The organism is Paenibacillus sp. RC21 (assembly GCF_044907935.1).
In the GTDB taxonomy this organism is placed as follows: domain Bacteria; phylum Bacillota; class Bacilli; order Paenibacillales; family Paenibacillaceae; genus Paenibacillus; species Paenibacillus terrae_A.
This window is the reverse complement of record NZ_JBIYCS010000002.1, coordinates 287332-345002: the sequence shown is the minus strand read 5'-3', so window position 1 is coordinate 345002 and position 57671 is coordinate 287332. Positions and strand designations below refer to the sequence as shown.

63 protein-coding genes, 3 pseudogenes and 1 riboswitch (2 of these 67 only partly in view) are annotated in these 57671 nt (G+C 47.3%); of the genes and pseudogenes, 57 read left to right on the top strand and 9 right to left on the bottom strand.

Annotated elements, in window-relative coordinates; all coding sequences use genetic code 11:
• The 16 genes from accC to spo0A all read left to right on the top strand — a co-directional run.
• A protein-coding gene (accC, locus tag ABIA61_RS06820) for an acetyl-CoA carboxylase biotin carboxylase subunit (RefSeq protein WP_137063557.1) crosses the window boundary here: on the top strand, positions 1-769 show its 3' portion. It extends 575 nt beyond the left edge of the window; only the last 769 of its 1344 coding nucleotides appear in the window; its start codon lies beyond the left edge, outside the window; it ends in the stop codon at positions 767-769.
• A gap of 125 nt (positions 770-894) precedes the next feature.
• Positions 895-1308, top strand: a complete 414-nt coding sequence (locus ABIA61_RS06815; protein WP_014282228.1) for an Asp23/Gls24 family envelope stress response protein — start codon at positions 895-897, stop codon at positions 1306-1308.
• A 73-nt stretch (positions 1309-1381) separates the two neighbouring features.
• The gene (gene amaP, locus ABIA61_RS06810; RefSeq protein WP_283657139.1) at positions 1382-1921 is read left to right on the top strand and encodes an alkaline shock response membrane anchor protein AmaP; all 540 of its coding nucleotides are present in this window, start codon (positions 1382-1384) and stop codon (positions 1919-1921) included.
• Between the two features lie 15 nt (positions 1922-1936).
• Positions 1937-2170 (top strand): DUF2273 domain-containing protein, encoded by a 234-nt coding sequence (locus ABIA61_RS06805; protein ID WP_014282226.1) that lies wholly within the window; start codon positions 1937-1939, stop codon positions 2168-2170.
• 135 nt (positions 2171-2305) lie between these two features.
• Complete coding sequence (nusB, locus tag ABIA61_RS06800; RefSeq protein ID WP_044647653.1) at positions 2306-2755, top strand: transcription antitermination factor NusB; 450 nt, start codon at positions 2306-2308, stop codon at positions 2753-2755.
• 37 nt (positions 2756-2792) lie between these two features.
• Positions 2793-3650, top strand: coding sequence for a bifunctional methylenetetrahydrofolate dehydrogenase/methenyltetrahydrofolate cyclohydrolase FolD (gene folD / locus ABIA61_RS06795; protein WP_283652314.1), 858 nt, complete (start codon positions 2793-2795; stop codon positions 3648-3650).
• Positions 3651-3662: 12 nt separating this feature from the next.
• Positions 3663-5027 (top strand): exodeoxyribonuclease VII large subunit, encoded by a 1365-nt coding sequence (xseA, locus tag ABIA61_RS06790; protein ID WP_404580507.1) that lies wholly within the window; start codon positions 3663-3665, stop codon positions 5025-5027.
• On the top strand, positions 5017-5277 hold the full coding sequence (gene xseB / locus ABIA61_RS06785; RefSeq protein ID WP_283652312.1) for an exodeoxyribonuclease VII small subunit: 261 nt from the start codon (positions 5017-5019) through the stop codon (positions 5275-5277). Before xseA ends, xseB begins: the two co-directional genes overlap by 11 nt.
• A complete protein-coding gene (locus ABIA61_RS06780; RefSeq protein ID WP_283652311.1) occupies positions 5249-6172 on the top strand; it encodes a polyprenyl synthetase family protein in 924 nt (307 codons plus the stop codon). Before xseB ends, ABIA61_RS06780 begins: the two co-directional genes overlap by 29 nt.
• Positions 6173-6280: 108 nt before the next feature.
• Positions 6281-8179, top strand: coding sequence for a 1-deoxy-D-xylulose-5-phosphate synthase (dxs, locus tag ABIA61_RS06775; RefSeq protein ID WP_404518897.1), 1899 nt, complete (start codon positions 6281-6283; stop codon positions 8177-8179).
• Between the two features lie 75 nt (positions 8180-8254).
• Positions 8255-9106, top strand: a complete 852-nt coding sequence (locus ABIA61_RS06770; RefSeq protein ID WP_283652309.1) for a TlyA family RNA methyltransferase — start codon at positions 8255-8257, stop codon at positions 9104-9106.
• A 153-nt stretch (positions 9107-9259) separates the two neighbouring features.
• Entirely contained in the window at positions 9260-9736 is a 477-nt protein-coding gene (locus ABIA61_RS06765; RefSeq protein WP_404518898.1) for a hypothetical protein, read from the top strand.
• Between the two features lie 16 nt (positions 9737-9752).
• Positions 9753-10202, top strand: coding sequence for a transcriptional regulator AhrC/ArgR (ahrC, locus tag ABIA61_RS06760; RefSeq protein ID WP_014282217.1), 450 nt, complete (start codon positions 9753-9755; stop codon positions 10200-10202).
• 60 nt (positions 10203-10262) lie between these two features.
• Entirely contained in the window at positions 10263-11981 is a 1719-nt protein-coding gene (gene recN / locus ABIA61_RS06755; protein ID WP_404518899.1) for a DNA repair protein RecN, read from the top strand.
• A gap of 123 nt (positions 11982-12104) precedes the next feature.
• Complete coding sequence (spoIVB, locus tag ABIA61_RS06750) at positions 12105-13265, top strand: SpoIVB peptidase (RefSeq protein ID WP_404518900.1); 1161 nt, start codon at positions 12105-12107, stop codon at positions 13263-13265.
• A 216-nt stretch (positions 13266-13481) separates the two neighbouring features.
• A complete protein-coding gene (spo0A, locus tag ABIA61_RS06745) occupies positions 13482-14285 on the top strand; it encodes a sporulation transcription factor Spo0A (RefSeq protein WP_283652305.1) in 804 nt (267 codons plus the stop codon).
• Between the two features lie 125 nt (positions 14286-14410).
• Here the strand turns inward: spo0A and ABIA61_RS06740 are convergent.
• Positions 14411-14870, bottom strand: a pseudogene (locus tag ABIA61_RS06740) (SDR family NAD(P)-dependent oxidoreductase).
• Positions 14871-15219: 349 nt separating this feature from the next.
• On the opposite strand from ABIA61_RS06740, the gene ABIA61_RS06735 reads away from it, so the two are divergent.
• From ABIA61_RS06735 to ABIA61_RS06725, 3 genes are all read left to right on the top strand, one after another.
• Positions 15220-15348, top strand: a complete 129-nt coding sequence (locus tag ABIA61_RS06735; RefSeq protein WP_283652304.1) for a TetR-like C-terminal domain-containing protein — start codon at positions 15220-15222, stop codon at positions 15346-15348.
• Between the two features lie 121 nt (positions 15349-15469).
• Positions 15470-17170 carry a methyl-accepting chemotaxis protein gene (locus tag ABIA61_RS06730; protein ID WP_404580506.1) on the top strand — a complete coding sequence of 567 codons (1701 nt, stop codon included), beginning with the start codon at positions 15470-15472 and terminating at the stop codon, positions 17168-17170.
• 219 nt (positions 17171-17389) lie between these two features.
• Positions 17390-17599: a hypothetical protein gene (locus ABIA61_RS06725; RefSeq protein WP_404580505.1), complete on the top strand. Its 210-nt coding sequence runs from the start codon at positions 17390-17392 to the stop codon at positions 17597-17599.
• Positions 17600-18108: 509 nt separating this feature from the next.
• Here ABIA61_RS06725 and ABIA61_RS06720 read toward each other — a convergent pair.
• Positions 18109-19242, bottom strand: a complete 1134-nt coding sequence (locus tag ABIA61_RS06720) for a DNA-binding protein (RefSeq protein ID WP_404580655.1) — start codon at positions 19240-19242, stop codon at positions 18109-18111.
• Here ABIA61_RS06720 and ABIA61_RS06715 point away from each other — a divergent pair.
• From ABIA61_RS06715 to ABIA61_RS06700, 4 genes are all read left to right on the top strand, one after another.
• Positions 19225-19434 (top strand): XRE family transcriptional regulator, encoded by a 210-nt coding sequence (locus tag ABIA61_RS06715; RefSeq protein WP_283652301.1) that lies wholly within the window; start codon positions 19225-19227, stop codon positions 19432-19434. The two genes, ABIA61_RS06720 and ABIA61_RS06715, sit on opposite strands and share 18 nt — an antisense overlap.
• A gap of 298 nt (positions 19435-19732) precedes the next feature.
• Positions 19733-19957: a S26 family signal peptidase gene (locus ABIA61_RS06710; protein ID WP_404529622.1), complete on the top strand. Its 225-nt coding sequence runs from the start codon at positions 19733-19735 to the stop codon at positions 19955-19957.
• 1 nt (position 19958) lies between these two features.
• The gene (locus tag ABIA61_RS06705) at positions 19959-20135 is read left to right on the top strand and encodes a S26 family signal peptidase (RefSeq protein WP_283652300.1); all 177 of its coding nucleotides are present in this window, start codon (positions 19959-19961) and stop codon (positions 20133-20135) included.
• A gap of 66 nt (positions 20136-20201) precedes the next feature.
• On the top strand, positions 20202-20606 hold the full coding sequence (locus ABIA61_RS06700) for a hypothetical protein (protein ID WP_404518904.1): 405 nt from the start codon (positions 20202-20204) through the stop codon (positions 20604-20606).
• Between the two features lie 98 nt (positions 20607-20704).
• On the opposite strand, the gene ABIA61_RS06695 is transcribed toward ABIA61_RS06700, so the two are convergent.
• On the bottom strand, positions 20705-21481 hold the full coding sequence (locus ABIA61_RS06695; protein ID WP_404580504.1) for a sporulation protein: 777 nt from the start codon (positions 21479-21481) through the stop codon (positions 20705-20707).
• A gap of 170 nt (positions 21482-21651) precedes the next feature.
• Positions 21652-22248: a thymidine kinase gene (locus tag ABIA61_RS06690; RefSeq protein WP_283652297.1), complete on the bottom strand. Its 597-nt coding sequence runs from the start codon at positions 22246-22248 to the stop codon at positions 21652-21654.
• Between the two features lie 231 nt (positions 22249-22479).
• On the opposite strand from ABIA61_RS06690, the gene ABIA61_RS06685 reads away from it, so the two are divergent.
• From ABIA61_RS06685 to lipB, 6 genes are all read left to right on the top strand, one after another.
• Positions 22480-22692: a hypothetical protein gene (locus ABIA61_RS06685; protein ID WP_283652296.1), complete on the top strand. Its 213-nt coding sequence runs from the start codon at positions 22480-22482 to the stop codon at positions 22690-22692.
• A 112-nt stretch (positions 22693-22804) separates the two neighbouring features.
• Positions 22805-24226: a dihydrolipoyl dehydrogenase gene (lpdA, locus tag ABIA61_RS06680; RefSeq protein WP_404580503.1), complete on the top strand. Its 1422-nt coding sequence runs from the start codon at positions 22805-22807 to the stop codon at positions 24224-24226.
• 140 nt (positions 24227-24366) lie between these two features.
• The gene (locus tag ABIA61_RS06675) at positions 24367-25395 is read left to right on the top strand and encodes a thiamine pyrophosphate-dependent dehydrogenase E1 component subunit alpha (protein ID WP_404580501.1); all 1029 of its coding nucleotides are present in this window, start codon (positions 24367-24369) and stop codon (positions 25393-25395) included.
• 2 nt (positions 25396-25397) lie between these two features.
• Positions 25398-26384: an alpha-ketoacid dehydrogenase subunit beta gene (locus tag ABIA61_RS06670; RefSeq protein WP_404518907.1), complete on the top strand. Its 987-nt coding sequence runs from the start codon at positions 25398-25400 to the stop codon at positions 26382-26384.
• Positions 26385-26472: 88 nt separating this feature from the next.
• On the top strand, positions 26473-27870 hold the full coding sequence (locus ABIA61_RS06665; protein WP_404518908.1) for a dihydrolipoamide acetyltransferase family protein: 1398 nt from the start codon (positions 26473-26475) through the stop codon (positions 27868-27870).
• Between the two features lie 45 nt (positions 27871-27915).
• Complete coding sequence (gene lipB, locus ABIA61_RS06660) at positions 27916-28614, top strand: lipoyl(octanoyl) transferase LipB (protein ID WP_283652292.1); 699 nt, start codon at positions 27916-27918, stop codon at positions 28612-28614.
• Between the two features lie 122 nt (positions 28615-28736).
• Here the strand turns inward: lipB and prli42 are convergent, their stop codons facing one another.
• A complete protein-coding gene (prli42, locus tag ABIA61_RS06655) occupies positions 28737-28841 on the bottom strand; it encodes a stressosome-associated protein Prli42 (RefSeq protein WP_014282171.1) in 105 nt (34 codons plus the stop codon).
• 85 nt (positions 28842-28926) lie between these two features.
• Here prli42 and ABIA61_RS06650 point away from each other — a divergent pair, with 85 nt between their 5' ends.
• The gene (locus ABIA61_RS06650) at positions 28927-30060 is read left to right on the top strand and encodes a tripeptidase T (protein WP_404580500.1); all 1134 of its coding nucleotides are present in this window, start codon (positions 28927-28929) and stop codon (positions 30058-30060) included.
• Between the two features lie 57 nt (positions 30061-30117).
• Here the strand turns inward: ABIA61_RS06650 and mciZ are convergent, their stop codons facing one another.
• A complete protein-coding gene (gene mciZ, locus ABIA61_RS06645; RefSeq protein ID WP_014282169.1) occupies positions 30118-30261 on the bottom strand; it encodes a Z-ring formation inhibitor MciZ in 144 nt (47 codons plus the stop codon).
• Between the two features lie 122 nt (positions 30262-30383).
• On the opposite strand from mciZ, the gene ABIA61_RS06640 reads away from it, so the two are divergent.
• The 7 genes from ABIA61_RS06640 to ABIA61_RS06610 all read left to right on the top strand — a co-directional run bounded on the left by ABIA61_RS06640 (position 30384) and on the right by ABIA61_RS06610 (position 36026).
• Positions 30384-30995, top strand: a complete 612-nt coding sequence (locus ABIA61_RS06640; RefSeq protein ID WP_283657138.1) for an NUDIX domain-containing protein — start codon at positions 30384-30386, stop codon at positions 30993-30995.
• A gap of 5 nt (positions 30996-31000) precedes the next feature.
• A complete protein-coding gene (locus tag ABIA61_RS06635; RefSeq protein ID WP_404580498.1) occupies positions 31001-32197 on the top strand; it encodes an endonuclease Q family protein in 1197 nt (398 codons plus the stop codon).
• A 205-nt stretch (positions 32198-32402) separates the two neighbouring features.
• Positions 32403-33056 carry a stage II sporulation protein M gene (gene spoIIM / locus ABIA61_RS06630; RefSeq protein WP_283657137.1) on the top strand — a complete coding sequence of 218 codons (654 nt, stop codon included), beginning with the start codon at positions 32403-32405 and terminating at the stop codon, positions 33054-33056.
• 102 nt (positions 33057-33158) lie between these two features.
• Positions 33159-33656, top strand: a complete 498-nt coding sequence (fur, locus tag ABIA61_RS06625; RefSeq protein ID WP_137063517.1) for a ferric iron uptake transcriptional regulator — start codon at positions 33159-33161, stop codon at positions 33654-33656.
• A gap of 168 nt (positions 33657-33824) precedes the next feature.
• Complete coding sequence (locus ABIA61_RS06620; protein ID WP_044647628.1) at positions 33825-34067, top strand: YqzK family protein; 243 nt, start codon at positions 33825-33827, stop codon at positions 34065-34067.
• 67 nt (positions 34068-34134) lie between these two features.
• Entirely contained in the window at positions 34135-35079 is a 945-nt protein-coding gene (gene xerD / locus ABIA61_RS06615; protein ID WP_404580497.1) for a site-specific tyrosine recombinase XerD, read from the top strand.
• A 122-nt stretch (positions 35080-35201) separates the two neighbouring features.
• Positions 35202-36026, top strand: coding sequence for a purine-nucleoside phosphorylase (locus ABIA61_RS06610; RefSeq protein ID WP_283652289.1), 825 nt, complete (start codon positions 35202-35204; stop codon positions 36024-36026).
• A gap of 36 nt (positions 36027-36062) precedes the next feature.
• Here ABIA61_RS06610 and ABIA61_RS06605 read toward each other — a convergent pair whose 3' ends face one another.
• Positions 36063-37328, bottom strand: coding sequence for an O-antigen ligase family protein (locus ABIA61_RS06605; RefSeq protein WP_404580496.1), 1266 nt, complete (start codon positions 37326-37328; stop codon positions 36063-36065).
• Between the two features lie 203 nt (positions 37329-37531).
• On the opposite strand from ABIA61_RS06605, the gene ABIA61_RS06600 reads away from it, so the two are divergent.
• Complete coding sequence (locus tag ABIA61_RS06600; protein ID WP_283652287.1) at positions 37532-39190, top strand: glycosyl hydrolase family 28-related protein; 1659 nt, start codon at positions 37532-37534, stop codon at positions 39188-39190.
• A 97-nt stretch (positions 39191-39287) separates the two neighbouring features.
• On the opposite strand, the gene ABIA61_RS06595 is transcribed toward ABIA61_RS06600, so the two are convergent.
• A complete protein-coding gene (locus ABIA61_RS06595; RefSeq protein ID WP_404580649.1) occupies positions 39288-39713 on the bottom strand; it encodes an aminotransferase class I/II-fold pyridoxal phosphate-dependent enzyme in 426 nt (141 codons plus the stop codon).
• Positions 39714-39910: 197 nt separating this feature from the next.
• On the opposite strand from ABIA61_RS06595, the gene ABIA61_RS06590 reads away from it, so the two are divergent.
• On the top strand, positions 39911-40282 hold the full coding sequence (locus ABIA61_RS06590; RefSeq protein WP_283652286.1) for an iron chaperone: 372 nt from the start codon (positions 39911-39913) through the stop codon (positions 40280-40282).
• Between the two features lie 69 nt (positions 40283-40351).
• On the opposite strand, the gene ABIA61_RS06585 is transcribed toward ABIA61_RS06590, so the two are convergent.
• Complete coding sequence (locus tag ABIA61_RS06585) at positions 40352-41242, bottom strand: LysR family transcriptional regulator (protein WP_044646823.1); 891 nt, start codon at positions 41240-41242, stop codon at positions 40352-40354.
• A 111-nt stretch (positions 41243-41353) separates the two neighbouring features.
• Between ABIA61_RS06585 and ABIA61_RS06580 the strand changes: the two genes are divergently transcribed.
• The 18 genes and pseudogenes from ABIA61_RS06580 to ribB all read left to right on the top strand — a co-directional run.
• Entirely contained in the window at positions 41354-42739 is a 1386-nt protein-coding gene (locus tag ABIA61_RS06580) for an MFS transporter (RefSeq protein WP_283652285.1), read from the top strand.
• Positions 42740-43079: 340 nt separating this feature from the next.
• On the top strand, positions 43080-43238 hold the full coding sequence (locus ABIA61_RS06575) for a hypothetical protein (RefSeq protein WP_283652284.1): 159 nt from the start codon (positions 43080-43082) through the stop codon (positions 43236-43238).
• Positions 43226-43564, top strand: a pseudogene (locus ABIA61_RS06570) (ABC transporter permease subunit); the annotation flags it as partial. The gene ABIA61_RS06575 and the pseudogene ABIA61_RS06570, both read left to right, overlap by 13 nt.
• Positions 43557-43823: pseudogene (locus ABIA61_RS06565) on the top strand (ATP-binding cassette domain-containing protein); the annotation flags it as partial. The pseudogenes ABIA61_RS06570 and ABIA61_RS06565, both read left to right, overlap by 8 nt.
• Before the next feature lie 409 nt (positions 43824-44232).
• Positions 44233-45426: a D-alanyl-D-alanine carboxypeptidase family protein gene (locus ABIA61_RS06560; protein ID WP_404580494.1), complete on the top strand. Its 1194-nt coding sequence runs from the start codon at positions 44233-44235 to the stop codon at positions 45424-45426.
• Between the two features lie 96 nt (positions 45427-45522).
• The gene (gene spoIIAA / locus ABIA61_RS06555) at positions 45523-45876 is read left to right on the top strand and encodes an anti-sigma F factor antagonist (RefSeq protein WP_014282157.1); all 354 of its coding nucleotides are present in this window, start codon (positions 45523-45525) and stop codon (positions 45874-45876) included.
• Positions 45873-46328 (top strand): anti-sigma F factor, encoded by a 456-nt coding sequence (spoIIAB, locus tag ABIA61_RS06550; RefSeq protein ID WP_014282156.1) that lies wholly within the window; start codon positions 45873-45875, stop codon positions 46326-46328. Before spoIIAA ends, spoIIAB begins: the two co-directional genes overlap by 4 nt.
• 11 nt (positions 46329-46339) lie before the next feature.
• Positions 46340-47095, top strand: a complete 756-nt coding sequence (sigF, locus tag ABIA61_RS06545; RefSeq protein ID WP_014282155.1) for an RNA polymerase sporulation sigma factor SigF — start codon at positions 46340-46342, stop codon at positions 47093-47095.
• Positions 47096-47268: 173 nt separating this feature from the next.
• Complete coding sequence (locus ABIA61_RS06540) at positions 47269-47922, top strand: stage V sporulation protein AA (RefSeq protein ID WP_404518917.1); 654 nt, start codon at positions 47269-47271, stop codon at positions 47920-47922.
• Positions 47922-48344: a stage V sporulation protein AB gene (locus ABIA61_RS06535; protein ID WP_404518982.1), complete on the top strand. Its 423-nt coding sequence runs from the start codon at positions 47922-47924 to the stop codon at positions 48342-48344. Before ABIA61_RS06540 ends, ABIA61_RS06535 begins: the two co-directional genes overlap by 1 nt.
• A gap of 26 nt (positions 48345-48370) precedes the next feature.
• Entirely contained in the window at positions 48371-50056 is a 1686-nt protein-coding gene (locus tag ABIA61_RS06530; protein ID WP_404518918.1) for a spore germination protein, read from the top strand.
• 111 nt (positions 50057-50167) lie between these two features.
• Positions 50168-51535: a diaminopimelate decarboxylase gene (lysA, locus tag ABIA61_RS06525; RefSeq protein ID WP_404518919.1), complete on the top strand. Its 1368-nt coding sequence runs from the start codon at positions 50168-50170 to the stop codon at positions 51533-51535.
• A gap of 161 nt (positions 51536-51696) precedes the next feature.
• Positions 51697-52131, top strand: a complete 435-nt coding sequence (locus ABIA61_RS06520) for a peptidylprolyl isomerase (RefSeq protein WP_014282150.1) — start codon at positions 51697-51699, stop codon at positions 52129-52131.
• Positions 52132-52382: 251 nt separating this feature from the next.
• A complete protein-coding gene (locus tag ABIA61_RS06515; RefSeq protein ID WP_404580492.1) occupies positions 52383-53396 on the top strand; it encodes a 2-oxoacid:acceptor oxidoreductase family protein in 1014 nt (337 codons plus the stop codon).
• Positions 53396-55684 (top strand): thiamine pyrophosphate-dependent enzyme, encoded by a 2289-nt coding sequence (locus ABIA61_RS06510; RefSeq protein WP_404580491.1) that lies wholly within the window; start codon positions 53396-53398, stop codon positions 55682-55684. The genes ABIA61_RS06515 and ABIA61_RS06510 overlap by 1 nt, the downstream gene beginning before the upstream one ends.
• A gap of 221 nt (positions 55685-55905) precedes the next feature.
• The gene (locus tag ABIA61_RS06505; protein ID WP_283652279.1) at positions 55906-56376 is read left to right on the top strand and encodes an IDEAL domain-containing protein; all 471 of its coding nucleotides are present in this window, start codon (positions 55906-55908) and stop codon (positions 56374-56376) included.
• 68 nt (positions 56377-56444) lie between these two features.
• Positions 56445-56618, top strand: a riboswitch (FMN riboswitch).
• A 331-nt stretch (positions 56619-56949) separates the two neighbouring features.
• Entirely contained in the window at positions 56950-57615 is a 666-nt protein-coding gene (gene ribE / locus ABIA61_RS06500; protein WP_404580489.1) for a riboflavin synthase, read from the top strand.
• A gap of 29 nt (positions 57616-57644) precedes the next feature.
• A protein-coding gene (ribB, locus tag ABIA61_RS06495; RefSeq protein ID WP_404580487.1) for a 3,4-dihydroxy-2-butanone-4-phosphate synthase crosses the window boundary here: on the top strand, positions 57645-57671 show its 5' end (the start). Its footprint extends 678 nt past the window's final position; 27 of the gene's 705 nt are visible here — the first part of the coding sequence; its start codon is at positions 57645-57647; its stop codon lies beyond the right edge, outside the window.

Sequence of the window (57671 nt, the reverse complement as noted above, 5' to 3'; positions counted from 1 at the left end):
GTTTGGTAACGCAGGTGTGTATCTGGAAAAATATTTGACCGGTATGAAGCACGTGGAGATTCAGATCATAGCGGACAAGCACGGCAATGTTGCGCATCTGGGCGAACGGGACTGCTCTGTGCAGCGCCGTCGTCAGAAGCTGCTGGAGGAAGCGCCGTGTCCTGTACTTTCGCAGGATGTGCGTGAAGAAATGGGCCAGGCAGCCGTTCGTGCGGCTTTGGCTGTACAATATTCCGGTGCGGGAACGCTGGAATTTTTGCTTGGACCGGATAATCAATTTTATTTTATGGAAATGAACACACGTATTCAGGTAGAACATCCCGTAACGGAGATGATTACCGGTGTGGATTTGATTAAGGAAATGATTTTGGTCGCTGAGGGGCATCCGCTTTCCTTTACACAGGAAGAAGTCACCATCAATGGATGGGCGATGGAGTGCCGTATTAACGCCGAGGACCCGGATCGCAATTTTATGCCTGCACCGGGTAAAATCGGATTTTATCTGCCTCCAGGCGGCCCAGGGGTACGCGTAGACAGCGCAGCTTATCCGGGCTACAGCATTCCTCCTTATTATGACTCCATGATTGCCAAATTGATTGTGTGGGCGCCTACACGTCAGGAAGCGATTGCCAAAATGAAGCGGGCTCTGTCCGAATTTGCTATTGAAGGCATACCGACAACGATTTCTTTTCATCAACGTTTGTTGGAGCATCCGACCTTCGTCAAGGGCGATTTTGATATTAAATTTTTGGAGGAAAACGAAGTTTAATCGGTATATTTCCTTAGTTTGTCATAATGAACGCCAAATGATATAGTATGGATAATAAGTGAGCATGTCTGCTTTGAAATCCAAAGCTGAAGTGAAACTTATTTTGACCGAAAGGTGTTGAAGGTATGAGCACAGTGCCAACCGAATTCGAGCGTACGGAAATTGGGGAGATTCAGATTGCCCCGGAGGTTATTGAAGTCATTGCCGGACTGGCAACCGTTGAGGTGCCGGGCGTAGCGGGAATGAGTGGCGGATTTGCAGGCGGGTTTGCCGAACTACTGGGCCGCAAAAATTTGTCCAAAGGTGTAAAAGTGGAAGTCGGACAGCGTGAAGCAGCTGTAGACGTCTCCGTCATTATCGAGTACGGTAACCGTCTGCCTGAGGTGGCTGCTGCTATTCAGCAGAACGTTAAGCGTTCCATTGAAACCATGACAGGTCTTAACGTTGTTGAAGTGAACGTGCAAATTCATGATGTTCAATTCAAAAGTGCCGAAAAAGTAGAAGAGCCGGAAGTTCTGGGCGCCGGACGGGTTAAATAGAGCGATACTTTGTACAAACCCCCGACCCTTAAGGGTCGAGGGTTTACTCTAATTTAAGGAGGCTGTGCGTTTCGTGGCTAAAGTTATGGACAGACTTCTGCTGTTCTTGTACAGCTTAAGTATCGGAATTATTTCCATTCTCGCCATCCTCCTCCTGAGCGGGGCCATTCCGTATGCCTTAAGCATTCAGGATGAGCGGATTGTGTGGTTTACCAGCTTGATTATTGCTGGAGTGCTGCTGCTTTTGAGTCTCCGGATTTTCTATATCTCCATTCGCCGGAACCAAACGGTACAGCATTCTATAGATCAACGAACGGAGTACGGTGACATTCAGATTTCAGTGGATACCATCGAAAATCTGTGTCTCAAAGCGGCCTCCAGATTTCGTGGGATACAGGATTTGAAAGCACGTATTCGCGTGCTGGAATCGGGACTTGATATTACGATTCGGGCGGTTGTGGACGGGGAAAGTTCTATTCCGGTGTTAACCTCCGAGGTACAAAAGGGGGTACACGACCATGTGGAAGAAATTACGGGAATTCCTGTGTCCAATGTGTCTGTGTACATCGCCAATGTTTCTCAGTCACCAAGCTTTAAGAGTCGTGTGGAATAGAGGTGATTTTCCCTGATGCCCTGGAAAGAAATATGGGGAAGTTACAAGGGCCGGATCACAGGGATTACGGCCGGCATTTTTTTCGGGTTTATTTATTTGTGGGCAGGCTTTTGGAATATGTTGTTCTTTGCATTGATGGTGTTCATCGGATATACGCTAGGAAGACGTAGCGACGCAGCGCTTGGTTCCCTCCTCCCTTGGAAGGAATGGAGCGACTGGCTGTCGCAACGTTGGCGTCCTTTTAAATGAACCCTGTGATACGCTTTCTCCAAAATAGAGCTGTAGCTTCTTTGCGCCCAACGTTTTGGAGGATGCGTTCACAGGTTTTTTTGTGGAATTGGTTAAAATGAAAAAATAGATACAGGCAAGCGTAGGAGGCAGGGCATGAAAAGACGTCTGGCGAGGGAAATAGCGGTACAAAGCATGTACCATATGGAAATGAATGAAGTGGATGCAGCAGCAGCAGTAGATATGTTGCTCCAGGAAGCGGCAGAGGATAACGAAGCGGAAGTAGTCATAAAAAATGCAGCAGTGTTAAGGGCTTACGTATTGGAGCATGTACGGGGTACCTGGGAACACAAGGAAGCGATTGACAAACTTCTGGTGGATTATCTTAAAGGCTGGCAGATCAGCAGACTTTCACGCGTGGATCGCCAAATTTTGAGACTGGCGGCATATGAAATGATTTTCCGTGAGGATGTTCCAGCTAAAGTTGCAGTCAATGAAGCGATTGAATTGTCCAAGCATTTTGGCACCGAGGAGTCGGGTAAATTTGTCAACGGTGTTCTGGGACGGATTATACAAGAGCTGGAGCAACTGAAAGCACAGTTTTAAGTTGAGATTATTTTACTCAGGTTGGAGAGTGGTTAATATGTCAGCACCGATCATTGATGGCAAACAAATCTCTAAGGATATTCGCGCAAGCATTCAGCAGGAGGTTGTCCGTCTGAAGGAGCACAACTTTCAGCCTGGACTGGCTGTCGTACTGGTAGGTGAAGATCCTGCTTCTCAGGTGTATGTTAGAAACAAGGAAAAGGCATGTCATGATCTCGGTTATTATTCCGAGGTACATCGGTTGGCAGCGGATACTTCACAGGAAGCATTGCTGGAGCTGGTGGACAAGCTGAATCTCCAAAGTAATATTCACGGGATTCTGGTACAGCTTCCGTTGCCCAAACACATTCATGAAAAAGCAGTCATTGACGCCATTGCAGTCGAGAAGGATGTGGATGGATTCCATCCGGTGAACGTGGGGAATCTGGTCATCGGTGATGATAGTCTCCTGCCTTGTACTCCTGCTGGTGTCATTGAGCTGATCAAGCGTGCGGGGGTAGAAATTGCGGGTAAGCATGCGGTGGTCATTGGTCGCAGTAATATCGTGGGCAAGCCGGTATCGCTGCTGTTGCAGCGCGAAAATGCTACGGTGACCATGTGTCACTCTCGTACGGCGAATATCGCCGAGCTGAGTCGGCAAGCGGATATTTTGGTGGTTGCCATCGGAAAAGCCAACTTTATTGATGCTTCGTTCGTGAAGCCTGGAGCGGTAGTCATTGATGTAGGCATGAATCGTCTGGAGAGCGGAAAACTGGCGGGTGACGTTGATTTTGAGAGCGTGAAGCAAGTATGTGGTCCGATTACCCCTGTTCCCGGCGGTGTAGGTCCAATGACGATTACCATGCTGATGCAAAATACGCTCGTAGCGGCCAAGCGGTCGCACGGTTTGGCATAAGGGCGGTTGTCTGTGGCTGAACAGCGTATTTACTCTATTAAGGACTTGAATCGCTATATCCGGATGAAGCTGGAATCGGATCAGGTGCTGTCCGACGTATGGATACGTGGGGAAATTTCTAATTTTACGCATCATTCGAGTGGTCACATGTACTTTACACTCAAGGATGAGGGCAGCCGCATCCGTTCGATTATGTTTGCAACCCATAATCAGCGGCTTCCCTTCGTACCAAAGGAAGGTACGCGTGTTATTGCCCGGGGAAACGTATCTGTGTACGAACGGGATGGACAATATCAATTTTATGCAACCCAGATGCAGCCTGATGGCGTCGGAAGTCTCTACCTTGCATATGAGCAGCTCAAGCAAAAGCTGGATGTTGAAGGGCTGTTCGACAGCGCTCGCAAGCGCAATCTGCCTGCTCACCCTACGACAATCGGTGTCATTACTTCACCAACCGGAGCTGCCGTACGCGATATTATCACGACGCTTCAACGGAGATATCCGCAGGCTGGAATTATGTTATATCCTGTGCTTGTGCAGGGAAAAGGTGCTGCTCCCGCTATTGTTAAGGCGATTGAAGCCATGAACCGTATGCAGGAGGTTCAGGTGATGATCGTCGGGCGGGGCGGTGGCTCTTTGGAGGAGTTATGGGCGTTTAACGAGGAAGCGGTTGCGCGTGCCATTTTTGCATCGGGGATTCCGGTCATTTCGGCTGTTGGTCATGAAACGGATTTTACGATCGCGGATTTTGTGGCCGATTTGCGTGCGGCTACGCCGACCGCTGCCGCCGAGCTGGCTGTGCCTCATCAGCAAGAGTTGCGAGATCAGCTGCTCCAGCGGGAACAGCGATTACGCAACGCGCTCCGTCAACGGCTGGAAACCAGCCGTGAACGGTTGATCCGGCTTCGGCGCTCCCCGGTGCTGCTGCACCCGCGCCGCTATATGCTACAGCATGCGGAGCGGATGGATATGTTGCATCAGCGGCTCATCCGTGCAGCAGGTAACCGTTCGCGCTTGAACGCAGAGAAGAACGCGCGTATGCGTCAGGTGCTGGAGCGGTTTAACCCGCGCGAACAAATCCGGTCGGCCCGCAAGCAGACAGATGCGGCACAGCGTCAGCTGGAGACTGCAATGCGTGCTATTACCAAGACGGGACGACAGCAGCTGCACGCGGGTATTCGTCAGTTGGATGCACTTAGCCCGCTCAAGGTCATGTCGCGAGGCTACAGCCTTGTGTATGATGAGCAAGAGAAACGGCTGATCAAGTCGCTAAAAGACGTACAGCCGGGAGATTCCATTAAGATTAAAGTGAGTGACGGGCAGTTGGACTGCCAAGTATGGGGAATGAAGGAGGACGCGAAGCACGGTGGCGAATGAAACGGAATTGAATTTTGAAGCGGCCATGGCCGCTCTTGAAGAAATTGTCGGACAACTGGAGCACGGAGACGTTCCTCTGGAGCAAGCCATTGATCTGTTCCAGCGTGGCATGAAGCTGTCTCAGCTTTGCAGTCAGAAGCTGGAGCAAGTTGAACGTAAAATTGAAATGATTGTGGAAGAGGATGGAGATTTGCGCAAGAAGCCTTTCGGCAGCGGGTTAGATGAAAACGGTGGTGAAGGCGTTGAATAGATCGTCGTTCAAGGAATATTTGACCGGGACGGTGGACGCGGTTTCGTCTGCATTGACCGAGCAATTCCCAGCTCATTGGAGCATTCCCGCCGTTCTCCGTGAATCCATGAATTATTCACTCACCGCAGGCGGAAAACGCCTGCGGCCTCTGCTTGTGATCGCAGCTGCCGAAGCATTCGGCGGAAGCCGGGAGGCCGCGTTACCAGTAGCATGTGCGGTAGAAATGGTACATACGTACTCCCTGATTCACGACGACTTACCAGCCATGGATGATGATGATTATCGCCGGGGCAAACTGACGAATCATAAGGTATACGGTGAGGCGGTTGCTGTACTTGCAGGGGATGCATTGCTGACCCATGCCTTTCATAGCGTCGTACAAGCAGGTCGGCGTCACGGGGTTTCCTCCGATGCGCTACTGTCCATCGTGGAGGAGCTGTCCGAAATGAGCGGGGCACGGGGCATGGTAGGCGGTCAGGTCGCGGATATGTCCGGCGAGCAGGGGATGACAGGTATCGAGGAACTGGAATACATCCATCTCCATAAAACCGCAGATTTGATCATTTTCTCCCTCTTGGCAGGTGGACGGATCGGCGGAGCGGACAAGAATCAATTAGAAGCGCTTCGCCAATTTGGACGAGACCTGGGTTTGGCTTTTCAAATTCAGGACGATATACTGGATCTTATAGGCGATGAGAGCAAAATGGGTAAAAAAACGCAAAGTGATGTTGTACAGGAAAAGGTAACTTATCCGTTTTTTATCGGTATGGAGGCATCCCAGCAGCAAGTAGAGAAACTCACGGCATCTGCCAAAAAAGCGTTAATAGAAGGCGGTATACCGGATTCGTCGCGTTTGCTAGAGATTGCGGACTATCTTATGAAGCGTGATCATTAGTGCGGTTAAGGCATCATTGGCTTGTCTAGTGTTTAAGCAAGGTCACAAAGTGTGATATAATATTTGTTAACTTTACACACAAACTTGAAGGAAAGCGGGGAGATATGCGTGCTGCTTCCACACATAAAGCAACCGGGCGATCTGAAATCACTGTCGGTTGAGGAGCTGGCTTCTCTAGCCGAGGAAATCAGGAGCTTTTTGATTGAGAAGCTGTCCGTGACTGGGGGGCATCTGGCATCGAATCTGGGAGTGGTTGAGCTCACAATCGCCCTGCATTACTGCTATAACAGCCCGAAGGACAAGATGATTTATGACGTTGGGCATCAGGCCTACGTACACAAAATATTGACAGGGCGAATGGATCGGTTTGATACTCTTCGTCAGCGTGATGGACTTTGTGGATTTGTAAAAAGAAGCGAAAGCGAGCATGATGTCTGGGAAGCTGGTCATAGCAGCACATCTCTGTCAGCCGCAATGGGGATGGCTTTGGCACGAGATTTGAAGGGCGAGGACAATAAAGTTATTGCGTTGATCGGAGATGGAGCATTAACCGGAGGCATGGCCTTTGAAGCGTTGAACCATATTGGTCATGAACGTAAAAATTTGATGGTCATTCTGAATGACAACGAAATGTCGATAGCGCCGAATGTTGGGGCCATGCATAATTATTTGAGCAAAATCCGCTCGGACCGTCATTATTTGCGAGCAAAGGATGAGCTGGAAGTTTTGCTGAAAAAAATACCTGCTATCGGCGGTAAACTTGCCAAATCGGCTGGCCGTGTTAAGGACAGTCTTAAATATATGATGGTGCCGGGCGTGCTGTTTGAGGAGCTGGGGCTTACGTATCTCGGTCCGGTCGACGGACATGATTTGCCGAAGCTGATCGAAACCTTCAAGCAGGCTGATAACGTCACTGGCCCTGTGTTGGTGCATGTCGTAACCACTAAGGGCAAGGGTTACAAGCCTGCGGAGGCAGATTCACACAAATGGCACGGAATCAGTCCATACAAAATGGAATCCGGTCAGGTACTCAAGGCTGTGGGCAACCCCATGTATACGGAAATTTTCGGACGGACGCTGATTGAGCTGGCTGAAAAGGACGAACGTATTATAGCGGTTACGCCTGCCATGCCTGGTGGTTCGGGACTGGTGCCGTTTAGCAAGGAATTCCCTACACGGATGATTGATGTCGGCATTGCGGAGCAGCATGCGGCTACTATGTGTGCTGCGTTGGCAATGGAGGGGATGAAGCCGGTATTTGCGGTATACTCCACTTTTATGCAGCGTGCTTATGATCAAATTGTACATGACATTTGCCGTCATAATGCGAATGTGATGTTTGCGATTGACCGTGCCGGTTTTGTGGGGGCTGACGGAGAAACGCACCATGGCGTGTTCGACGTAGCATTTTTACGTCATATCCCCAATCTGGTGCTTATGATGCCTAAGGATGAAAACGAGCTGCGCCATATGATGAAAACAGCGCTTGATTACGACGATGGTCCGATTGCTTATCGCTATCCTCGTGTTAATGGGGTTGGTGTGCCGTTGGACACAGAACTGAAAGCTATACCCATCGGCAGTTGGGAGCTTCTCCGCAAGGGTGAGGGCTACACTGTAATCGCTTCAGGCCCGATGCTCCAGGTGGCGACAGAGGCTGCGGAGGCAATGAAACGCGAAGGCTTGCAAGTGGGTGTCGTCAATGCGCGTTTCCTTAAGCCTGTGGATGAGGATATGCTGCGTGAGCTGGCCCGCCAGCATACGAAGCTGATCGTTTTGGAAGAAGCTTCTGAAGCGGGAAGCTTGGGTAGCGCCGTGCTGGAATTTTACGCCAAAGAAGAAATGCAAAATGCACAGGTGCGTCTGATGGGGATTCCCGATATGTTTGTGGAGCATGGCTCGATCAAGGAGCAACGCGCAGAAGCGGGCCTTACCATTGAAGCTGTGTGCCTTAAGCTTCGCAAATGGGCTTCCGAGCCAGTGTATGGCATGGGACAATCGGTATAGGGGAATTTGCGACAACGTTGATATTTATGAAAAAGTATGACAAGAGCAGCGTAGCTGCCTTAAAGGGAGATTAACATGTCTGTTCCGAAGGAACGCATTGATGTATTACTTGTAGAGCAAGGCTTTTTTGAAAGCCGTGAAAAAGCCAAAGCCGCAATTATGGCAGGTCTGGTACTGGCCGACAGTGAACGGATCGAGAAGGCGGGTATGAAGGTACCACGCGACAGCGAGCTTAAAGTAAAGGGTGCAGTGCATCCATATGTAAGCCGTGGAGGGTTGAAGCTGGAAAAGGCTATCCGTCAATTCGAGCTGGATATGAAGGGCAGAACGATGCTGGATATCGGCTCATCCACCGGAGGTTTTACGGATTGTGCCCTCCAGCATGGAGCGGAGTATGTATATGCCATTGACGTGGGATATAATCAGCTGGACTGGTCCCTTCGAAATGACGAACGGGTATGCGTAATGGAGAAAACGAATTTCAGGTATATGACACCTGCAGATTTGAACGGTCCTGTACCGAATTTTGCAAGTATTGATGTTTCATTTATTTCGCTGCGCATTATTTTGCCACCATTGCTTGCGTTGCTGCGTCAGCCTGCTGACATTGTGGCTCTGATTAAGCCACAGTTTGAAGCCGGACGTGAAAAGGTGGGGAAATCCGGCGTCGTCCGCGATCCTGCAACGCACAAAGAAGTGTTGCAAACCATCCTGACGTTCTCGCACGAGCTTGGACTTTCGCTGCAAGGATTGGCTTATTCTCCTATTACCGGTGGAGAAGGCAATATTGAATTTTTGGCACATTGGCGTTTGGATAAGCCTGCTATTGCTGACCCGCAACAGGAAAGCGTTGATTTCCGTCCGTTAATTGACCTTACTGTTCAGGAAGCAGGGCAGACCTTCAATAATGGTCCGTCGCGTAAGTAACATTCAGGGGTTCTCAAGAGTTCTGTGAACTTAAGGGAACCTCTTTTTGGTGTGAGGGATTGATTAACGAACTCATGTTCGCTTATAATGAAATAACAGAAGAAAAGGGATTCCACCTTCTGTCCTAGAATATGTCCATGAGGTGATCGATTCATGGACACGCGATATGATACGGTTATCATTGTCGTGATCGGCGTAATATTAGCGGTATGGGCTTTTTACGGCCTGCGTACCTGGTTAAAGGAGCCGGGACCGCTTGTATTAAAGACTATACCGATTAACGAGGAGTTGGACGAAGGGCCTGCTGTGGACTTGCTGGAAGACGCGGGTTATAAGCTGGTGGGCGGAAAAATGAAAATACCGCTTGCTTTTAAAGTGAATGGACATACCATGTATAGCCGTTTGTTTATAGACTATGTGGCTGTGCGAAATGGTTCAACATATATGGTCAAAACGTCACGCCGCAAGAAACCGATGGAGTGGAATGGTCCTGATTTGCGGGACAGGCTTATGCCTTATCTGCTGCTTTATCCGGGCTGTGCGGGCGTATTGTACGTTGATACGGACGAACGAAATATCCGCCTTATTACATTGGCGGAAGACATCGAAGAAGAGGAATATGAGGATTAATCCATAGGAGGATTTTATGAAGGGTCAACGACATATTAAAATCAGGGAAATTATTTCACAACGGGAAATTGAAACGCAGGACGATCTGGTTGAAGCCTTACGCAAGGCTGGTTTTCAGGTCACTCAAGCCACTGTATCTAGGGACATCAAGGAACTGCTGCTTATTAAAGTTCCGATGGATGATGGCAGGTACAAATATTCGATGCCTTCAGATCAGCGATATAACCCGGCGCAGAAACTGAAACGTACATTGGTCGACAACTTTTTACATATTGATTATACGACCAATCTGATCGTGATGAAGTGTCTTCCGGGAACGGCGAACTCGATTGCTGCATTATTGGACAACATTGAATGGCCTGAAATTATGGGTACCATTAGCGGGGATGACACCATTTTGATTATTTGCCGATCAGAAGAGAACAGCGAGGCCATTGTGAATCGTCTTATGGGCTACATTTCCTAAACATGATTTCTTAGGCCTATTTAGACGTTTGAATTTGTACATCATAGAGGTGAAAGAACGATGCTGGTCACTTTATCTATACGAAATTTGGCAGTTGTAGAGGCTGTCGATGTTCATTTTTATAAAGGGTTCCACGTATTGACCGGGGAAACAGGCGCAGGTAAATCGATCATTATTGATGCCCTCGGTCTGATTGCTGGAGGCAGAGGTTCCGCCGATCTGGTCCGTTATGGGTGTGATAAAGCAGAGATGGAGGCGCTGTTTGAGCTGCCGGTTAAGCATCCGGTTTGGGCAACGTTAGAAGAGCAAGGAATCAAGGCGAATGCGGAAGAACATCTATTAATTCGGCGGGAACTGACCGTTCAAGGCAAAAGTTCATCGCGGATTAACGGTCAAATGGTCAATTTAACGATGCTGCGTGAGGTGGGTGAGCAGCTCGTCAATATTCACGGTCAGCATGAGCATCAAAGTTTGCTACGTGCAGACCGCCATCTGGCGTTGCTGGATACGTTCGGTGATTCGGTCATCGGTCCGGTCAAAACGCTTTACAGAGAGCGCTACAATGCTTTTGTCAAAGCGGAAAAAGAAGTACGGGAGCTGCAAAGTTCCAGTCAAAAGGCCTATCAGTTATTGGACATGTATCGATTTCAGTTGGAGGAAATTGCCGCTGCCGAGCTTAAATTGGGAGAGGATGAATTATTGACAGAAGAACGGGTCAAGCTATCCCATAGTGAGAAAATGATGGATGGGATATCAGGAGCCTACGATCTGCTAAGTGGCAGAGGTGGACTGGATATGATCAATAACGTGTTGTCCAGACTGAATGATGTCCAAAGCTACGACAGCAAAAGCCTTCAGCCTATTGCGGAGCAGATTCAATCTGCTTTTTACCAGCTGGAGGATGCGGCGTTTCAATTACGTTCATACCGTGAGGATATTGAATTTAATCCGGGCAAGCTGCATGAAGTGGAGCAACGTCTGAATCAAATTACAGGGTTACAGCGAAAATATGGTGATAGTATAGAGCAGATTTTGGAATACTATAGCCGTATTGAGCAGGAAACCGATATGCTGGAGAATAAGGATGAACGGCTGGAGCAATTAATTGCAAAGCGGGATGAGTTGCTTTCGGATTTGCTTCAGATTGCAGAAGAGCTTACAGAAGCGCGTGAAATTTGTGCTGAAGAGCTGGCCGAGCAGGTAGAGCAGGAGCTAAAGGATCTGCAAATGGAAAGAACGTCACTCAAGGTAAGTATTGATCCGATTGAAGATCCGCGCGGATATGAATATAAAGGTCGGCGGGTACGACCAACCAAGCAGGGCATCGATAATGCAGAATTTCTGATTTCCCCGAATCCGGGGGAGCCGCTTCGTCAGCTGGGCAAAATTGCTTCTGGTGGTGAACTATCCCGTATCATGTTGGCGATGAAAAGTATTTTTGCACGTCATGATCAAATTCCGGTACTCATTTTTGACGAGGTGGATACCGGGGTAAGTGGTCGCGCGGCTCAATCCATTGCCGAAAAACTGTATCGTTTGTCTTCTGTTTGCCAGGTATTCTCGATTACTCATTTGCCGCAGGTGGCATGTATGGCGGATCACCAGTACCTTATCGAGAAGAATGTTCATGACGAACGTACAATGACGCAAATTGAAGCGTTAAATGAGGACGGACGTGTGAAGGAATTGGCACGTATGCTGGGTGGCGTGGAAATTACCGAAAAAACTTTGCATCACGCACAGGAAATGCTGAATTTGGCGGAAGGAAAGAAAGCCTGAAAAGAGCGGCTGGCGTAATGATTAACAGTTATAAAAGCCTGGGGGCAAGGTTACCTTATAGGTACGCAATTGGCGACCACCTTTACTCGTCAAGCGAAAGAAGCAAAGGGAGCGTGACAGCCATTGAATTTTTACTCCAGGATCAAATTGCTCGGTCTTTTGCTTGTTTTACTTATTTGTTGTATCGGTAACGCCAAGCATGTGCATGCAGCGCTGCCTTCACAAGCTTCTCTGGAATTATTCGGTTCCCATGCAGTGAAGAAGCCTCAAGAAAACATGATCCCCGACTTGAAGGTGTATCCAGGGGGTCAGACGATCGGGGTCAAAGTAAAATCTTCAGGAGTGCTTGTCGTTGGTCATCATGTCATTCAGGAAAGTATGGACCGCAAGGTGTCACCTGGAGAGACTGCCGGGATTCGTCTCGGTGACCGGATCACACATATGAATGGCAAACCGCTGGATAGCCTGACAAGGGTAGCGGAGGCTGTAGAGGAAGCAGGCAAGAACAAAAAGTCGCTCGACATCACGCTTTGCCGAGGGGAGCAGACGATTTCCACCAAGCTAACACCAGCTTATGATCGTGATGACAAAGCATGGCGGCTTGGACTGTATATTAGGGACTCGGCTGCGGGTGTAGGCACCTTGACCTTTTACGCACCGGATCAGGGGGTATACGGGGCCTTGGGGCACGTGATTACCGACATGAATACCCAGACCCCCATTGTTGTGGGGAGCGGGGAAATAGTGCAATCCAATGTGACGTCAATTGCGAAAAGTCAAAGTGGTGAACCTGGGGAAAAACGCGCACATTTTCTCAAGGATCATCGGGTGTTAGGTAATATTGAACGAAACACGAACTTTGGGATTTTTGGGAAGATGTCAGATGAGCCGCAATATGGTTTGTATTCAAAGCCGATTCCTGTGGCACTTGCGAATGAAGTAAAGGAAGGACCCGCAGAAATTTTGACTGTATTGGAAGGTCAGCAGATTCAGCGGTTTCAGGCAGAGGTCGTACACATTTCTCAACAGGATAAACCGGCAACCAAAGGACTTGTTATTCGTATCGTAGATCCAAAGCTGCTGGATAAGACCGGGGGAATTGTACAAGGGATGAGCGGAAGCCCAATTATTCAGAACGGCAAGCTCATCGGGGCTGTGACGCATGTATTTGTTAACGATCCGAAATCAGGCTACGGCTGCTTTATTGAATGGATGCTGCGCGATGCAGGAATCATGCAGAATAACGTAAGCTTGAAATCATCCTCTAATCTTAAGGCGAGCTAGTGGCCTTAAGATTTTTTTGTCGAAAGGCCAAGAATAAACTCGTAATAGCAAGTTAAAGAATTAATTATAATGGAAACCATAAAAAAAATAAATAAAAATAATTTTCGACAGAAGGGATTCATAATTCGATGTCGAAATCATATACTCCGACAAGAAATATTTATTTGCTGTAAACTGATGTACCAACTGAATAACACTCAATAAGGAGGAAGTACATTGCAAAAAATTGAGGTATTGTTGGCTGATGACAACCGGGAATTTACGAATCTGCTTGCCGAATATATTTCCGATCAGGAGGATATGGAAGTTACAGGAATCGCCTATAATGGTGAAGAAGTGCTCCAACACATCGCAGAATCCCGCAACGTACCTGATGTACTTATTTTAGATATTATCATGCCTCATCTGGATGGTCTCGGCGTATTGGAGCGCTTGAGAGAAATGAACCTGTCTCCACAGCCGAAAATCATTATGCTGACTGCATTCGGTCAAGAAAATATTACGCAAAGAGCCGTACAGCTCGGGGCATCTTATTATATTTTGAAGCCGTTTGACATGGAAGTGCTTGCCAACCGTGTTCGTCAATTGGTGGGACCACAATTAGTCAGCAGCAGCCCGGTGACCGTTTCTTCCATGCGGTCTAATGTGGTGCCAATGGGTAAAACGAAAAACCTGGATGCCAGTATTACGGCCATTATCCATGAAATCGGTGTGCCAGCTCACATTAAGGGCTACCAATATTTACGCGAAGCCATTACCATGGTGTACAATAATATCGAAATTTTGGGTGCTATCACCAAAACATTATATCCCGCAATCGCCGAAAAATTTAAAACGACGGCATCCCGCGTGGAACGCGCCATTCGTCATGCTATCGAGGTAGCATGGACCCGTGGAAATATCGACAGCATTTCACACCTTTTCGGCTACACTATTAATATCTCCAAATCCAAGCCGACCAACTCAGAGTTTATTGCGATGGTAGCTGACAAGCTTCGGATTGAGAATAAGGTGTCCTGAAAGGGTTAATTAGGGAAAGTAAGCGAATAAAGAAGGTTCGCAGAGCTAAATATTTTACGTAGTACAACAAATAAACCAGCCGACACTTTCGTGTTTGGACTGGTTTTTTACATTACCTACATCTTTTAATAAGCCGACCAACCAGCATCGGCTGTAATGACGGTACCCATTCACAAAGCTGGAATCATCCGAAGCAAGGAAACAGCACCAGGAGCGATTGTGTTACAACGTACGCCTTTATTAGCGTATTGGAAGCCTACATTTTTAGTCAGGCCAACAACGGCATGTTTGGCTGCAGTATATATAAGCTGCACCAGCTCTAGAGCCTTGCAATCCGCCAAGTGAGGCAACATTAATAATGACCCCGGCACCTTTGTCCGTGAAAATAGGAAGGACCTTCCGAACTACAATAGCAGTAGCGACTCCGCCATTGGATTTAATGTCTGCTACAGTCAAGTTTGCCGCATCTACATTGATATCAGATACAACCACTTTAGCCCCTTCTTTAGCATACAAAATGGCTATTTCCTTACCCATTCCAGAGGCTGCTCCTGTGACTACTGCCACCTTACCTTGAAGTTTCATGATGATCCCTCCGCACGTTCAGTTAAGTGTAATTCATTTCGTTAAACACTTGTTCAATAAAGTACAGTTATACCTTATTTATAGTATAATCATACTTATTAATGAATAAAAATCAGCAAATAAGCAGGAATTTGTTGCTTTTTGAACAGTATTTCTGCCTTGTGTAAATAAATTTTAAATTAACGGTGATGCTCCATGCCTAATCCAAAATTAGTTGAGGATAAACGCATTCGAAGAACGAAAAAACTATTAAGGGAATCTATAGTTCTCCTTTTAAAAGAAAAAGATTTAAAGGACATTACCATAACGGATATCCCAAGCTAGTTACTACGCCTACGCTATTTTGGGGATGATCATAGAATGGGTAAATGAAGATTTTAAGCATTCCCCTCGCTATATGGCGGAACAATTGCTGGAAATCATGAAACATAACACGTCCCACGCTGTTTATAAAACAAACCAGAATCAGCTTCACTAATCATCACAAGTAAAATTTTCCTTTTGGAAACAGTTCTGAAAAATCTCTTTAAGTTGATATAAACAATGTGTCGATTCATGTCGATATAATATGTACTATAAAGAAATTGAGGGGCGAATGTATGAAATTTAACATCCGAGCAAAATTGTTATTGGGTTTTCTTGCGGTAATTGCTTTATTGATTATCATTAGTTTGGTATCCATCTCAAAAATGAAAAACTTGGGTGACACTTCGATGGAAATTGATAGCCATTGGATGCCAAGTGTGACTATCCTGGGAACGCTAAACGGCGATGTATCTGATGTAGAACGGCTTTCCTTGAATATTATTGTAGAACGCGACCCGGCAGAGGTGGAGAAGGTTCAGGCGGAATACGATTTGGTTTTGAAAAAGGTCGAGAGCGGCCGGAAAACATATGAAAAATTAATTGCTACTCCTAAAGAACGTGAAATGTATGATGATTTCTCCAAAAAATATGCAGATTATCTGAATAAGTTGCCAGAGGTGATTGCAGCAGGGAAAGCTAACGATTATGTTCAATCCAGCATTCTGCACAAAGAGTCCTATGCGCTATGGGATAGCGCGAACAATATGATCTTTCAGCTCATCAAGCTGAACTCAGATGGCTCAAAACAGATTACACAAGAAGGCGTTGACAACTTTATCTCAGGTAGACAAATGGTCGTCGTTTTGAGTATTGCGGCTATTGTATTGGCACTGATTGTGGCAATCATCATCGCCCAAATTATTTCTAAACCCATTCTGCGAATCAGTCGTGCTGCTGAAAGCATTGCATCGGGTGATCTAACAAGTGAAGCTATAATTGTGAAGGGCAAGGACGAGATCAGCATGTTGGCACATTCCTTTAATGCCATGGTTGAGAACCTTCGCCAACTGATTCAATCGGTTAGTAAGACGTCTGAACTGGTAACCACTTCCTCGGAAGAATTGACAGCCAGCGCAGAGCAAAATAGCCAAGCTTCTGCACAAATAACAGAAACGGTACAAGAAGTAGCTACAGGAACGGGCGAACAGGTGGATATGGTGACAAAGTCGTCCCAGGCTATTGAGGAAATGTCCATCGGTGTAGAACAAATTGCTATTCGTGCGCAAAATGTATTTGCATCTGCTCAGGATGCGGCCCACAAATCAGCTGAAGGTAACCAGATGATTCAACAGGCTGTTACGCAGATGAACGCTGTAAATCACTCCATGGAGGGATTGGCTGGTCTTATGGCTGGATTGGGAGAGCGTTCAGATGAAATTGGCAAGATTATTGATGTAATCACCAATATTTCGAGTCAGACCAACCTTCTTGCTCTGAACGCTGCGATTGAAGCGGCCCGCGCAGGAGAACACGGTCGCGGATTTGCTGTAGTTGCAGGCGAAGTGCGCAAGTTGGCTGAACAATCGGCTCATTCTGCTCAACAAATTACGGAACTTGTTGGTTTGATTCAAAAGGACACTGCCCATGCGATCGAGGCTGTAGCGTCCAATGGAAAAGATGTCATGACAGGTCGGGAAGTCGTGCAGAATGCAGGTGCATCCTTTGAACTGATTCAGGAAACAGTTAATAAAGTAGCGAGTGAGATTGAAGAGGTATCCGCTGGCTCAGAGCAAATGTCTGCAAGTACGGATGAAGTTGTAGGCTTTGTCAGACAAATTTCAGCGATTGCTGAGGAAGCCGCAGCAGGAACACAACATGTGTCTGCTGCAACACAAGAGCAACTGGCATCCATGGAGGAAATTGCTTCAGCTGCAAGAAACCTGTCTACCATGGCAGAGGACCTGCAAGGACAAATCGGCAAATTCAAAGTATAACTCAGATCAACATAGATCAAGCTGGGATTCAGCAGAGATAGTGTGTGTAATAACACGCTGTCTCTTTTTATTTTGGGGCAATCCAATACTGAACAAAAGTTTACATAATCGTGGAATCCAAAGAAATAAAAAAACAGTGCGGTACAGGGTCTTGTTTTCACAGTGAGTTGATTGCTCTGACCAAGAAGTATACGGGAAAACAAGGATTACGATTACCATGTGTCTACGGAAACAGAAAGGGAGCGGGTGGTCCAAGAGATTGTTGAAGACATCGACGCGTATACGCTACCGTTTTTTAAGCGATTTGAAGATGTAGAAGCATTGGCAGAGCAAGTTCATAAATCAGGTTTTTTAACGCATCGAAAACGTTTTGATAAGTTTAATCCGTTGACGAAAAGGTTCGTAGATTTTTATTATCGAGGGGAGTAAGAGAAAGTATAGTTTAGCAAAAAAACAGAAGACGATCGCCCTCTATCAAGCAGGAGTGTGATCGTCTTTTACGTTACTTGGAATATATTCCAGCATATCGGTTAGATTATGTCTCTAACCAGTAAGATCCTCCAATGTGTTTATAACATGTGATGTATTACACGGAATGACAGGGGCATTTGAATTTGAAATATTATAAACTAGAGAATGAATCTAACTTTGAAAATAATTTTAGCTAGGAATTAATGCTTATTATCCAAGTCATACATTAGAATCAATGAAATTGAATGCTAAAACGCTCATCCCGAATTTTGAAAGTGGGATGAGCTTAACTTTTTTGGTAGTAAATTAGAATGTAGTCCAATGAAGTGTCTTTATAACGAGGTTTCATTTTAGAAATAGATGTATTCTGCTATAAGCGAAGTGCAGTATTTTAACTCATTCCATGATTATTTATTGTGATACTATCTTTAGCATTAGTTGAGGTTTACCATATCGGTTGAATTAAACTAAGTAGTCCAAAAGTCAGAATGAGATGAATAATTAGAGACTTTTTCACGGTTCCATTCCTCCTTAATAATTTTTTCGTACTCTTTTTTTTGCTCAGGGGAAGCAGACTTTTTGTAAAATTCAAACATTGTAGCACTTTGCTTGAAATCACTGTCGTTATTCATAATAATGGATAATATTAGGTAATTCAAGGCGAAATTGAGGCCCTCATGCATCCTCTGAATTTTGAAATTATAGATCGCAAGCTCTTGGAGAAAAGAGGAATAATAAGTTCTGTGTGTCATATCGTTACGCTGGTCAAATCCTAAAGTGTGTTCTCGGAATTCTTCTAATGTTTCGTCCACAAGAAATCCATATTTATTCGCTGATTCTAAAATAGTAAGTAGCCCCGCTAGTATTTCATCAGGATGCTCTTTTAAATATTGTATGTAACCGGGGATTACCGCCATGTTGCCTGAAAGTAAGTCGAGTGTGTATCTATTACCTACCGCCCATAATTTAAATTGTTCTATTTGTTTTCGATCATCTGCATGTAAACCTTGCATCCAACTCAGATCAGCGTAGGCTGAAATGTATTTTTTTGCTTCCTCATATTCTCCCTTCTTTTGAAGGGCTGTAGACTTCGAGAGATAACTATATCCGTAATAAAAAACAAAAGGATGATCCGTTACAAGTGGTTCAGCCTTCTTCTTGCTTTCTAGTCTACGTATTTTATCATTGTATGCAGCTTTTACAACGATTTGGAATTCATCAGCGTATACCTCGACTTCATCCCATTTATGCTGATTAAACGATGTACCTGTCAGTTTATAATAACCATCTAATTGATAGTTTACAGATAAACGGTTACGAAAAGGCGCAAACCGTATCGCTGCTTCACGGTTCTTTTCCAAATTCTGACCAAGTGCAGCACGAAAAAGCCTATAGTGGCTTATGGCTAAACGCTCCGAATGCTGATATTTCTCATTTTCCACTATGTATTCATAGAAAGGAACAGCTTCCTTCGGTTTATCTGAATGATGTAATTCCTCCGCGATTTCAAATACCAACTCAAGCTGGTTTAAATCTTCCAGCATACGGGATAGAACGACGGCTATGCAGTCGTAAGGAGTCTTTTGAATAACAATAAACATACTGTAACTGATTTTGGATGGGCGATTAAGCAGAAGTTGGTTGAAAGGCATATGGATCAACAAACCTTTTGCGAGACTTACCAAATTCCCACGTCCCGCCTATCGAATCTAATCCATGGAACCCGCAAAGCTAAACGATATAGGCGATTAGTTTATGAATTGCTCGGTATTGATGATACATTTACGAAATAGGCGTTCAAAGATGATTCATGTTATATATGAAGGAGGAATGCTGAATGACAGGGAAATTACACAAGCTTAAAGTACGTTCCCATTTCCACCATTGCATATTCTGTAATAGTAAAGAGTCGATCGTTCTGTATAGAGGAATTGTGATTTGTGCCGAATGTTATCTGAAAGTCACTAAAAAACCTTCTGTAGTGGAAACTCCAAAGAAAATTGGGAAGGATTAAAAAAGATAGCCCAATAACCTCAGATATGTTAATATATTGATAATTATGGTAAATGATAAAAACTTTATGAATAGGTCATCCTCTCGGGGGGTGACTGTTTTTGTTTAGCACTAGGTATTATCAATATAAGTGATGATGTAAAGCCATACTCAGTGCATGGGCCTTCGATGCAGCCTACTATGATGGCAGAGGATCATATGGCAGTGGATAAGCATTATTACAAGGAAAACAGTTTTCAGCGAGGGGATATTATCGTTTTTCAGAAGGATGATGTACAATTTGTAAAAAGGCGACTTACCTAACATGCTTAATTTCCCGTTAAGAGGTGAGTCGAATGTTGTACCGGAAGGTATGATTTTTGTGTTGGGAGACAATCGGATGAACGGCACAGACAGTCGTCTTCTTGGATATATTTCAACGAATAAGGTGATAGGCAAGGTTATTGCACTGAACGGGATTCCGTTAGACGAAATAAAATAAAGCCTGTACTGTACGAGGAAGTGGAAGCAAACCAAACGATTTTAAAGCAAAGGTGGGGATGAAGGCATGTGGAATAGTCTAACTTGGGTGATCGTCGGCGTGTTGTTGGTGGCGTTGGGTTGGATTGTTATGGCATGGCGTGGTCGCAGCAGCAAAAAACAAGTGAATGGACAGCGGAACAGTAATGTCGTTGAATTTCGTCCTCGTAAGTCTGCCCGACAATCCCGGACCGGAAACGTGTCCAAATCTAAGATATCTTCGGATTCCCGCGCGAATACAAATGCAGCTGGTATTCAAGTCCAATCTGGGTTTGGACTGTCTGACTCTATCCAGGGCACGGGCAAGCAAAAATGCTCCTTTTGTAAAAAAGAAGACAAATTAACCTTTTACGCAGATGACAATGGTTCTCTGTACGGGGTATGCAAGGATTGCAAGCACAAGGCGGAACGACAGGACATGCTGCCACTTTAGCCGGTGCAGATGATACGGAAATGGCAGAGTATTTTGAAGAGCATAAAAATCCCCAACCGTGACTTAAACGGCGGGGATTTTTTGTTATATCAACATATTTATCGAATCTGTCTGTCGAGCAGTTCCTCCAGCGCCTCTGCGATATGATCTGGTCCATAAGACAGCTCTTGCTTGCTTAAGCTCAACCAGGCATGACGCTCGTCCATATCAAAGGCAGTTTCCAGCCAACCGGACAATCCTCTACCTCTGCGATCCACTTCCACAAGCACATGGACGCCTTCAGGCTCCAACTGCATAATTAGCTCCAGCTCCTCGATATCGCGTGCATATTCCGATCCGGGCGTAAATTCAAATTCCTGTACAAATGGAACACCGCGTCCCAGCTTGGGATGACGTTCACAGGTGGAAGAACGGAATCGGAAGCCCAACAGGTGAACGGCCTCAAACACCGTATTCATATAGGGATGCGGCTCGATTTTGAGCGAGTCACGGTCGGCCGGGTCCAAGGCCATACCGATGTCTAATGCTGTATCCAGCCATACAGGTTGTTTGGCATGAGTGACAGGTGTTTCCAATGGCAACCGAAAAGAAAAAGGAATTTCAAGCTCCTGACCTTGCTTTAAATGAAAGCCGTCGGATACCTTGACCCGAGCGATGCAGCAGGTGGAAGTAGTCTTCTTGTCATCGTGCTCTTCGATATATTCGGTTTTAAGTTCGATATCGATTTTGCCGATTTCCTGATCAATTTTACCACCTTTGATGCGCATGATGCCACTAAGCTCCTCGCCAGGGACATACACGGCCTGGTCCACCAATGTATCGACTTTAGCTGAACCAATTCCTGCACTTGCCAAGATCTTGTTGAAAAAACTCATAAGTAAGCCCCCCGATAATATCATGGTCATAGTATTCATACGAAAACTAAGAAAACTTGTACAGCTTAACCGGATATACGGGGCAATTGCTCGAATCGTTCCAAAAAAACACAAGAAAAAATCCGCTGGTTGTCGTGCTTTTATCGCAGCCTGACGACAAATTTTCCGTGCTAATCGCAGTTCACTTTATGGGGTGGTATAAAGCAATTACGGCAACGTGGCTCATACGCCTCTGAGTCGCCGATCATTACGATGGGTCCTACAGTGGAAGGCTTTCCGTTCACCATACGCTGGGTATATACAGCTTCTGAACTTCCACATACGGCGCAAAAGGAAGCTAGCTTTTCGATGTCATCTGCCATGGCGAGTAAACCGCCGACATATCCGAATTCCTTACCCCGGTAGTCCAAATTGAGTCCATCTGCAATCACATGCTTGCCACAGTAGGCTAACTCCTCCACCAACGTCATGATGTGACGACTGAAAAACTGTACTTCATCAAAGGCGACCACATCGGCATCCTTCGTTTCTTCCAAAATCCGCTGAACGAGCTCATCTGTGAGTTTTTTCGGAATGGAGATGGCAGGCAGCCGATATCCGATGCGGCTTACAATTTCGTCCTTGGCGTAGCGATTATCTTCAGCTGGTTTGTAAGCGACCACCTTGCGGTGTCCGTATTGAATTAATTTTTGACAGCGGCGAATCAGTTCGCCGGATTTTTCGCTAAACATGGGGCCTGTAATGATCGTAATTCGTCCTGTATGCAACGCGAATTCCCCTCTCTGTAACATGCGCATAACGCTGTGAATCATCATTCCCGAAAGAAAAGGCCATTATAGATTACCATAATGTGCAGCAAACAGACTAGAGAAAATATATTGTTTTTCGACATGTTATTGTATATCTATTCTTTGAATGTAAATGTGGACGTCATTGCTCTGTTGCCGTGAGCATGATAAGGTGAAGTATAGTGGAATAAAGGGGAAGAGGGGACAGGTATGGACCAAAAAGATACGGATTATAGTGCCAAAAAAGAAGCATTACTGGAGCAAGGGCTGGTAAGCCCACAGGCACAAGAGTTGATCACGGAGCTGGAGACGGAGCTTGATCTTCTGCGCAAGCAAAATGAATCGTTTCGCAAAGCACTACGGGCCAAATCAGCCCAAACGTCAAGGATGTCTACCAAATTACGGGATGCCTTATATGAATGATATGCTGCAGGTTGTTAGACAGCCTGTAGTCTATGCATAACACTATATTTTGTACAGAGAAATAAAGAGAGTACAATAAGCTATATATAATCAATGTTAATGGAGGAGAAGCATGACTATACATTGTGATGTTGCAATTTTGGGCGGAGGAACCGGGGGATATGTGGCAGCAATTCGTGCAGCCCAGCTCGGCAAGGAAGTCGTTATTATTGAAAAGGACAAGCTAGGTGGAACCTGTCTGCATCGTGGATGTATCCCGAGCAAGGCTTTGCTGCGCAGTGCGGAAGTATATGCGACGATTAAGGAAAGTGCGCAATACGGCATCGAGACCTCGGGAGCGCAACTTGTTTTCCCTAAGGTACAAGAGCGCAAGGAAGCCGTTGTGGAGCAGTTACATCAGGGCGTGCAATTTTTGATGCGTAAAAATAAAATCACGGTGCTGAGCGGCAAAGGACGCGTAATTGGGCCGTCGATTTTTTCACCAAAAAGCGGTGCAGTTGCCGTGGAGCTGGAAGATGGCGAGATGGAGACGATTGTTCCTGCCCATCTTATTATTGCAACGGGATCACGACCGCGTGTACTGCCCGGATTGGAGCCGGATGGCGAATTTATTTTGAGCAGTGACGAAGCGTTGACGATGGAAGAACTGCCCGCTTCCCTGATTATCGTAGGTGGTGGCGTTATTGGCGTGGAATGGGCTTCCATGCTGAACGATTTTGGCGTGGAGGTTACGGTGGTTGAGGCGGCGAATCGGCTTATTCCAACCGAGGACGAGGACATTTCGCGTGAAATGCAGCGTCTGTTAACCAAGCGTGGAGTCAAGGTTCTGACGGGCTCGCAAGTGCTGGCTGAAACGTACGGTAAGGATGAAGAAGGCGTACAGGTTGACGTGCAAAAGGGGGACGAAACCGAAACAATCAGCGCTTCCAAGCTGCTTATTTCGGTAGGTCGTCAGGCGAATGTGGAAAATATAGGGCTGGAAAATACGGATATCCGAGTAGAGGGTGGCCTTATATCGGTTAATGAGCATTTGCAGACGAATGAGCCGCATATTTATGCGATCGGGGATTGCATCGGAGGCTTACAACTGGCGCATGCAGCGAGCCATGAAGGGCTGCTGGCGGTCCATCATCTGGCGGGCGAAGTGGTTCACAGCGTACCGAATCATCTGATTCCGCGTTGTATTTATACACGTCCTGAGGCAGCGAGTGTCGGCTTGACGGAGCAAGAAGCCCGTGAGCGTGGACATCAGGTGAAGACAGGGAAGTTCCCTTTTCAAGCTATCGCAAAATCGCTGGTGTACGGTAGTCGGGACGGCTTCGTCAAAGTGATTGCCGATGAGAAAACAAATGATATTCTCGGTGTACATATGATCGGTACGCATGTAACGGATCTCATCAGCGAGGCGGCTCTTGCGCAGCTGTTGGATGCTACGCCGTGGGAAGTCGGACAGCTGGCTCATCCGCATCCAACATTGTCGGAGATTTTGGGAGAAGCGATGCTGGCGGTTGATGGACAGGCGATAGGGATTTAAATAATTCAAATAAATCGGTGCTTTTCTTTTTGGGGAGAAAAGGATTATAATGGAGTTAGCCAGAGTTTAGTACCAGGTTTTAAGACAAGATGGTACTAGGTGCTGGTAGTAGGATGTTTGACACTTAAGGAGGTGCCTCAATGAGTTCAAAAGGCGCTGTAGACGCTGGCTTCAGACATGAACAGCTGGGACTGACTCACGGACAAGTTATTGACATGTACAGATATATGCTGCTCGCAAGAAGATTTGACGAGCGCAACATGCTCCTGCAACGGGCAGGGAAAATTAATTTTCACGTTTCCGGCATTGGGCAGGAGGCGGCACAAGTAGGTGCGGCTTTTGCACTGGACCGGGAGAAGGACTATTTTCTTCCCTATTACCGGGATTACGGATTCGTACTTGCGGTTGGTATGACGCCACGCGAACTGATGCTGTCGCAATTTGCCAAGGCGGATGATCCCAACAGCGGTGGCCGGCAGATGCCCGGTCATTTCGGCAGTAAACGGCTGCGTATTGTGACAGGCTCCAGTCCGGTGACGACGCAGGTTCCACACGCAGTAGGTGTAGCGCTGGCTGCCAAGATGCAGAAGAAGGATTTTGTATCGTTCGTTACATTTGGTGAAGGCTCCAGCAACCAGGGGGATTTTCACGAAGGCTGTAACTTTGCAGGTGTGCAGAAGCTGCCAGTTATCATTATGTGTGAAAACAATCAATATGCGATATCAGTTCCGGTTCATAAGCAAATGGCAGGCAAGGTGAGCGACCGTGCTTTGGGATACGGATTCCCTGGGATTCGGGTCGATGGTAACGATGCGCTGGCAGTGTATGCAGCCGTCAAGGAAGCGCGTGAACGTGCTATTCGTGGCGAGGGGCCAACGCTTATTGAAGCGATGATGTACCGCCTGTCTCCTCACTCTACCTCGGATAATGATCTGGCTTACCGGACCAAAGAGGAAGTGGATGAGAACTGGGCCAAGGACGGCGTTGCCCGTATGAAAAATTATTTGCTGGAATGCGGCATTTGGGATGAGGCCAAGGACGCGGATTTGTCTGCTGAGCTGCTGCTCGAGGTCAAGGAAGCGATTGAATATGCGGATAATGCGCCTTTTCCGAAGCCCGAAGATACGCTACTGCATGTTTATGCTGACAGCGATAGGGAGGGCCGGTAATTATGGCGGTTATAGAATATATTGATGCGATTCGTCTTGCCATGAAGGAAGAAATGGAGAAGGATGAAACGGTTTTTGTGTTAGGTGAGGATGTTGGTGTTAAGGGTGGTGTCTTTACGACCACCAAGGGTCTTATGGATCAATTCGGTGAGCAGCGTGTCTTGGATACGCCATTGGCAGAGTCGGCTATTGCCGGAGTTGCGATTGGTGCGGCCATGTACGGAATGAAGCCAATTGCCGAAATGCAATACTCGGACTTCATGCTTCCGGCAACCAATCAGATTATTAGTGAAGCAGCTAAAATTCGCTATCGCTCTAACAACGATTGGAGCTGCCCTATTGTAATCCGTGCGCCCATCGGTGGGGGGATCTTTGGCGGCTTATATCACTCACAGTGTCCGGAATCTATCTTTTTTGGCACACCGGGTCTGAAAATTGTAGCGCCTTTTACACCTTATGACGCCAAAGGATTGCTGAAGGCAGCCATTCGTGACCCTGATCCGGTGTTGTTTTTTGAAAACAAAAAATCCTACAAGCTCATCAAGGGTGAAGTACCTGATGATGATTACATCGTTCCGATTGGTAAAGCCAATTTGCTGCGTGAAGGTGACGATATTACGGTCATCGGGTACAGCCAACCGCTACATTTTGTTATGCAGGCTGCTGAGGAGCTGGAGAAGGAAGAGGGTATTACCGCACATGTTGTGGATTTGCGCACACTCCAGCCCTTAGACCGTCAGGCCATTATTGAAGCTGCAAAGCATACAGGCAAGGTACTCATCGTGCATGAAGACAACAAAACGGGCGGCATCGGTGCCGAGGTATCCGCTATTATTAATGAGGAATGTCTGTTCGAGCTGGATGCGCCGATTGAGCGCTTGTGCGCTCCAGACGTGCCTGCAATGCCGATCAGCCCGCCGATGGAGAAGTTTTATATGTTGAACAAAGATAAGGTTAAGGAAGCGATGCGCCGTCTTGCAATGTATTAATATAGAGCGGATTGGACGAAAGCATTCCAAAAGTGTAGCGGGGGTTGCGGTAAAACGCGCTCTCCTATGATGTTAAGGAGTTGAAAAAATGTCAGACCAAAAACAATGGACCGACGTGACCATGCCCCAATTGGCAGAATCGCTTGTATCGGCGACAATTGCAAAATGGCTGAAACAACCTGGCGAAACGGTGGAGCAATTCGAACCGATTTGCGAGGTCATTACAGATAAAGTGAACGCGGAAATTCCATCGACATTGGACGGAATTATGGGTGATCTGTTGGCAGAGGAGGGTCAGACGGTAGCCGTTGGAGAATTGATTTGCCGTATTCAGACGAAGTCGGCTGCACCTGCTGTATCAACTGGAGCGACTCCCGTTGCGCCACCACCTCAAGGCAACGCACAAGAACAAGTACAATCCCAACAGGGTGCTGCCTCAGATCAATCCATGCGGGGACGTTTTTCTCCAGCGGTGCAAACGCTGGCTGCTCAGCACAGCATAGACCTGAATCAGGTGACAGGCACAGGCATGGGTGGACGAATTACTCGCAAAGATGTGCTGAATTATGTACAACAGGGTGGTTCCGCTCAGGCAGGGGTATCCGAACAGCCAACTGCAACGACACCAGCGCAAGGCTCTCCTTTTGCCGGAAGACAGCAGTCTGCTGTTCAGCAAAGTACACCGATTCAAAATATGGACCCTGCAATTCCGGTGCGCAACAGCGGCATTCATTTGACGGAAGCTCCGAAAGCTCCCGTGATCGAAGTTGAGGGTGGCAACAATAACAGATCGGAGTATTTTATCGACGTTACACCGATTCGCAGTGCGATTGCCCGCAATATGCGGCAAAGTGTCTCTGAAATTCCACATGCCTGGACGATGATTGAGGTGGATGTAACCAATCTGGTGATGCTCCGCAACAAGATCAAAAATGAGTTCAAGCAAAAAGAAGGCATTAACATTACGTACCTGGCCTTCCTCATGAAAGCAGTCGTGAATGCCATCAAGGAATATCCGATCATGAATTCGGTATGGGCTGTAGACAAAATTATCGTCAAAAGAGATATCAACATTTCGCTGGCCGTGGGTACAGAGGACGCAGTTCTTACACCTGTTATTAAAAAAGCGGATCAGAAAAATATTGCCGGACTGGCGCGTGAAATTGACGATTTGGCACGTAAAACACGTGAAGGTACGCTCAAGCTGGACGATATGCAGGGTGGGACGTTCACTGTGAACAACACTGGCTCCTTTGGTTCAATACTGTCATATCCGGTGATTAACTATCCGCAGGCTGCGATTCTGACCTTTGAATCCATCGTTAAAAGACCAGTGGTGATTGATGATATGATCGCGGTTCGCTCAATGGCTAACCTGTGTCTGTCGCTGGATCATCGCATTTTGGATGGTGTGATCTGCGGACGATTCCTGCAACGGATCAAAGAAAACCTGGAAGGCTACACCTTGGATACGAAGCTGTACTAATCATCCGAACAGTTGGGTAAATGGACGGAGAGGAAGTGACAGGCCGTGAACAGACGACCGCTGGATGTAACCTATACGAATAGGATGGAGTACGCCCATGCATGGGATGTCCAGAAGGATATTGTAGGGAAGCTGGATGCGGGGGAGGCGAGGGAAACGCTTATGCTTCTCCAGCACCCGCCGACCTACACGATTGGCTCTCAGCGGCATCCTGAGCATCTGCTTCTCACGCCGGAGCAGTTGAAAGCTCAGGGAATCAGCGTCTTTCAGATTGACCGTGGGGGAGACATTACATATCATGGGCCGGGGCAGCTGGTCGGATATCCCCTGCTTATGCTGGGCAACCAGAAGGCGCTTGACCTGCACGGATACCTCAGGAGTCTGGAAGAGGTGATCATTCGGTTGCTGGCTTCCCATGGTATTGAAGGAAGTCGCAAGCCTGAATACACAGGGGTATGGGTCGGGAATCTTAAAATCGCGGCCATAGGAGTCAAATTCAACAAATGTAAGCACCGTCGGGGCTTTGTGACCAGTCATGGTTTTGCCTTCAATATCAAATCAGGGATACAGCATGAGGGCTTTCAGGGTATCGTTCCATGCGGAATTCAGGAATATGGAGTAACTTCATTGGAGGACTGCACACAGCAGACTTTTTCAGTGGAGCAGATTGCGAAGGAGATTGTACCTTACTTTGAGGAGCAATTTTCATTTGCGGCGGAATGGCAAAGTCATTCCCTCCTATAAAGCAAAGGCGGGCTATTCTGTGATGTACACGGAAGCCCGCCTGTTTTCTTGCGCCACAGCTTGTCCGCCTAGAGTCTCCATGGAGCACTGGGATGGGAGAATATCTTGAGCGGCGCAATCCATTATAGTGGCATAATCAACGGCTCAATCACCATGAACAGCGTAGAGCCAATCATCGCGGCGAGCATAATGTAGACGAAAAAACGAACCCATTTTTTGTTTGGCATGTGTAACTCCTTTAGGATAGGTTTAAGTCAGATATAAGACTATCTATCCGTATTGTAGCGTAAACGGGAAAGAGAGGGAAGTTCAATGACAGCAAAAGTAGTGAAAGACCGAATCGTACAAGAATTTATGGAACTCGTACAGGTGGATAGCGAAACCAAGCACGAGCAGGAAATATCGCGTGTTCTGAAAGAAAAATTCAATGCACTTGGGCTGGAGGTAACAGAAGATGATTCCCGCGAAAGAACCGGACATGGTTCGGGTAATCTGATCGTAACCTGGAAAGCGGAAGGCGCGGAGCAAGCACCTAAATTGTTTTTTATCTGCCACATGGATACCGTTACACCAGGCAAAGGCATTAAGCCGCAGCTGGGTGAGGATGGCTGGATTCGCAGTGACGGTTCAACCATTTTGGGGGCAGACGATAAGGCAGGGATTGCCGCTTTGTTCGAGGCGATTCGTGTCGTGCGTGAGCAGAAAATTCCCCATGGACAAATTCAGTTTGTGATTACGGCAGGTGAGGAGTCCGGTCTGTTCGGCGCACGGGCAATGAAACCAGAATTGCTGGATGCGGACTTTGGGTATGCATTGGATTCCAATGGTGAAGTAGGCTCCATTTGTGTGGCTGCGCCAACGCAGGCTCGTATTGAAATGAAAATTACTGGAAAATCTGCTCATGCGGGTGTAAATCCCGAAGATGGCATCAGTGCCATTCAAGTAGCTTCCAAGGCCATTTCCAACATGAAGCTGGGACGGATTGATAAGGAAACGACTGCTAACATCGGCAGCTTCGAGGGCGGCGGAGCAACGAATGTTGTATGCGATTTTGTGCTGATCCGGGCAGAGGCACGTAGTATTGTGCAGGAGAAGGTTCATCATCAAATCCAGCATATGCGTGAAGCACTGGAAACTACCGCGCGTGAATTTGGTGCACAAGGAGAATTCCGCAGCGAAGTCATTTATCCGGCATTCAGCTTCACAGAGCATGATGAAATTGTGCAGGTTGCGCAGCGTGCTATACAAGGGCTGGGACTGGCAACGCCGACCTTCCATTCCGGTGGTGGCTCGGATGCCAATGTATTCAATGGACTGGGAATTCCAACGGTGAATTTGGCTGTTGGCTACCAGAACATTCATACAACACAGGAAAAAATCAAGGCAGATGATCTGGTGAAGGTTGCCGAAGTGGTCCTAGCTCTTATCCAAGAGGCGACGAAGTAAGACTGGCGCGATACACATAAGGTTCAGGCTAAAGACAGGGATAGCGTTCCCTTGTCTTTAGACCTGAACCTTTTTTGGAACCATGAGCGAGGCGATCGTGGCAGCGGAGCCGTGTTCTTTTTGCCATTGCCGCAGTAGGGCTTGGATCTGCCAGGCTTTGCCGACAATATGGAGAGTGGTTTCGGTACGGTAGCTTTTCATTGGCGAATCTCCTTTGAACAGAGAAATTTGTTATAATACCACCATATGTCCGAAGTGGACAAGTTAGACTAAAGCTGGCGATAGCTAATGAAGAGATAGATGACGAAGGAGGCAACATGCTGATGAACAATCATAAGAAAGATCCAGTGAACGAACAGGTGAACAACCCAGACCGCAAGCCTTATTCCAATCCTGCGCTGGAGGAAAAAACGGTATCCACGCAGCCCATTTTTGAAGGAAAAGTGATTACGTTACAGGTGGATACGGTAGAGCTTCCCGACGGCTCCACGGGTAAGCGTGAAATCGTGAAGCATCCGGGGGCGGTGGCCGTGTTGGCGCTGCATGAGGGGAAAATGCTGGTCGTGGATCAGTACAGACAGGCGATGGGCCGCTGTGAGGTGGAAATCCCGGCAGGCAAGCTGGAAAAGGGCGAAGATCCAATGGAAGCGGCGGGACGCGAGCTGAGAGAAGAGACAGGCTATACTGCCAAGTCGCTGAAGCTGCTACATTCCTTTTATACTTCCCCCGGATTTGCGGATGAAATCATTCATCTGTATGTGGCTGAAGAACTGGAACTGGGAGAAATGGAACCGGATGAGGATGAGTTTCTGGAGCTGTTTGAGGTGACGCTGGAGGAAGCACAGGCACTCATTCGCGAAGGTCGGATTAGTGACGCCAAAACGATTCTGGCCGTCTATGCGTGGCAGCTTCACCAACACACAGGGAGCTTCTAAGCGGTATGAATGGAAATACGGTGGAACTTACAGACTACTATGCTGATCTCCATATTCATATCGGCAGAACGGAAAAGGGAGCTCCGGTCAAAATTAGCGGCAGTCGGGACCTGACTTTTGCCAACATTGCCAAGGAAGCATCTGGTCGCAAGGGGATCGGACTGATCGGTATCATTGACTGCCATGCCCCGAACGTGCAGGAGAATATCCACGCTTATTTGCAAACAGGTGAAATGGCGGAAATCAGGGGTGGCGGTATCGCGTACCGGGATACGGTTGTGCTGCTGGGAACGGAGTTGGAGATTCGGTCGGAAGGCCGTCCCGAGGCACACATCCTGGCCTATTTTCCCAATTTGGAGGCGATGGAGGATTTTACGCAATGGATGGCTCGGCACATGAAAAATGTCAATCTTAGCTCGCAGCGTATCTATGCTCCGCCACGCGAGCTACAGCAGCAAATTTACGGCCGTGGAGGCATAATGGTGCCAGCGCATGTATTCACCCCTCATAAGGGCATATACGGCAGCTCTGCGGCCCGTATGGAGGAACTGCTGGATATGCAGCTCATTAGCGGGGTGGAGCTGGGGTTAAGTGCGGATTCGTCTATGGCCGGATTGATATCGGAGCTGGACCGTTTCAGCTTCCTGACCAATTCGGATGCCCATTCGCTCGGCAAAATTGGACGGGAGTACAACAAATTATCCATGGCAAAGCCGAGCTTTGATGAATTCAGAATGGCTTTGGAGCGCCGGGAAGGACGACGGGTGTCTGCCAATTACGGATTAAATCCGAAGCTGGGCAAGTACCATCGTTCCTACTGTCAAAGCTGCGGTACGATTATGGATGAGCAAGAGATGGCGGACGAACGCTGCCCTGCCTGTGGTCATACCAAGCTGGTGCGGGGCGTACTGGATCGGATATGGAGTATTGCTGACCGTGAGCAGCCCGTGATTCCATCGCATCGTCCACCGTACATTTACCAGATTCCGCTGGAGTTTATCCCCGGTCTGGGCAAAGCCAAGCTGAACCATCTGCTGAATGCGTTCGGAACAGAAATGAATATTTTACATGAGGTCACACAGGAACAATTGGCGGCGGTTGTCGGAGAAGTGTTGGCAGAGCAAATTGTCCTTTCCCGGGAAGGACGACTTTCCCTCGTATCCGGTGGTGGCGGAACCTACGGCAAAATAGCCAAGTCCTAGTAAAGTCTTGTCCCCATAAAGTCATGTCCTATTAAAGTCATATCGGCGTCTGCTTGTTCATAACCATTAAATATATATGCCGTTGGCTTGGCACATCACTCGTGAATCTTCTTTTGCAGCGCAAGCTGTCCCGAACCCTAGCCATCAGCTGTCGGATTACGGTTGTTTTTTGGACAAACAAGCAGATGAAAGGGGCAGGACGCCGATGCAATGGTTTCGTCATACGTTAAAGGACCAAACGCCGTATTATGTTTTTTTGGCCGTGCTGTTTCTGGTGGGAGTCGTCTTTGGTGCACTGATGGTGAACGCTCTCTCGCTGGAGCAGCTTCAGGATTTGTCGCGTTATCTGAAGGATTTTTTTGTGACGGTTAATCAAAATGAGCAGGGCTTTGCTGGTTCGCAAGCGACCTCAACCTTTTGGGATAGTGTGTCTCTACATCTAAAATGGGTCGGTTTAATCTGGGTATGTGGTCTTTCGGTCATCGGTCTTCCTGGCATTCTCGTACTGAATTTCCTCAAGGGTGTGTTGATCGGATTTTCGGTAGGGTATATGGTAGGACAATATTCGTGGAAGGGGCTGTTATTTTCCCTCGTCTCCGTGGCTCCCCACAATTTAATCGTCATTCCGGTACTGCTCGTGTGCAGTGTGGCTGCGATGACCTTTTCCATTCATATGATCAAAACTAAAATACTCGCTACACGGCCATCTGACGGAATGCTGCGTCCGTTGCTGTCCTACGCAGGGCTGACCGCGGCAATGATGTTGCTCCTCGTTGGAAGCGCGTCCTTTGAAACTTGGATTACCCCGGTTATGATGCAGTGGGTTACTCCTATGCTGACTGCTTCCGTGTCTCCTTGACTCCGTTTCAAAATGTTTGACTTTATTTGTATAGACCCCCTATAATAATAGGAGTGAAAAAAAGTGCAGTGGGCAGTAGCTTTTGCAGGGGGAGGGAGACACATGGAAGCACGGATCGAAAAAATTAAGCAGCAGCTGCAATCCCAGGGCTACAAACTAACGCCTCAGCGGGAAGCCACCGTCAGAGTTTTACTTGAGAACGAAGATGATCATCTGAGTGCGGAAGATGTATTTATGCTCGTTAAAGAGAAAGCTCCCGAAATCGGTCTGGCAACCGTATACCGTACCCTAGAACTGCTAAGTGAACTGCACGTCGTGGAGAAAATCAATTTTGGTGATGGCGTTGCGCGTTATGACCTGCGCGGCGATACGACCAAGCATCACCACCACCATTTGATATGTGTGCAGTGCGGCAGTGTGGATGAAATACTGGAGGACTGGCTTGGACCGCTGGAAGAGCGTCTGGAACGGGAATATAACTTTACCGTAGTGGACCACCGTTTGGACTTTCACGGTATTTGTTATCGTTGCAAGGCGAAGAACGATACGACCGCCCAGAAATTTTTGGGTAAAACCAAGAAAAACAAATCTCAGGATTAATAAGCTGACAACCCAAGCTCTCACCGGCGAAGACGCGTTCGGGGGAGCTTTTTTGGGTTCAGGATCTGCTATACGACATTAAGCGGTATAAAAAGTAACAGCTTGTCATACCCTTCCATAGAGAGCCTTAATAGGCCCTATAATCTGGAAAAAAGGCGGCTGATTCACATGGTACTATCGTTGCGGAGAGGACTGAAATGGCTGCGTTTGGTCATACTGTTCGGGGCTTTGGCATGTATGTTCTACTATAGCCTTGGGTTATTCAGGGATTGGATTACACCTGTGGATCATTACCGGATACCGGAAGGACATGCAGTCAAGGTATTCGGCGGGCAGGAATTATCCGACGTATCCGAGCATAAGACGGCAGTGTCGGAGCGTTTACGTTTCTTTTACTGGTATGGAGAATAGTCCATGTAGACGCTGAGACTGATCCGACTGAACCGTTGTATGCAGGACAAGGAGACTTCTGGAACTCATGAAAATGTATATTCAACCTTTTGTTCGATATATGGAAGACGAAAAGGGCTTGTCGCCCAGCACATTGGAAGCGTATCAGCGGGACGTGCAGCAGTTTGTCGAGTTCGCTGAAAGCTGCGGCATTGAGCAGCCGGACAATATTCAACGCTCCCATCTGGTGCTGTATTTGGGACGTTTGAAGGAACAGAGAAAAGCCGCAGCGACGATTTCGCGCAGCGTAGCCTCTATCCGCTCCTTTTTCCATTTTCTCATTCGGGAGGGGATTACGGGGCATGATCCGTCTGTCTTGCTGGAGCTGCCGAAGGCCAACAAAAAGAAGCCTTCTGTGCTCACGCAGGATGAGATAGAGCGTCTGCTGGCAGCGCCGAATGTTTCCACCCCGCAAGGGGGACGGGACAAGGCGATGCTGGAACTGCTGTATGCGACAGGCATCCGTGTATCCGAGCTGATCGCCCTGAACGTGCGTGATGTACGCACCGATCTGCGTTTCGTTCACTGTGGCGGTGAGGTGGGGAAGGAGCGTGTCGTGCCGATCAGCCGTGAGGCATCGCAGTGGGCACAAGCGTATATGGACGAGCAGCGTGCGTTGTTGCTGCGGTCCGGGCAGGGTGAGGAGGCTCAGATAGAACAGGAAGCCTTGTTCCTCAATGTGTCCGGTCAGCGTCTCAGCAGACAGGGTTTCTGGAAAATGATCAAGAAGTATGGTCAGGAAGCAGGCATAAGCGGGGATATTACACCGCATACCCTGCGGCATTCTTTTGCGGTACATATGCTGGAGGGCGGAGCGGATTTGCGCTCCGTACAGGAGATGCTGGGCCATGCCGATCTGTCCACGACGCAGGTTTATGCGCAGACAGCCAAGCGAAGTATGAAGGAAGTATACGAAAAGCATCACCCGCACGGCGGCAATCGTCCGTCCAGCGACAGCAAGGATCGTATATGACGAGACGATTTACTAATGGTGATGATTGTAGTCATCATTATAGTAACGATCACAGTAATAACGATAACAGCAACTATAACAGCAACTATAACTAACGATTGTACAAGACAGGAGAGATATTGATGTCAACAGCCAACCAAGCTACGATCCAGGAAGCAGCAGATTATATCCGTGCCAAGAGCGGAATCCGTCCGGAAATCGGCCTTATTTTGGGCTCGGGTCTCGGCATTCTGGCCGATTTGATTCAGGATGGAATTAGTATTCCTTACCAGGATATCCCCCATTTTCCCGTATCGACGGTAGAAGGTCATGAAGGAGAATTGCTGCTAGGTACCATTGAAGGTCGCGCTGTAGTTATGATGAAGGGCCGCTTCCATATGTATGAGGGCTATGGCCCGCAGCTTACGGCTTTCCCGGTTCGGGTCATGAAGCAATTGGGTATTCAAAGTCTGCTGGTGACGAATGCGGCAGGCGGTGTCAATACGTCTTACGAGCCGGGCGATCTGATGGTTATCTCGGATCATCTCAATCTGACCGGACAAAATCCGCTGATTGGACCGAACGATGCGGCTCTGGGTGTTCGCTTCCCTGACATGTCAGAGGCATACAGCCGTCGCTTGCGCGAGATTGCCAAGCAAACCGCTGCTCAGCAGGGCTTCAGCTTGCAGGAAGGCGTATATGCCGGATTGCTGGGTCCAAACTATGAAACGCCTGCTGAAATCGTTATGCTGCGCACACTGGGTGCAGATGCAGTGGGTATGTCCACGGTGTCCGAGGTCATTGTAGCCCGTCATGCAGGCATTGAGGTGCTGGGCTTCTCCTGTATCACGAACATGGCGGCAGGCATTTTGGATCAGCCTCTGTCCCACGATGAAGTAATGGAGACAGCAGAGAAGGTACGTGAGAAATTTTTGAATCTCGTATTGGCGATTATTCCACAAATGTAGGTTGTCACATCCCAAGAACCCCGTTCCAAACGCCATTTAAGGCGTAGGAAAACGGGGTTCTTTTTTGCGTGCTGTTCGGTTGGTAGTTCCTAATGTGATGGAGGCGTGCTGTATGCCTTTCGTATTCGCCTTTTCTGCTACTGTCAGTCTATGCCGTTCCTGTACCTTAATCACAATAACAACGAATATGATCCAGTAGATGGCCAGAGAATTCAGAAAGCGGCTATCCGTAATATTGTTTAATACAATGAATAGGAAAAAGACAGCTGCCGTCAGCCATGTATACATATCGGTTTTACCGATTCTGAATTTAAATAAAGTGGTTATGGCGAGTGTAATGGTTGCCAACAGTCCTGTGAGGCCGATATCGATCCACAGATCCCGAAACCCGCTGTGACTGCTTGTCAGATCAAATCGGATTCCATTGGCATAGATGCTGGGCCGGTTTGCCCAGAAGGAACCGTAACCATGACCAAACCAGTAGTGACTGTCAATGGCGCCTGCAATCCCCTGCCAGATCTCTGTTCTTCCAGTCAAGGTTGTTGTCTTGCCGAATTCCAATGCAATCGCATCCCCGTAAATAAAGGCGAACACGAGACCCAAAAGCACAAGCAGGCAGGAGCTGCTAATGAAGAAACCACGCAGCGCAACGCTTCGGATTCTTTTGAATAGCAATATAAACAGGATGAACGTGAACAGGGAAGAAGTTAGCAGCAACGAGGTGGTAGATTGGCATTTGATGAGCAGTAAGGCATTCAGCAAAATAAAGCCAACATGCAAAGCTTTGCGTGTTCCCCTGAAAAAATAAATGACATGTGAAACAAAACATAGCAGAGAGAGCGTTCCCAGTGTGTTTTTATGACCGGAAATGCCTTTCCACAGCCCTGTATGTTCGACGCCCCCATGAATGGCAAAGGAGGGAACGAGCACTACCGCCAGTAGATTGAGTACGCTCAAAATACTTAACGTAATGACCAACAGGCGGATGCAGCCTTGCGTCGTATAATGGGTAACCAGATAAAGTCCGAAGGTGGAAAAAGTAACGAATTTAAGCACCATCAGCATGGATGAGGTCTGTTCCTGTTCAGCCCATAAACAGGAGGCAGCTATGTACATCATGAGCAAGGTCAGCAACGGATTATCAGCCAAGGTTGCGATCAGTGGCTTTAGCGAGGGCAACAGCATCAGATAGCTAAACAACAGGATAAGCAGGGAAATTGCGATCACTCTGGGAGACAAGCCCTGACAGGCATAAGGAATGGAAAAAGCCAGTAAACCGACCACTGTAAGGACAGTCTTCACACATTCACCACCCGGATACGATATGTATCTATTTTATACAAAATGTATCTTTTTGTGCAATAATAAAATTTTTTATTTTCATTTTCTCAAGTGTAGAGCAAGCTGTCCCGTGCATATACTCAGTCCATGCTAAGAAAATGCAAAATCCTTCAGCTCTGTCTGAAAGATATATTTTCAAAGTTTTTATAAATGGGGGTGTTCGGGTGACGGATCGTTTCACAGATCGTTTGAAGTTGAATTTGAGTGGTACGGGCACAGAGCTAACGCCGCAGCAATTAAATGAAAACTTTAAAAGCATTGAAAAGGAATTCATCCAACGTAGTGTAAATGCTAGCTGGTTTGGAGCAGTAGGTGACGGTGTCCAGGACGATACGGCAGCTTTGCAGGAACTGATCAATAAGACTCCCGACTATTCCATACTTCATATCCCAAGTGGACGATACAAAATAACCTCCACCCTTCAGATTCGCAAACAGGGCGTACGCATTTTTGGCATTCATAAGGGCAGATACCGACAGGGTAAGGGGGTTACGTCGATTGAATACTATGGTACGGGTCCTTGTTTTCAAATTGGAGACGAGAGTCTTCCATCGTTTAGCGGCTTTCAAAATGTGCAGTTTCATGACCTGGCCATCCGGTACGAAGGGACGGATCGAGCAGCATTAAATAATCCTTTTTCTCAGGAAGTAAAGCGCGGATATTATGGAAAAGGTACTTTAGGCATTCAAGATTGGAAGGGCGGCGGAGTTACGCTGGATAATGTGTTGATTGAGCATTTTGAGACGGCTTTTTGGGGCTACGAAAGCGATGTGGATTTATTTAATTGTACGGAGATTAATTACAATAAAACGGGTATTCACTTGCAGAACAGAAGTTCACAGTTTACCAGCCTTGCGCTTTTTACACTGGGGAATGATACGGCGCTTGATCTGAATAGCTCCAATGGGGCCAGATTTTTAGCCAGCCAGCACATTAAGGACGGAAGCTCAAGTGATATACCCATTCGAATTGATGATTTTATGAATGCCGAATTTATAGGCTGCTGGTTTGAGGGGCTAAGCTTAGAACATAGAGTGACGGTTCCGTCTTTTATTCAAATTGGGGCCACGAAGGAGACGAAGAATGTCGCTCTTCGCGACTCCATTTTAGCCATCGCGGACAAATTCAGGGACAAAAACGACGACAACTACTGGTCAGTATGTGACTATTTTGTAGATGTGGTCATTGGTAAAAAAATTTTAGTGGATGAGGTGGGTGGATATCCACGCAATTTGAGGAATCTGGTTTCCTTCTCCGGCAGTTCATCCACTCAGCAGGCGACGCTTCGTTCGCATTTGGATTTCAATTACGTGGATAACCGTTATTATAAAAACAACGGGACAGGGCAGGCTTTGCTGCTAGTAGAGAAATATTCGAACAACGGAATCGAGCATTTGGATAAAACCTTTGTCAAAGCCTATCTGGGAGCAAGACAAAATATCCTCGCAGGCAGTTGGCAGAAGGTAAACTTCAACCAGATCAGCTATGATGAACTGACCGAGTTTGAGGCAACGGGCAGCCGTTGGCGGGCCAAACAAGCCGGGAAGTACAGAATACAAGCCTATATTTCGACAGATCCTCAAGTGGATGGCAATCGTACACGGCTGGCGCTCCATGTGAATGATGAACAGGTTGCCGGCAGCTCGGCGTATGCTTATCTTGATGATCGGGTGATTGGCGGGCCGAACTACAGTGCTTTGAGTGGAACGATTGAACTGAAGCTGGAGGCCGATTCTTTCATTGATATACGGGTGTTCAGCCAAAATAAAACGGATATTTTACCGGGTGGAGGACTTACGTATCTCACGATCAGCCGAATGTAAGTCGCTTTCAAGTAGACGATAGACGTTCTTTCATTTTTGGGTAGTAATTGCTGTGAAACTTCCTTTAGATGTTTAATGCGCTCATGGTACAAGGATTTCATCTGCTTTGCATAATGATCGTACATACCCGACTCATATAATTCTCAAGCAGACCTTGGGATAGCACTGAGGTGCTTAAACCCGCTGTATGTTTGTGCCATTGCATTAATGGAATTAGTGAATTGGGGACAACGGCAGCAGAAATCCTTAATCCAGGCAACAGCACTTTGGAGAAACTTCTGAGATAAATGACATGACTGGCCCCATGATACGCGTGTATTGGATCAGCTTTACTGTTTGTTTCCAGATCTGATAGATAATTGTCTTCAACGATGTAAACGTCATAGGCTTTGGCGAGTTCTGCCAGTCGTTGCTTATTTTTTGCCGTGTACGGAGTTCCTAACGGATTATGGAAACGTGGGATAGTATAAAAAAATTTAATCATATTGCTTTGAAAATTATGCTCTAAAGCTGCCCAATCAATCTCATCTTGAGTTCTTTCGAAACCAATGACGGTTTAGTTTTGTTTTGGAGTGCAACAACGAAGAAAATCAATATCGTTACTTCTGCTGCTTATATTGAGTCATAACCAGTATATTATTTCAACCCTTTGGTAAATCTGGACCAGAGGGTTTTTCAAGATTAAGTATGCGAATTAAATCTGGGTTAGGAGAAGATCACATGGACGTTTTTGCAGAATATCTAGCACGAATTGATAACCTGGGACATCGGGATCGAACGGAAGAAATTCTAGAGTGGATTACAAAGAAGTACCCACATTTAGTACCAAAAATAGCGTGGAATCAGCCCATGTTTACCGATCATGGCACATTTATTATTGGATTTAGTGTATCCAAACATCATTTGGCTGTGGCGCCTGAAAAGGCTGGGATTAATCATTTTTCCAATGAAATTGCGAAGGCCGGTTATGATCACACCAAGGAGTTGGTGCGTATCCGGTGGGATGGGCCGGTTGATTTCTCATTACTGGAAAGAATGATTGAATTCAATATTACGGAGAAGGCAAACTGTTCAACTTTTTGGCGGAAATAGGCATAGCGGATACCCTAAAAGAAAAGACCCCGCTCTCACATACAATGGAGAGCGGGGTCTTCGGGATGGTCATTCATCAATTGGTTTGGACATTGCACCGAAATAGTCTATAACAACGCTGCGAAACGCGATAGCTGCTTTCGAGATATATCTGTTTTTTTGCGACAATAAAGCAATCTCCCGCACAAGTCTCTGATCTTCTATCGGAAGATATGCAATGCGTTGCTGTGGGTTTCTTGCTGTACTTGGTATAAAGGCAAGCCCAATCTCCGCTTCCACTAGTGCGATTAATCTTGCAGGCTCATCTCCTTCATATACATACTTCGGTACAAACCCGACTGATTGGCATTTGGAGTCCACCAGATCACGAATGCCGTATCCTTTTTTCACACCCACAAACCACTCATCCTTAAGCTCTGCTAATGTGATGCTGCTTCGATCCGCATATCGATGACCAAGAGGCACCGCTACTACGATGGGGTCCTCGAATAGGATCTGACAGTCGATATCATCACCTTGGATCGGAGGAGAGGACAGGCAAAAATCGATCTCCCCTCGATGAAGAAGTGTAGACATGTCTTCCAAATTTACCATTTGTACATGAAACTGGGTGTTCGGCTTATTTTTCCGGAATTCCCGCAAGATACCTGGCAATGTGCTTGCTGTGGTGACCGCCAATTGGAGTGTACCGTGATCCGGGTTGGAGAGGTCAGCAATTTCCTGCTTTCCCTGTTCCAATTCGAATAGGGCTTTTTCGGTCCGGCGAAGGAATGTTCTTCCGAATTCGTTTAGCCGCAGCTTTCTGCCCAATCGATCAAATAACGGTGAACCCAAGTCATCCTCCAATCGCTGTATCGTTTTGCTCAGTGAGGATTGAGTGACATGCAACTTACCCGCAGCTTCCGTAACATGTTCACACCGGGCTAACGTCAGAAAATAGCGTAGCTGAAGAAGCTCCATTTCGCACCACTCTCTTATTCCTTTTAGTTCATCAAATCATAACATAAAATGCGTTGGAATAAATAACAGGATTCCATTAAGATGATCAGAGAAGAAGGGGGTATATACAAAATGAACGCTCGAAATATATGGTTAATGATATCTGTCGGCTTGGGAATCATGCTGAATCCGTTAAATTCCTCCATGATATCTATAGCCATTGCAAGACTGCAACATGTGTATCAACTTGATGTTACGACCGTTTCGTGGATTATTTTTTCCTTTTACATTGCGAGTGCTGTAGCTCAACCGGTCATGGGCAAGTGCAGTGATCTGTTCGGCCGCAGAAAGATATTCCTTATCGGTCTGGTTGTTGTCTTCGTTTCCTCCATGTTAGCTCCGTTATCTCCTGGCTTTTCTTGGCTCATCGTATTCCGGATCGTTCAATCTGTCGGCACAAGCATGATGGTAGCCGTCGGAATGGCGATTGTAAGAATCCATGTTACTGAGAAACAGGCAGCCGCCTTGTCTGTCCTTGCGATGTTCCTATCCGGAGCAGCAGCGGTAGGCCCTTTTATTGGTGGTGTAATGATTCATTGGTGGGACTGGCCCAGCATATTCCTTGTTAATATTCCATTTGTAATCGCAAGCTTTATCTTCGCCTGGAAAACCATTCCCAAAGAGGAGTCATTCAAATCCACCTCTGGTGACATGTCCATCAGGAAATGGCTCCTGCTGATTGATGCGCCGGGCATACTCTTGTTCACAGTCGCTTTGGTGACTCTGCTAATTAGCTTGCTTTCAGTCAAATCAACCGGACATCTTTCAACATGGCACCTTATGGTAGGGGGGATCGGTTTGATTGCATTAGCAACTTTTATACGACATGAATTGAAAACACCATCCCCCTTTATTCCTCTGCGGGCATTTGCTACATATCCCGAAATGACCTGGGTGAATGTACAATTTATGCTGGTTAACACTCTTTTTTACGCTCTGTTTTTTGGAATACCGTCTTATTTGCAGCAAGTACGTCATCTTAACGAAATTCATACAGGAATAATTATGCTAACCCTCGGTTTATGTTCACTTATCAGTTCTCCTCTCGCAGGACGCTGGATCGACAAATCTGGAACGCGGCTGGCTTTAATCCTTTCTGCAGTGTTAATGACATTCGGGTCCGTATTAATCATCACCTTGAATGAAGCTTCGCCGATGTTCAGTGTAATCCTCGCCTTGGCTGTATTTGGTATAAGTAACGGATTGAATAGCGTCGGCATGCAGGCTGCCCTGTTCAAGAGCACACCAAAAGAAATGATTGGTGTCTCCTCGGGTATTTTTAATACTTCGCGATACCTCGGTACCATTTTGTCGTCATTGTTAATCGGAATCATCATGGGAGATACGTTCAGTGTAATGGGAATCCACTTGCTAGGGGTCATCCTTACTTTATTTTCCACATCTTTGATCATCATGAACTTACGTCCCCAGCGATCCTCGGGCACGCAAGCGTTATAGTTCGGACATAATCAGGATTCAACGTCGAATTAGAACCGCCGCAATGGCGGTTTTTTTGTTTTGAGCTATTTAAAACATCGGATATTCGTCCAATCCTTAGGTGAGGAAGGTAGTCACTTTTCACTTATGATGCCTGTTTAATACAAACAGCCACTTTTTTTAAACGAAATTTAAGATACGTATTAATACAGGGTAAAGTTGGCCTTCTATACTTGCATCTGTGCTTCACAATCCATTCGAGGGAGAGATTTATATCAACCATTCAAGTTCATTAACATCAAATCTAATCAGAAAAACAGCAGTCAGCAAACTCGCTCTGGTTCTGACAACATGCCCAATCATGAGTACGGGTAGCGCTACCGCTAAACCATCTCCTGTATCTGCCATTTCACAAGCCACAGGGGATGCTGAAGCTCAGGCGCTTACTCAATACCGAATTCAAGCCCGGCTGGACGAGAAGAAGATGACCTTGCAGGGGAGTGCATCTTTGGCTTTATGAAAGTGGGACAAAATAAGTTCCTTCGTGGTGTTGCTACCGTATTTGTGGATATCTTCCGCGGGGGAATTCAATCGGTTGATCGTGGACAGATGGAAGCCGCCCGTTCCCTGGGACTTCCTTATCGTAAAGCTATGATGAAGATCGTAATTCCTCAGGCAATACGGATTATGATCCCTTCATTTATTAATTAGATGGTTATTACATTGAAAGATACGTCGATCTTATCCGTCATTGGCCTTGTGGAGTTGACGCAATCAGGTAAGATTGTCATCATAACATTGACTAAAATTGCTGACTATCTGGAGGTGAAGGTTCGTCGTGGGTAAAATTAAGGTTGAAGGATTAAAGAAAAGTTTTGGCACGAATCAGGTTCTGAAAGGAAATCGATATGTCGGTCACCGAAGGTGAAGTTGTCTGTGTCACAAAGCACGCGAGAATATTGGTATGGTGTTTCAGCATTTCAACCTGTTTCCTCATTTCAGTGTACTAAAAAATATCATGTTTGCACCCAGAGAACTCGGGATATTAAATGAACGGGAAGCGCGCGATACAGCACTGCGTTTACTTGAGCGGGTTGGTACCAAGTTTGCTGTGCGTACGATTTCTGAGGGTCTGCGTAAAGAGGAGTATGCCAACAATATTCGTACAACAATTATATCGCAAGGAATGGTTACGACTAACCTTCGGATGTAGCTATTAATAAAATGATCATTCGCCCTACAAGTCAATAGCGGTAATCTAAAAAGAATACTGTCTGCTTAGAGATGAGAATTTGTATAAACGGATAAAAAGTCTTTTTGAAATAAAAGGGTACAGTTTAATTTTGGAAAATCTGCACCATGCTGACTCAGCTTGGTGCTATTTGATGTTTTCAGGTGTATGGAATATTTTTCATCCAATCTGACGACAATGGTTAGCAGCACGCGAATAGGCCGGAGGAGTAAGCTTACGGGCTCCGGTTCTTTACGCCAATATGTTGAGGAGGGAACCGATTGTGAAGAAAAAAGTGGTAGTGTTCATCCTGGCTTGTCTTGTAGCCTTGACTGCTGTCCCCGTCGGCGGTTGGGCCGAGGAAAGCAAACCTGAAAGCAAGCCCAAGGAGGGTTCTGCGGCTGAGCTGGCTCCCGAGGCTCTCTCAGCGATCCTGATGGATGCGGATACGGGTACAGTCATCTATGAAAAAAATAGCCGTGAAAAGCTTCCTCCGGCGAGTATTACCAAAATTATGACTATGCTGCTGACGATGGAGGCTATTCATGATGGCAAACTCAAGCTGACCGACAAAGTACGGGCCAGCGAATATGCGGCTTCGATGGGCGGATCGCAAATTTTTCTGGAGCCCGGAGAAGAAATGACGGTCGATGAGATGCTTAAGGGAGTGGCGATGGCTTCCGGCAACGATGCTTCCGTGGCGATGGCTGAGAAAATTGCGGGCTCTGAGCAGGCTTTTGTCGAATTGATGAATGCCAAGGCGCAGCAGCTTGGTTTAAAGGATACCCATTTTGCCAATTGCAACGGTTTGCCGGTAAAAAATCACTATTCTTCTGCGCATGATATTGCGGTCATGAGCCGTGAACTGCTGAAATATCCTCAAATTACAAAATATACAGGAGCGTATCAGGACTATTTACGCAAATCCTCGGCCAAGCCGTTTTGGTTGGTGAATACGAATAAGCTGGTTCGTTTCTATACAGGAGCGGACGGGCTGAAAACAGGCTATACAGGGGAAGCGAAATTTTGCCTTTCCGCTACTGCCAAGCGTGATGGTATGCGTGTAGTCGCTGTCGTACTTGGCGAACCGAATACTAAAACACGTAACAATGAAGTATCTTCCATGTTCGATTATGCTTTTTCCCAATACACGATGAAATCAGTGTACAAGCCGGGTGACCTGCTGGGAAGCGTGAAAGTCGAGAAGGGTGTACTGCCGGAGCTGAAAATTCAGGCAGATCGTTCCTACAGTGTTCTGGTGAAAAAGGGAGGAACTAAGGAAACACTGCGTCATGAGCTGCAACTCGCTCCAAGTCTGAAAGCTCCTGTCCGTGCAGGTGATCCGGTCGGCAAGCTGGTTGTCTATCAGGATGGTAAACGGCTCAAGGAGTTTAACATAACCGCACCCGTAGCGGTGGAGAAGGCTGGATGGTGGAAATTGTTTAAACGTACCATGTCGAATCTGTTTTCTTTGTAGATTTTAAGGGGTTTTCTTCTAGTTTTGTCGGAGGGCAGGAATCGTCTGCGGCTGCGTAGAAATCCTTGTCCAAGACCGGGAGGAGAGTGAGTAAGCATGAACCTGCAAATTGAAATGGAGCATCACCGGGGGGTGCTGATTGTAAGGCTGTCCGGTGAGCTTGATCACCATACGTCGGACATGGTCCGTATGCAAATGGATGAGGCGATTCAGCGCCGCCAATGCGAGCATATCGTGCTCAGCTTGAAGAATCTCCAGTTTATGGACAGCTCCGGCCTTGGCGTTATCTTGGGACGTTACAAGCTGATTAAACAAAAGGGCGGGAAGATGGCTGTCTGTGATGTCAATCCGCCGGTACACCGACTGCTGGATATGTCAGGCTTGTTTAAAATCATGCCTGTATATGAAAACGAGGGAAATGCGCTCACGGAACTGGAGGTGGTGTCATGAGAGAAAGTACAGGAAACAATTTCATGAGCTTGCAGTTTGCCGCCAAATCCGAGAATGAAGCGTTTGCCCGCGTCGCTGTCGCTGCCTTTATTTCCCGGCTTGATCCGACGATGGACGAGCTAAGCGATCTGAAAACCGTGGTGTCCGAGGCGGTGACGAACAGTATTATTCACGGCTATGACAGCGATCCGTCTGGAGTCGTGACGATCAAGGTTGGGATTGAAACGGACGTGGTAACATTGGTGATTGAAGATGCAGGAAGAGGGATTGAGGATTTGGAGCTGGCGAAGCAGCCACTGTATACGTCGAAGCCTGAATTGGAACGGTCCGGCATGGGTTTCACCATTATGGAAAATTTCATGGATGAGTTTGAAGCAGTCAGTGAGCCGGGCGGAGGCACGTCGGTCCGGATGAAGAAAAGGATTGAATCCAAGAAAGCTTTATATAATTAGGGGTTGATCCTATGGAAGCAGGAGGAAAAAAAACTTCGAACAGCTATTTGGAGGATGCGGAAGTCAAACGGCTCATTGCACTGAGTCAATCCGGTGATAATGATGCCCGTGAGACGCTGGTCAATAGTAATATCCGGCTCGTATGGTCTGTCGTGCAGCGCTTTATGAACCGGGGATATGAACCTGACGATCTTTTTCAGATCGGCTGCATCGGTTTGTTAAAATCGGTGGACAAATTCGATCTAAGCTATGAAGTCAAATTTTCAACGTATGCGGTCCCGATGATTATTGGGGAAATTCAACGTTTTCTACGCGATGACGGCACGCTTAAGGTTAGCCGCTCCCTCAAGGAGACGGCCAATAAGGTCCGCAAAATGAAGGACGAGCTGTCCAAACGGCTGAACCGTTTACCTACGATCAAGGAAGTCGCAGATGAACTGGGAGTTACACCAGAAGATGTTGTTTTTGCCCAAGAGGCTAACAAGCCGCCAACCTCGATTCACGAAACGGTGTTCGAAAATGACGGCGATCCGATTACGCTTATGGACCAGATTGCAGATGAATCGCAGGAGCGGTGGTTCGACAAGCTGGCATTGAATGAGGCTATAGGGGGGCTGACTGAGCGGGAACGGCTCATTGTATATCTGCGTTATTATCGCGATCAGACCCAATCGGAGGTCGCAAGCCGACTTGGTATTTCCCAGGTGCAGGTATCGCGGCTGGAAAAAAAGATTTTGCAGTCGATTCGCGATCAGATTGCTCAATAATATCGGTTAGGAATTTTGCTAAATCCTCATGCCTGTGTAATTCAAAAGGGTATTCCCAAGCCATGTTAATGGTCAGGAATACCCTTTTTGCGTGGAGAAAAAGAAAGTGCACGGAATATGTTTCTTGGCTTCGCCTCATACTAAGGTAATTACGAGGATAAGGAGGGGATCGGATGACTCATAATCCGGCTCCTACAGTGGCTCCCATAGTCTACTTACGTCTCCGCAGTCGTGTACGCATGTTACAGGGACATGACTTGCGTTTGGGAGATGTAGCTCATCTGCTGGCAGATCCCGAATGGGAAAACGATCTGCTGGAGCTTGTTCTCAAGCGGCCGCAGCAGCAGGACGGTAATCTGATACTGGTGGATATGCTGCAAATCATTTCGAAAATTAGAGAACGCATTCCGGGTGTCGTCGTGGAATCTCTCGGCAAGCCGCATGTGCTTGTGGAAATCGTGGAGAAACCGCGTAAGCCATCCAGAATATTGTTTGTTCTGGTATGGTTGCTTCTGTTCTTTGGATCTGCGCTCACGATTATGAATTTCCACGCTGACGTCAGCATGATGGAGGTGCAGGTGCGGATTGTTGAGATGATTACCGGACACAAGGATGAGCATCCATATCTGTTCCAGATTGCGTATTCGATCGGCATCGGCTTCGGTATGATTGTGTTCTTTAATCATTTGTTCAAAAAAAAATGGAACGAGGAGCCGACGCCGCTGGAAGTGGAAATGTATCTGTACCAGGAAAACGTGGATCAGTACGTTGTGGCGGAGGAATATGAAAAGATGGCCCGCATGCATACGAAGGATAAGCGCCGATGATGATGTATGTTCAGGGTGTACTTCAGATCATTTTAGGTATCGCTGGAGGCGTAGCGGTGGGTGGTGGCGTGATCGCACTTTTTATTGTGCTGGATATGATTCCTCGGCTGGCACAGCTTACGCGTACCTATAAACAATCACGAGCATATGAAAAATCTATGATTTTGGGTTCAGTGGTGGGAACGGTGGCAGATTTTTGGAATATTTGCTTACCGTTGCCGGGCGTACTTACGTGGATACCGGGGTTGTTTTGCGGAGTGTTTATCGGTTTACTTGCCGCAGCACTGACTGAGGTACTGAATCTCTTGCCTATACTCGCCAAGCGGCTCCATATGACCGTGTATATGTTTGGCTTGCTGATGGCGATGGTGCTGGGTAAGGTGACTGGTTCTTTTTTTGACTGGTTCGTATACAACCGATAACGAGGAAAGTGAAGGGGGCAAGAGATATGGAGCATAGACCGGATCAAGATCATCAGGAGGACGGAGCCATCGGGAATGAAGGTTATACTGCTGGCAAGGAAGAAATGAGCCCGTGGAAAAAAAGGCAGGCACAGGAGTCAGCACATTATAAACATAAAAAAGAGAGTGAGCGCTCTGATAACGTAGAGGAATCCGTCCTCTATTGGCAGGGTAAGGATGATATATCGCCAAGGATGAAGGATAATCGGGAAACGCTTAAAGCAGTAATCGGTCTGGGGGAGACCTTTGACGTCGTATTCAGGGAGATGACACTAGGCGGGCGTCATATCGGCTATCTGTTTCTGAATACCTTTGCCAAGGACCAAGTCATGGTTGAAGTGCTAAAGCGGCTCACCTATCTAACACCGGATGATCTGTCTACGGATGGACTGCAATCGTATTTTGAAAATTATATTCCGCATATTCAGGTGGAAAAGAGCGAAAAAATGTCGGTTGTCATCAACAAGGTGCTGACAGGCTATAGCGCCTTCTTTATGGAAGGTGAGCGCTTTTCGGTCATTTTGGATACCCGTAATTACCCGGTACGCAATCCCGAGGAGCCGTCACTGGAGCGCGTCGTACGCGGTGCCCGTGACGGCTTTACAGAGACGATGCTGACAAATGTGGGTCTGGTTCGCCGCCGTTTGCGGGACCCCGGCCTTAAATTTGAGGCGATGCAGGTTGGTCGCCGCACCCGGACAGACGTATGCTTGGGTTACATTGATGATATCGTGGATAAAGTGATGGTGGATACCGTACGCGACAAAATTAAAAACGTCGATGTGGACGGCATCCCGCTGGCGGATAAGCAATTAGAGGAGACGATAATTAATAAAGGCTGGAATCCATATCCATTAGTGCGATATTCGGAGCGACCAGATGTCGTGGCTTCGCATATTATGGAAGGGCGACTCGTTATTTTCGTCGATACCTCACCCAGCGTGATGATCTTGCCTACCACCTTTTTTGACCTTTGCCAGCATGCAGAAGAGAATCGGCAAACGGCTTTTATGGGGAGCTATTTGCGCTGGGTTCGCTTTATAGGGATTTTTGCCTCGATGTTTTTGCTTCCGATGTGGCTGCTTATGGTCATCAATCCCGAGCTAAAACCGGCGTTTCTTGATTTTATCGGTCCTCAAAAGGAAGCCCATCTCCCGCTGATCGCACAGTTTATCATTGTGGAGCTAGGGGTCGATCTCATGCGCATGGCGGCTGTCCATACACCGACACCGCTGGCTTCCGCGATGGGCTTGATCGCCGCTATTTTGGTCGGGGATATTGCGGTCAAAACGGGACTGTTCGTCAACGAAGTTGTGCTGTATATGGCTGTGGCTGCTATCGGGATGTTCGCAACACCGAGCTATGAATTGGGATTGGCGAATCGGCTAATCCGGCTGTTTTTGCTGATCGCTGTGGCTATTTTCCACGTTCCGGGTTTTATCGTAGGCACGACACTGATCATTTTGATGCTGACACTGCACCGGTCATACAATTCTTCCTACCTGTGGCCGTTCATTCCTTTTAATGCCAAGGCGATGGCTTCTATCTTGTTCCGTATGCCTGTGCTGAATGCGCCTAACCGTCCGTCATCTAACAAAACGCGGGACAATACGCGCATGCCGAACACGGATGCAAGCACGGATTCGAACTCTGGCAACAGGCAAGAACATTAATATAAATGATCTGCATAAAAATCCATTCTTCTTGATGCTTTTTTTGCTATACTGGTGTTAACATTCGATGGAATATGACTTTGTTTGTTCCAGAAAGAGAGGCGCCAGAACATGTATTTGCATGGAAGCAGTAAAATTAACAGCAATGGACATTTGGAGATTGGCGGATGTGATACAACGTTTTTGAAGGAGCGTTTTGGAACACCGCTATATATTGTAGATGAACAGTTAGTACGCCAGCGTTGCCGGGAGTTTATAGAAGCTTTTCGTGAAACCGGGTTGAAGTTTCAAGTCGCTTATGCAAGCAAAGCATTTTGCGTAATGGCAATGTGTGCTTTGGCTGCAGAAGAAGGGATGTCGCTCGACGTCGTTTCCAGTGGAGAGTTGTTCACCGCGCTGCAAGCTGGATTTCCGGCAGAGCGAATCCATTTTCACGGCAACAACAAAACACCGGAAGAAATTGAAATGGCGCTAGATGCGCAAATTGGTTGCTTCGTGGTCGACAGCGAGATGGAGCTGCATTTGCTTCAGGCCCTTGCCTCCGAGCGGAATCAGCAGGTAAATATTTTATTGCGGGTTACACCGGGGGTTGAAGCGCATACGCACGAATATATGGCCACAGGCCAAGAGGATTCAAAGTTCGGTTTTGACATTGCGAACGGTACAGCACGTCATGCGGTGGAGCAGGCTATCAGGCTGGATCATCTGAACTTACTGGGGGTACATTCCCATATCGGATCGCAAATTTTTGAAGTGAACGGCTTCCAAATGGCTGCCGAACGGGTTGCCGCTTTTTGCAGAGAAATCAAGGAACAGCTTCAGTTTTCTTTCAAGGTTATTAATCTGGGTGGGGGATTTGGCATTCGTTACACAGAAGAGGACACACCACTGAAAATTTCCACCTATGTGCAGGCTATCGGCGAAGCGGTAAAAACTCATTTTTCCGGGCTTTATGATGAGCTTCCAGAAATCTGGATTGAGCCGGGACGCAGTATTGTGGGCGATTCAGGCACAACCTTATACACGGTAGGAAGTATCAAGGATATTCCGCAGGTACGGAAATACGTCTCGGTGGACGGTGGAATGACAGATAATCCGCGTCCAGCGCTATATCAGGCGAGGTATGAAGCCATGCTGGCTAACCGAGCGTACGATGCGAACGAGGAGACGGTATCCATTGCGGGCAAATGCTGTGAAAGCGGCGATATGCTCATTTGGGATGTGGAGCTGCCGCGTCCGACCAACGGGGATTTGCTCGCTGTTGCTTCAACCGGAGCCTACAATTATTCCATGGCGAGTAATTATAACCGGATACGCCGACCAGCGGTTGTATTTGTAAACAATGGTGAGGCCGAGCTGGTGGTGCGACGGGAAAGCTATGAGGATATCGTTCGGAATGATGTCGTGCCACAGCGCCTGGTTCGTGACCAAGCCGGTTCATCGGTTCATCCCAACGCCAAGATAACGGTTTCTTCCTGATTTTGATAAGCGTGACGAAGTAGACCATTTAGCCGGAAGTGATATACCGGGGATAATGGTCTCTTTTTTTGGACAAGGCTTTGCTAAGCGCGGCAATTCATAGTAAACTGGAACTTGATGCTATTTAGCTTTCAAAACAGGTTGAAAAGGAGCTACAAACAATGAAAAAAGGTAGAATAGATCTTGAAAATGGCGGTATCGTCGAAATTGATTTTTTTCCAGAAGAAGCGCCAAACACGGTTGCTAACTTTGAAAAACTGGCAAACAGCGGCTACTACAACGGCTTGAGCTTTCACCGTGTAATTCCAGGCTTTGTTGCCCAAGGTGGTTGTCCTAATGGAACAGGCACAGGCGGCCCTGGCTACACAATCGACTGCGAAACAGCTACGAACACAACGAAGCATGCCAAGGGCGTTCTGTCCATGGCGCATGCAGGCCGTAACACAGGTGGAAGCCAATTCTTCATCTGCTACGCACCACAGCCGCATTTGGATGGAGTACATACTGTATTTGGTCAAGTGACCAAAGGTATGGAATTCATTGATGCTGTAAAACAAGGCGACAAAATGAAAGAGGTTAAAGTATTTGACGCGTAATATACCGTTAAATGCATGATCTTTTTGTATAACGTTACACCTAAGCCGTTCTGTCTTTGGACAGTGCGGCTTTTTGTTGTCTTTTGTTTGTCGGTTTGCTGTTTTATCGCAAACACGCAGGTATTAAAGTGAATAAAATCACATTCGAAAAGTAAGTGTTGTGATAGCCTTTTCATTAGAATGCATTTTCCATTTTTGGATATGAGCTTTTCAAGCACAGTAAGATTTGCAAAAGAAGGGGGCTTATCACATTGTCTATTTTAACGCGTACAAATCGACTCGGATTTTTTGAAATCCGGCTGGAATCCATTGGTGGACTCGGCGCTAATCTGGCTGGTAAAATGCTGGCCGAAACGGGCGTGCTTGGTCTGGGGCTTAATGCTTCCAATTTTTCGTCCTATGGTTCTGAAAAGAAGGGAACCCCGGTCAAAAGCTTTGTACGGTTCTGTGATCCCGGGGTAGATATCCGTGATCACAGTCCGATCGAGCAACCGCATGTGGTAGGCATTTTTCATGAAACATTGTACAAAACGGTCAATGTCATCAGCGGGCTTCCGGCGGATGGGATCGTTGTGGTCAATTCCACGCGTCCGACAGAGGAAATACGGGCTGATTTGGGACTGGTATCCGGCACGCTGGCGGTAGTGGATGCCATGGGCATCGCACTGGAGGAGCGGACCAAACTGAATACGTCCATGTTGGGTGCGCTGTTCCGTGTCTGTGATTTTTTAGATCCGGAGGCGATGAGATCGGTTATTCGCAGTACCTTTGAGAAGAAAAATCCACAGCTGGTGGAGCCTAATTTGCGTACGTTTAACCGGGGCTTTGAGGAAATGGAGCTGCACGTATATCCGGTTACGAATGATGCACAGGATCGGATTTTTGAACGGCCGCAGCCTTTGCTGGGTTATGAAACACAACCCTCGGGAGGTGTTATTGCCACGCAGGGAAACAGCATGACGAGAGATGTCAGCGGTTCACGTCAGGGCTTTGTGCCTGAATATGAAGCTGATAAATGTACGCATTGTGCCAAGTGTGATTCGATTTGCCCGGATTACTGCTTTGTATGGGAAGAACAGGCGGACAAACGGGGAAGAATGCTGCCATTTTTGCAAGGGATTGATTACCAGTATTGCAAAGGATGCTTGAAATGCGTAGATATTTGCCCGTCGGGGGCATTAAGCTCGCGCCGTGAGCAATGGGGATGGGCGGAGGAGCATCGGGTTGCCCACCAGTTTCCGGTATATGAAGGAGGTCGTGTGTAATGGCGAAACTGGAGGAAGAGCTCAAGCAGACAGGCGCCGCACAGGTGACAACGTTCGAATCCGGCAATGAAATGGCGGCTACGGCGGCTGCGCAGATCAATTATCATATGATGGGATATTTTCCAATCACACCCTCGACCGAGGTGGCGCAATATCTGGATCAGATGAGAACGAGAGGTCAGCATGACATTAAGCTGGTCGCAGCAGACGGTGAGCATGGATCGGCAGGGATATGCTATGGTGCTGCGGCAGCGGGAGCGAGAGTTGTGAACGCAACAAGTTCGCAAGGCTTCCTGTATATGCTGGAGCAGTTGCCTGTGCAGTCCGGCACTCGTTTTCCTATGGTTATGAATCTGGTGACCCGGGCTATTAGTGGCCCGCTGGATATCCGTGGGGATCACTCAGACTTGTATTATGGTTTGAATACGGGCTGGGTGATTTTGACCGCAAGCACGCCGCAGGCTGTGTATGATATGAACATCATGGCGCTGAAAATCGCAGAGCACAGTGATGTTCGGCTGCCTGTGATGGTCGCTTATGACGGTTTTTACACGTCCCATCAGAAACGTAAGGTGCAATATTTTGCCGATGCCGAAACCGTGCGCGGTTTTGTGGGGCCGAACCCGAATCTGAATTATCCGAATATTTCCGATTTTGACCATCCGGTTACTGTCGGGGCGCATATGAACGGCGATGACCTGACGAATAATCATGCTCAGTTATCTGAGGCATTAAAGCTGTCAGAAGGAGTATATGAGCAGGTTGCCGCAGAATATGCCGCATTATCCGGGCGGGAATATCCGATTTTGGATCTCTATCATATGGAGGATGCCGAGGTTGCAGTATTCCTGCTGAATTCGGCGGCTGAATCGGCTAAGGATGTAGCCGATCAGCTCCGCGCGCGCGGCATTAAGGCCGGTGTGATTCGTCCGAATATTATTCGGCCGTTTCCGGCCGCGCAGCTGCGTGAGGCATTGCACCATGTCAAGGCGCTGCTGGTGGGTGAACGTGCGGATTCGTACGGCGCCGATGGCGGTAATTTGACGCACGAAATCAAGGCGGCCTTGCAGGAGGACCCACTGAATCGGACGCTTGTATTATGCCGCATTTTTGGCTTGGGCGGCAAGGATTTTTATGCGGAGGACGCTGAGGCGTTCTTCCAGCTTGCGATTGAGGCGGCGGAAGCCGGACGGACCGAGCAGCCTTTTGATTATTATGGGCTTAATCCGGGGTCCCCGGACAAGGTCATGCCGCAGGTTATGCAGCCGCCACGGGGAGATGCGTACCGTACGGGTCTGATTCAGGTTACGCCGGATGAGGCGACCGGGAAGCTCAAGGTCAAGGTGCCGCCGTTACGTTCGCTGACGACCAAACCACGCCGTCTCACGCCGGGTCATGGGGCATGTCCAGGCTGTGGAGCGCTGTCTGCGTTGGAGCTGTTTTTCAAAGGCATCGAGGGCGATATCGTCGTGCTGTTCCAGACAGGCTGCGTATACGTGGTCACAACAGGTTATCCGTATACATCACACAAGCAACCGATGATCCATAATCTTTTTCAAAATGGGGCTGCTACGCTCTCTGGAGCGCTGGAGGCTTACATGGAGATGAAGCGCCGCAATGAAATTGAGATGGCGGATGATCCGACCTTTATTATGATCAGTGGTGACGGCGGGATGGATATTGGCATGGGTTCGGCTGTCGGGGCTGCTCTGCGCAACCATAAGCTGATTATGCTGGAATATGATAACGAGGGGTACATGAATACAGGCTCGCAGCAATCGTACTCGACTCCGGTCGGTCATATGACGAGCACGTCAGGCGTAGGCAAGATGCAAAAAGGGAAGCAGGGCCACCACAAGGATACGGTGCAAATTATGGCAGCCTGCAACATTCCATATGCCTTCACCGCAGCCGAAAGCCATCCGCAGGATATGCTGCGTAAAGCGGCCAAGGCACAATGGTATGCGAATAACGTGGGGACGGCTTATGGTAAAATCCTGTGCGCCTGTCCGCTGAACTGGAAATCCGAGGATAGACTGGGTACCAGTATTGTGGGTGCCGCTGTGGAATCTTGTTTCTTTCCGCTGTATGAGATTGAGCAAGGCAGTACGACGATTACGTACAATCCGGAGGACAAGGGAAAACGGATTCCAGCCGCGGAATGGCTCAAATTAATGGGCAAAACAAAACATCTTCTTAAGGAGGAAGCCACGCTGGCTACCTTTGATCAGGAGATTGAACGCCGCTGGAATATTCTGAAAAAGAAACATGAAATTTCGGAGCTATAATCCAGTTTTTTTGAATAATACACTTTGAACATTGTTATAAGATGTTACGGTACCGGTTCGATCAAGATTCTTTGCGCTTGTTGCGCGAAGAATCTTTTTTGTCGTTTATGGGATGAAGCATAAAAAATCAGGTAATGATTTCCGATATAGGAGTGGAGGCCTACGTGAAACATGTTGAATTAGTGCTTTCTCTGAATTTTAAGATGCAATGAGGTGCAGGTATGATTAAGCTGAATACAGTTGAGATAATCGAAATTATAAAGAAGCAAATACCCAAGGTCATGAATATCACACCAGTGGAACTGAAATTTACGGATGACTTTGGACGGACATCGCTGGCAGCGACGGATCACAAATTCACGCTGACGAACCAGCATTATTCCGCCAAGGTGATGGATTGTGTGCTGGAGACGCAGGTGCGCCCCATTTTAATGTGCGAAATTATTTATTTTCTGAAATGTGAGTTTATCGACGGGCATGTTGATGTACGGCTGGATTACGATATATGCGCGGAGGGTGGCCGTGGACCAACCGCTTCAGCGGTCATTACGTTCGATCATGCTACGCAGCTCGGGATCGAAGAACTGGCCGATCTGATTGATCTGGCGCTTCACATGAATGATAAAACCTGGTTTGAAGAGCTTTCCAGCCAATATGTTAAAACAAAAGCAGGAGCGTCCACCATTAGATAACTTGCTTTTTTTAGAAGTCGGTGCTAATATACGTAACAAGTTTAATGCTAATTCAATTGAATAAGAGCAAGATCCTTCGGGGCGGGGTGCAATTCCCCACCGGCGGTGATGACGTGTCTGTGCATAGCTTCTGCGATGAACAGCGCGGCTTAGTCCGTGACCCGGATGCTGAACGATCAGCAGATGGTGGACCTGGTGCAATTCCGGGACCGACAGTATAGTCTGGATGGGAGAAGGATACGAAGCGCATGTGCATGACGTGACATGTGCCAATTTTTAGCATACGTAATGGTACGTACGGCTTATTTCGTTGTAGATAGCATACGGAAGATTGCTTGTTCTTCAAGCTTTTTTTCGGAGGCGCTTCTGAGCGTATTTGGTCGTATGCTCATTTATACTTTCTATTGGCAAACTTGTCATTCATGTGGTCTCAGGATGTATATGGACTGCGCTTATATACTGTAAATTCGACTCTCATCACCCCATGACGGATATGATCCGGACTGGGGTTTTTTGCGCTTATGCCCGATGAATCAGGGATAAACTGAATTTTAGATGGGAAGGAGTGAAGGCATGTTTACCGGATTGGTCGAGGAAGTGGGACGGATTCAGCAGATTTCCAGAAGCGGAGAAGCGATGGTGCTCGGCATTAAGGGTTCTGTGGTATTGGGCGATTTGAAAATAGGAGACAGTGTTTCCGTGAATGGTGTTTGTCTGACCGCAACACAGGTGGGTACTAAGGATTTTAAGGTAGATGTGATGCCGCAAACCTTTCGCAGCAGCAATTTGAAGGAGCTGAAATCCGGTAGCCGGGTCAATCTGGAACGGGCTATGGTGGCTAACGGCAGGTTCGGAGGGCATATCGTACAGGGACATGTGGACGGAACGGGCATGATTCGTCGGGTGACCTCAGACCAGAATGCGGTTGTGTACGAAGTTGCACCTACAGATCAGGCAATATTCAAATATATTCTTCTCAAAGGCTCGATTACACTCGACGGTATCAGTCTGACGGTTGCCCAGCGCACGGGAGATACCTTTTCCGTATCTATCATCCCCCATACCTTATCCGAGACGGCCTTGCAGGCCAAGCGTGAGGGAGACACCGTCAATATTGAATGCGACATTTTAGGCAAATATGTGGAGCAGCTTTTGAACTACGGAAAATCAGCGGTGACGGAGGGACCGGAGAAAGCTCCTATGAGTCTGGATTATTTGGCGAAACACGGCTTTGCCTAATACCACAAGAAAAAAAGGAGGAAAGCCTAATGGGAAGCGGGAGCAGAGAGAGCCAT

Bases quoted from the DNA above. Each gene is read 5' to 3' on its own strand.
- ABIA61_RS06815 (WP_014282228.1), top strand. From the start codon at position 895: ATGAGCACAGTGCCAACCGAATTCGAGCGTACGGAAATTGGGGAGATT.
- ABIA61_RS06805 (WP_014282226.1), top strand. From the start codon at position 1,937: ATGCCCTGGAAAGAAATATGGGGAAGTTACAAGGGCCGGATCACAGGG.
- nusB (WP_044647653.1), top strand. From the start codon at position 2,306: ATGAAAAGACGTCTGGCGAGGGAAATAGCGGTACAAAGCATGTACCAT.
- folD (WP_283652314.1), top strand. From the start codon at position 2,793: ATGTCAGCACCGATCATTGATGGCAAACAAATCTCTAAGGATATTCGC.
- ABIA61_RS06780 (WP_283652311.1), top strand. From the start codon at position 5,249: ATGAAAACGGTGGTGAAGGCGTTGAATAGATCGTCGTTCAAGGAATAT.
- ABIA61_RS06770 (WP_283652309.1), top strand. From the start codon at position 8,255: ATGTCTGTTCCGAAGGAACGCATTGATGTATTACTTGTAGAGCAAGGC.
- ABIA61_RS06765 (WP_404518898.1), top strand. From the start codon at position 9,260: ATGGACACGCGATATGATACGGTTATCATTGTCGTGATCGGCGTAATA.
- ahrC (WP_014282217.1), top strand. From the start codon at position 9,753: ATGAAGGGTCAACGACATATTAAAATCAGGGAAATTATTTCACAACGG.
- recN (WP_404518899.1), top strand. From the start codon at position 10,263: ATGCTGGTCACTTTATCTATACGAAATTTGGCAGTTGTAGAGGCTGTC.
- ABIA61_RS06735 (WP_283652304.1), top strand. From the start codon at position 15,220: ATGATCATAGAATGGGTAAATGAAGATTTTAAGCATTCCCCTCGCTAT.
- ABIA61_RS06730 (WP_404580506.1), top strand. From the start codon at position 15,470: ATGAAATTTAACATCCGAGCAAAATTGTTATTGGGTTTTCTTGCGGTA.
- ABIA61_RS06720 (WP_404580655.1), bottom strand. From the start codon at position 19,242: ATGTTTATTGTTATTCAAAAGACTCCTTACGACTGCATAGCCGTCGTT.
- ABIA61_RS06705 (WP_283652300.1), top strand. From the start codon at position 19,959: ATGCTTAATTTCCCGTTAAGAGGTGAGTCGAATGTTGTACCGGAAGGT.
- ABIA61_RS06700 (WP_404518904.1), top strand. From the start codon at position 20,202: ATGTGGAATAGTCTAACTTGGGTGATCGTCGGCGTGTTGTTGGTGGCG.
- ABIA61_RS06695 (WP_404580504.1), bottom strand. From the start codon at position 21,481: ATGAGTTTTTTCAACAAGATCTTGGCAAGTGCAGGAATTGGTTCAGCT.
- ABIA61_RS06685 (WP_283652296.1), top strand. From the start codon at position 22,480: ATGGACCAAAAAGATACGGATTATAGTGCCAAAAAAGAAGCATTACTG.
- lpdA (WP_404580503.1), top strand. From the start codon at position 22,805: ATGACTATACATTGTGATGTTGCAATTTTGGGCGGAGGAACCGGGGGA.
- ABIA61_RS06675 (WP_404580501.1), top strand. From the start codon at position 24,367: ATGAGTTCAAAAGGCGCTGTAGACGCTGGCTTCAGACATGAACAGCTG.
- ABIA61_RS06670 (WP_404518907.1), top strand. From the start codon at position 25,398: ATGGCGGTTATAGAATATATTGATGCGATTCGTCTTGCCATGAAGGAA.
- ABIA61_RS06665 (WP_404518908.1), top strand. From the start codon at position 26,473: ATGTCAGACCAAAAACAATGGACCGACGTGACCATGCCCCAATTGGCA.
- prli42 (WP_014282171.1), bottom strand. From the start codon at position 28,841: ATGCCAAACAAAAAATGGGTTCGTTTTTTCGTCTACATTATGCTCGCC.
- ABIA61_RS06650 (WP_404580500.1), top strand. From the start codon at position 28,927: ATGACAGCAAAAGTAGTGAAAGACCGAATCGTACAAGAATTTATGGAA.
- mciZ (WP_014282169.1), bottom strand. From the start codon at position 30,261: ATGAAAAGCTACCGTACCGAAACCACTCTCCATATTGTCGGCAAAGCC.
- ABIA61_RS06640 (WP_283657138.1), top strand. From the start codon at position 30,384: ATGAACAATCATAAGAAAGATCCAGTGAACGAACAGGTGAACAACCCA.
- ABIA61_RS06635 (WP_404580498.1), top strand. From the start codon at position 31,001: ATGAATGGAAATACGGTGGAACTTACAGACTACTATGCTGATCTCCAT.
- spoIIM (WP_283657137.1), top strand. From the start codon at position 32,403: ATGCAATGGTTTCGTCATACGTTAAAGGACCAAACGCCGTATTATGTT.
- fur (WP_137063517.1), top strand. From the start codon at position 33,159: ATGGAAGCACGGATCGAAAAAATTAAGCAGCAGCTGCAATCCCAGGGC.
- ABIA61_RS06620 (WP_044647628.1), top strand. From the start codon at position 33,825: ATGGTACTATCGTTGCGGAGAGGACTGAAATGGCTGCGTTTGGTCATA.
- xerD (WP_404580497.1), top strand. From the start codon at position 34,135: ATGAAAATGTATATTCAACCTTTTGTTCGATATATGGAAGACGAAAAG.
- ABIA61_RS06610 (WP_283652289.1), top strand. From the start codon at position 35,202: ATGTCAACAGCCAACCAAGCTACGATCCAGGAAGCAGCAGATTATATC.
- ABIA61_RS06590 (WP_283652286.1), top strand. From the start codon at position 39,911: ATGGACGTTTTTGCAGAATATCTAGCACGAATTGATAACCTGGGACAT.
- ABIA61_RS06585 (WP_044646823.1), bottom strand. From the start codon at position 41,242: ATGGAGCTTCTTCAGCTACGCTATTTTCTGACGTTAGCCCGGTGTGAA.
- ABIA61_RS06580 (WP_283652285.1), top strand. From the start codon at position 41,354: ATGAACGCTCGAAATATATGGTTAATGATATCTGTCGGCTTGGGAATC.
- ABIA61_RS06575 (WP_283652284.1), top strand. From the start codon at position 43,080: ATGAGTACGGGTAGCGCTACCGCTAAACCATCTCCTGTATCTGCCATT.
- spoIIAA (WP_014282157.1), top strand. From the start codon at position 45,523: ATGAACCTGCAAATTGAAATGGAGCATCACCGGGGGGTGCTGATTGTA.
- spoIIAB (WP_014282156.1), top strand. From the start codon at position 45,873: ATGAGAGAAAGTACAGGAAACAATTTCATGAGCTTGCAGTTTGCCGCC.
- sigF (WP_014282155.1), top strand. From the start codon at position 46,340: ATGGAAGCAGGAGGAAAAAAAACTTCGAACAGCTATTTGGAGGATGCG.
- ABIA61_RS06540 (WP_404518917.1), top strand. From the start codon at position 47,269: ATGACTCATAATCCGGCTCCTACAGTGGCTCCCATAGTCTACTTACGT.
- ABIA61_RS06535 (WP_404518982.1), top strand. From the start codon at position 47,922: ATGATGTATGTTCAGGGTGTACTTCAGATCATTTTAGGTATCGCTGGA.
- ABIA61_RS06530 (WP_404518918.1), top strand. From the start codon at position 48,371: ATGGAGCATAGACCGGATCAAGATCATCAGGAGGACGGAGCCATCGGG.
- lysA (WP_404518919.1), top strand. From the start codon at position 50,168: ATGTATTTGCATGGAAGCAGTAAAATTAACAGCAATGGACATTTGGAG.
- ABIA61_RS06520 (WP_014282150.1), top strand. From the start codon at position 51,697: ATGAAAAAAGGTAGAATAGATCTTGAAAATGGCGGTATCGTCGAAATT.
- ABIA61_RS06510 (WP_404580491.1), top strand. From the start codon at position 53,396: ATGGCGAAACTGGAGGAAGAGCTCAAGCAGACAGGCGCCGCACAGGTG.
- ABIA61_RS06505 (WP_283652279.1), top strand. From the start codon at position 55,906: ATGATTAAGCTGAATACAGTTGAGATAATCGAAATTATAAAGAAGCAA.
- ribE (WP_404580489.1), top strand. From the start codon at position 56,950: ATGTTTACCGGATTGGTCGAGGAAGTGGGACGGATTCAGCAGATTTCC.